The sequence below is a fragment of the Fictibacillus sp. 23RED33 genome (genome assembly GCF_015903925.1).
Lineage (GTDB): Bacteria > Bacillota > Bacilli > Bacillales > Fictibacillaceae > Fictibacillus > Fictibacillus phosphorivorans.
The window spans coordinates 1-54,518 of the sequence record NZ_JACZDX010000003.1; the positions used below are offsets into that span (position 1 = coordinate 1).

The 54,518-nt window shown below is 37.0% G+C and carries 73 protein-coding genes and 2 pseudogenes; 16 read left to right on the plus strand and 59 right to left on the minus strand.

Annotation, left to right across the window (positions count from 1 at the left end; translation table 11 throughout):
* Window positions 1-751: 751 nt before the first annotated feature.
* The 8 genes and pseudogenes from IHV09_RS11635 to map form a co-directional block, all read right to left on the minus strand.
* Complete coding sequence (locus IHV09_RS11635) at window positions 752-979, minus strand: hypothetical protein (RefSeq protein ID WP_197191696.1); 228 nt, start codon at window positions 977-979, stop codon at window positions 752-754.
* A 140-nt stretch (window positions 980-1,119) separates the two neighbouring features.
* Window positions 1,120-1,632, minus strand: coding sequence for a GNAT family N-acetyltransferase (locus IHV09_RS11640; RefSeq protein ID WP_370568977.1), 513 nt, complete (start codon window positions 1,630-1,632; stop codon window positions 1,120-1,122).
* A 181-nt stretch (window positions 1,633-1,813) separates the two neighbouring features.
* Window positions 1,814-1,981, minus strand: a complete 168-nt coding sequence (locus IHV09_RS11645) for a hypothetical protein (RefSeq protein WP_197191694.1) — start codon at window positions 1,979-1,981, stop codon at window positions 1,814-1,816.
* Window positions 1,982-2,012: 31 nt separating this feature from the next.
* Window positions 2,013-2,498 carry a YxiF family protein gene (locus tag IHV09_RS11650; protein ID WP_197264549.1) on the minus strand — a complete coding sequence of 162 codons (486 nt, stop codon included), beginning with the start codon at window positions 2,496-2,498 and terminating at the stop codon, window positions 2,013-2,015.
* Window positions 2,499-2,630: 132 nt separating this feature from the next.
* Window positions 2,631-3,167, minus strand: a complete 537-nt coding sequence (locus tag IHV09_RS11655) for a DUF3916 domain-containing protein (RefSeq protein WP_197191692.1) — start codon at window positions 3,165-3,167, stop codon at window positions 2,631-2,633.
* Between the two features lie 182 nt (window positions 3,168-3,349).
* A pseudogene (hepT, locus tag IHV09_RS11660) lies at window positions 3,350-3,702 on the minus strand (type VII toxin-antitoxin system HepT family RNase toxin).
* A pseudogene (locus IHV09_RS11665) lies at window positions 3,692-3,826 on the minus strand (type VII toxin-antitoxin system MntA family adenylyltransferase antitoxin); the annotation flags it as partial. The pseudogenes IHV09_RS11665 and hepT, both read right to left, overlap by 11 nt.
* 417 nt (window positions 3,827-4,243) lie before the next feature.
* Window positions 4,244-4,984, minus strand: coding sequence for a type I methionyl aminopeptidase (gene map / locus IHV09_RS11670; RefSeq protein ID WP_197264550.1), 741 nt, complete (start codon window positions 4,982-4,984; stop codon window positions 4,244-4,246).
* A 254-nt stretch (window positions 4,985-5,238) separates the two neighbouring features.
* On the opposite strand from map, the gene IHV09_RS11675 reads away from it, so the two are divergent.
* Together IHV09_RS11675 and IHV09_RS11680 are read left to right on the plus strand one after the other, a co-directional pair.
* Window positions 5,239-6,081 carry a sialate O-acetylesterase gene (locus IHV09_RS11675; protein ID WP_197264551.1) on the plus strand — a complete coding sequence of 281 codons (843 nt, stop codon included), beginning with the start codon at window positions 5,239-5,241 and terminating at the stop codon, window positions 6,079-6,081.
* Window positions 6,078-6,617 (plus strand): PadR family transcriptional regulator, encoded by a 540-nt coding sequence (locus tag IHV09_RS11680; RefSeq protein WP_197264552.1) that lies wholly within the window; start codon window positions 6,078-6,080, stop codon window positions 6,615-6,617. Before IHV09_RS11675 ends, IHV09_RS11680 begins: the two co-directional genes overlap by 4 nt.
* 92 nt (window positions 6,618-6,709) lie before the next feature.
* Here the strand turns inward: IHV09_RS11680 and IHV09_RS11685 are convergent, their stop codons facing one another.
* The 4 genes from IHV09_RS11685 to IHV09_RS11700 all read right to left on the minus strand — a co-directional run bounded on the left by IHV09_RS11685 (window position 6,710) and on the right by IHV09_RS11700 (window position 9,228).
* Window positions 6,710-7,180, minus strand: a complete 471-nt coding sequence (locus tag IHV09_RS11685; RefSeq protein ID WP_370568966.1) for an NUDIX domain-containing protein — start codon at window positions 7,178-7,180, stop codon at window positions 6,710-6,712.
* Between the two features lie 2 nt (window positions 7,181-7,182).
* Entirely contained in the window at window positions 7,183-7,806 is a 624-nt protein-coding gene (locus IHV09_RS11690; RefSeq protein WP_197264553.1) for a nucleotidyltransferase domain-containing protein, read from the minus strand.
* Between the two features lie 12 nt (window positions 7,807-7,818).
* Entirely contained in the window at window positions 7,819-8,259 is a 441-nt protein-coding gene (locus IHV09_RS11695) for an HIT family protein (protein ID WP_197264554.1), read from the minus strand.
* A gap of 315 nt (window positions 8,260-8,574) precedes the next feature.
* Window positions 8,575-9,228, minus strand: coding sequence for a DUF1801 domain-containing protein (locus tag IHV09_RS11700; protein ID WP_197264555.1), 654 nt, complete (start codon window positions 9,226-9,228; stop codon window positions 8,575-8,577).
* Window positions 9,229-9,500: 272 nt separating this feature from the next.
* Between IHV09_RS11700 and IHV09_RS11705 the strand changes: the two genes are divergently transcribed.
* Entirely contained in the window at window positions 9,501-10,031 is a 531-nt protein-coding gene (locus IHV09_RS11705; RefSeq protein WP_197264556.1) for a GNAT family N-acetyltransferase, read from the plus strand.
* Window positions 10,032-10,541: 510 nt separating this feature from the next.
* On the opposite strand, the gene IHV09_RS11710 is transcribed toward IHV09_RS11705, so the two are convergent.
* The 3 genes from IHV09_RS11710 to IHV09_RS11720 form a co-directional block, all read right to left on the minus strand.
* The gene (locus IHV09_RS11710) at window positions 10,542-10,754 is read right to left on the minus strand and encodes a cyclase (RefSeq protein WP_197194084.1); all 213 of its coding nucleotides are present in this window, start codon (window positions 10,752-10,754) and stop codon (window positions 10,542-10,544) included.
* Between the two features lie 31 nt (window positions 10,755-10,785).
* Window positions 10,786-11,040 (minus strand): hypothetical protein, encoded by a 255-nt coding sequence (locus IHV09_RS22415; RefSeq protein WP_231618283.1) that lies wholly within the window; start codon window positions 11,038-11,040, stop codon window positions 10,786-10,788.
* Window positions 11,041-11,612: 572 nt separating this feature from the next.
* Entirely contained in the window at window positions 11,613-12,062 is a 450-nt protein-coding gene (locus tag IHV09_RS11720) for a hypothetical protein (protein WP_197264557.1), read from the minus strand.
* Window positions 12,063-12,187: 125 nt separating this feature from the next.
* Here IHV09_RS11720 and IHV09_RS11725 point away from each other — a divergent pair, with 125 nt between their 5' ends.
* The 3 genes from IHV09_RS11725 (at window position 12,188) to IHV09_RS11735 (ending at window position 13,551) form a co-directional block, all read left to right on the plus strand.
* Window positions 12,188-12,496 carry a hypothetical protein gene (locus tag IHV09_RS11725; protein WP_197264558.1) on the plus strand — a complete coding sequence of 103 codons (309 nt, stop codon included), beginning with the start codon at window positions 12,188-12,190 and terminating at the stop codon, window positions 12,494-12,496.
* Between the two features lie 179 nt (window positions 12,497-12,675).
* Window positions 12,676-12,990 (plus strand): ArsR/SmtB family transcription factor, encoded by a 315-nt coding sequence (locus tag IHV09_RS11730; RefSeq protein WP_137789207.1) that lies wholly within the window; start codon window positions 12,676-12,678, stop codon window positions 12,988-12,990.
* Between the two features lie 39 nt (window positions 12,991-13,029).
* On the plus strand, window positions 13,030-13,551 hold the full coding sequence (locus tag IHV09_RS11735; protein WP_197130207.1) for an SRPBCC domain-containing protein: 522 nt from the start codon (window positions 13,030-13,032) through the stop codon (window positions 13,549-13,551).
* A 270-nt stretch (window positions 13,552-13,821) separates the two neighbouring features.
* Here the strand turns inward: IHV09_RS11735 and IHV09_RS11740 are convergent, their stop codons facing one another.
* The 4 genes from IHV09_RS11740 to IHV09_RS11750 form a co-directional block, all read right to left on the minus strand.
* Window positions 13,822-14,280: a hypothetical protein gene (locus IHV09_RS11740; RefSeq protein WP_197264559.1), complete on the minus strand. Its 459-nt coding sequence runs from the start codon at window positions 14,278-14,280 to the stop codon at window positions 13,822-13,824.
* An 18-nt stretch (window positions 14,281-14,298) separates the two neighbouring features.
* Window positions 14,299-14,433: a hypothetical protein gene (locus tag IHV09_RS22665; RefSeq protein WP_255520096.1), complete on the minus strand. Its 135-nt coding sequence runs from the start codon at window positions 14,431-14,433 to the stop codon at window positions 14,299-14,301.
* Window position 14,434: 1 nt separating this feature from the next.
* Window positions 14,435-14,911, minus strand: a complete 477-nt coding sequence (locus tag IHV09_RS11745; protein ID WP_197264560.1) for a hypothetical protein — start codon at window positions 14,909-14,911, stop codon at window positions 14,435-14,437.
* An 81-nt stretch (window positions 14,912-14,992) separates the two neighbouring features.
* Window positions 14,993-15,760: a slipin family protein gene (locus tag IHV09_RS11750; RefSeq protein ID WP_197264561.1), complete on the minus strand. Its 768-nt coding sequence runs from the start codon at window positions 15,758-15,760 to the stop codon at window positions 14,993-14,995.
* Window positions 15,761-16,109: 349 nt separating this feature from the next.
* Between IHV09_RS11750 and IHV09_RS11755 the strand changes: the two genes are divergently transcribed.
* Window positions 16,110-16,334 (plus strand): hypothetical protein, encoded by a 225-nt coding sequence (locus IHV09_RS11755; protein WP_197264562.1) that lies wholly within the window; start codon window positions 16,110-16,112, stop codon window positions 16,332-16,334.
* A 60-nt stretch (window positions 16,335-16,394) separates the two neighbouring features.
* Here IHV09_RS11755 and IHV09_RS11760 read toward each other — a convergent pair whose 3' ends face one another.
* From IHV09_RS11760 to IHV09_RS11805, 11 genes are read right to left on the minus strand one after another with little or no spacing between them, the layout of a single operon-like run.
* Window positions 16,395-17,012, minus strand: a complete 618-nt coding sequence (locus IHV09_RS11760) for a hypothetical protein (protein WP_231618284.1) — start codon at window positions 17,010-17,012, stop codon at window positions 16,395-16,397.
* Window positions 17,013-17,059: 47 nt separating this feature from the next.
* Window positions 17,060-17,467, minus strand: a complete 408-nt coding sequence (locus IHV09_RS11765) for a hypothetical protein (protein ID WP_197264563.1) — start codon at window positions 17,465-17,467, stop codon at window positions 17,060-17,062.
* Complete coding sequence (locus IHV09_RS11770; RefSeq protein ID WP_197264564.1) at window positions 17,460-18,053, minus strand: GNAT family N-acetyltransferase; 594 nt, start codon at window positions 18,051-18,053, stop codon at window positions 17,460-17,462. The genes IHV09_RS11765 and IHV09_RS11770 overlap by 8 nt, the downstream gene beginning before the upstream one ends.
* Before the next feature lie 29 nt (window positions 18,054-18,082).
* The gene (locus IHV09_RS11775; protein ID WP_197264565.1) at window positions 18,083-18,547 is read right to left on the minus strand and encodes a hypothetical protein; all 465 of its coding nucleotides are present in this window, start codon (window positions 18,545-18,547) and stop codon (window positions 18,083-18,085) included.
* Complete coding sequence (locus IHV09_RS22420; RefSeq protein ID WP_370568978.1) at window positions 18,544-18,825, minus strand: DUF4279 domain-containing protein; 282 nt, start codon at window positions 18,823-18,825, stop codon at window positions 18,544-18,546. The genes IHV09_RS11775 and IHV09_RS22420 overlap by 4 nt, the downstream gene beginning before the upstream one ends.
* A 9-nt stretch (window positions 18,826-18,834) precedes the next feature.
* Window positions 18,835-18,942 carry a DUF4279 domain-containing protein gene (locus IHV09_RS22425; protein WP_231618285.1) on the minus strand — a complete coding sequence of 36 codons (108 nt, stop codon included), beginning with the start codon at window positions 18,940-18,942 and terminating at the stop codon, window positions 18,835-18,837.
* A gap of 32 nt (window positions 18,943-18,974) precedes the next feature.
* Window positions 18,975-19,478 carry a DinB family protein gene (locus tag IHV09_RS11785; RefSeq protein WP_197264566.1) on the minus strand — a complete coding sequence of 168 codons (504 nt, stop codon included), beginning with the start codon at window positions 19,476-19,478 and terminating at the stop codon, window positions 18,975-18,977.
* A gap of 18 nt (window positions 19,479-19,496) precedes the next feature.
* Complete coding sequence (locus tag IHV09_RS11790) at window positions 19,497-20,765, minus strand: hypothetical protein (RefSeq protein ID WP_231618286.1); 1,269 nt, start codon at window positions 20,763-20,765, stop codon at window positions 19,497-19,499.
* Window positions 20,765-20,989: a hypothetical protein gene (locus IHV09_RS11795; protein ID WP_197264567.1), complete on the minus strand. Its 225-nt coding sequence runs from the start codon at window positions 20,987-20,989 to the stop codon at window positions 20,765-20,767. Before IHV09_RS11795 ends, IHV09_RS11790 begins: the two co-directional genes overlap by 1 nt.
* A gap of 22 nt (window positions 20,990-21,011) precedes the next feature.
* The gene (locus tag IHV09_RS11800; RefSeq protein WP_197264568.1) at window positions 21,012-21,320 is read right to left on the minus strand and encodes a hypothetical protein; all 309 of its coding nucleotides are present in this window, start codon (window positions 21,318-21,320) and stop codon (window positions 21,012-21,014) included.
* A 26-nt stretch (window positions 21,321-21,346) separates the two neighbouring features.
* Entirely contained in the window at window positions 21,347-22,177 is an 831-nt protein-coding gene (locus IHV09_RS11805) for an aminoglycoside adenylyltransferase domain-containing protein (RefSeq protein ID WP_197264569.1), read from the minus strand.
* Window positions 22,178-22,322: 145 nt separating this feature from the next.
* Between IHV09_RS11805 and IHV09_RS11810 the strand changes: the two genes are divergently transcribed.
* Both IHV09_RS11810 and IHV09_RS11815 read left to right on the plus strand, forming a co-directional pair.
* Window positions 22,323-22,745 (plus strand): SRPBCC family protein, encoded by a 423-nt coding sequence (locus IHV09_RS11810; RefSeq protein WP_197264570.1) that lies wholly within the window; start codon window positions 22,323-22,325, stop codon window positions 22,743-22,745.
* Window positions 22,746-23,072: an ArsR/SmtB family transcription factor gene (locus tag IHV09_RS11815; RefSeq protein WP_197264571.1), complete on the plus strand. Its 327-nt coding sequence runs from the start codon at window positions 22,746-22,748 to the stop codon at window positions 23,070-23,072.
* Between the two features lie 36 nt (window positions 23,073-23,108).
* On the opposite strand, the gene IHV09_RS11820 is transcribed toward IHV09_RS11815, so the two are convergent.
* The 3 genes from IHV09_RS11820 to IHV09_RS11830 form a co-directional block, all read right to left on the minus strand.
* Window positions 23,109-25,589 (minus strand): restriction endonuclease-like protein, encoded by a 2,481-nt coding sequence (locus IHV09_RS11820; protein ID WP_197264572.1) that lies wholly within the window; start codon window positions 25,587-25,589, stop codon window positions 23,109-23,111.
* Window positions 25,558-27,606, minus strand: a complete 2,049-nt coding sequence (locus IHV09_RS11825) for an McrB family protein (protein ID WP_197264573.1) — start codon at window positions 27,604-27,606, stop codon at window positions 25,558-25,560. The genes IHV09_RS11820 and IHV09_RS11825 overlap by 32 nt, the downstream gene beginning before the upstream one ends.
* 125 nt (window positions 27,607-27,731) lie before the next feature.
* Window positions 27,732-29,651, minus strand: a complete 1,920-nt coding sequence (locus IHV09_RS11830) for a 3'-5' exonuclease (protein ID WP_197264574.1) — start codon at window positions 29,649-29,651, stop codon at window positions 27,732-27,734.
* 163 nt (window positions 29,652-29,814) lie between these two features.
* Between IHV09_RS11830 and IHV09_RS22670 the strand changes: the two genes are divergently transcribed.
* Window positions 29,815-30,471 carry a GIY-YIG nuclease family protein gene (locus tag IHV09_RS22670; protein ID WP_197264575.1) on the plus strand — a complete coding sequence of 219 codons (657 nt, stop codon included), beginning with the start codon at window positions 29,815-29,817 and terminating at the stop codon, window positions 30,469-30,471.
* A gap of 120 nt (window positions 30,472-30,591) precedes the next feature.
* On the opposite strand, the gene IHV09_RS11840 is transcribed toward IHV09_RS22670, so the two are convergent.
* From IHV09_RS11840 to IHV09_RS11850, 3 genes are all read right to left on the minus strand, one after another.
* Window positions 30,592-31,206 (minus strand): hypothetical protein, encoded by a 615-nt coding sequence (locus IHV09_RS11840; protein WP_197264576.1) that lies wholly within the window; start codon window positions 31,204-31,206, stop codon window positions 30,592-30,594.
* 12 nt (window positions 31,207-31,218) lie between these two features.
* Entirely contained in the window at window positions 31,219-32,424 is a 1,206-nt protein-coding gene (locus IHV09_RS11845; protein ID WP_197264577.1) for a YHYH domain-containing protein, read from the minus strand.
* 241 nt (window positions 32,425-32,665) lie between these two features.
* Window positions 32,666-33,472 (minus strand): alpha/beta fold hydrolase, encoded by an 807-nt coding sequence (locus tag IHV09_RS11850; RefSeq protein WP_197264578.1) that lies wholly within the window; start codon window positions 33,470-33,472, stop codon window positions 32,666-32,668.
* A 97-nt stretch (window positions 33,473-33,569) separates the two neighbouring features.
* Between IHV09_RS11850 and IHV09_RS11855 the strand changes: the two genes are divergently transcribed.
* Together IHV09_RS11855 and IHV09_RS11860 are read left to right on the plus strand one after the other, a co-directional pair.
* Window positions 33,570-33,785 (plus strand): hypothetical protein, encoded by a 216-nt coding sequence (locus tag IHV09_RS11855; protein WP_197264579.1) that lies wholly within the window; start codon window positions 33,570-33,572, stop codon window positions 33,783-33,785.
* Between the two features lie 42 nt (window positions 33,786-33,827).
* On the plus strand, window positions 33,828-34,022 hold the full coding sequence (locus IHV09_RS11860) for a hypothetical protein (protein WP_197264580.1): 195 nt from the start codon (window positions 33,828-33,830) through the stop codon (window positions 34,020-34,022).
* 75 nt (window positions 34,023-34,097) lie between these two features.
* Here the strand turns inward: IHV09_RS11860 and mutM are convergent, their stop codons facing one another.
* The 8 genes from mutM to IHV09_RS11900 form a co-directional block, all read right to left on the minus strand.
* Window positions 34,098-34,901, minus strand: coding sequence for a DNA-formamidopyrimidine glycosylase (gene mutM / locus IHV09_RS11865; RefSeq protein ID WP_197264581.1), 804 nt, complete (start codon window positions 34,899-34,901; stop codon window positions 34,098-34,100).
* 112 nt (window positions 34,902-35,013) lie between these two features.
* Window positions 35,014-35,805 carry a phosphotransferase gene (locus IHV09_RS11870; protein WP_197264582.1) on the minus strand — a complete coding sequence of 264 codons (792 nt, stop codon included), beginning with the start codon at window positions 35,803-35,805 and terminating at the stop codon, window positions 35,014-35,016.
* 45 nt (window positions 35,806-35,850) lie between these two features.
* Window positions 35,851-36,294 carry an SRPBCC family protein gene (locus IHV09_RS11875; RefSeq protein ID WP_197264583.1) on the minus strand — a complete coding sequence of 148 codons (444 nt, stop codon included), beginning with the start codon at window positions 36,292-36,294 and terminating at the stop codon, window positions 35,851-35,853.
* Between the two features lie 20 nt (window positions 36,295-36,314).
* Entirely contained in the window at window positions 36,315-36,839 is a 525-nt protein-coding gene (locus tag IHV09_RS11880; protein WP_197264584.1) for a GNAT family N-acetyltransferase, read from the minus strand.
* An 80-nt stretch (window positions 36,840-36,919) separates the two neighbouring features.
* Complete coding sequence (locus IHV09_RS11885; protein WP_231618287.1) at window positions 36,920-37,405, minus strand: hypothetical protein; 486 nt, start codon at window positions 37,403-37,405, stop codon at window positions 36,920-36,922.
* Between the two features lie 238 nt (window positions 37,406-37,643).
* A complete protein-coding gene (locus IHV09_RS11890) occupies window positions 37,644-38,159 on the minus strand; it encodes a DinB family protein (protein WP_197264585.1) in 516 nt (171 codons plus the stop codon).
* A 178-nt stretch (window positions 38,160-38,337) separates the two neighbouring features.
* Window positions 38,338-39,207: a GNAT family N-acetyltransferase gene (locus IHV09_RS11895; RefSeq protein WP_197264586.1), complete on the minus strand. Its 870-nt coding sequence runs from the start codon at window positions 39,205-39,207 to the stop codon at window positions 38,338-38,340.
* Window positions 39,208-39,334: 127 nt separating this feature from the next.
* On the minus strand, window positions 39,335-39,697 hold the full coding sequence (locus IHV09_RS11900; protein ID WP_197264587.1) for a hypothetical protein: 363 nt from the start codon (window positions 39,695-39,697) through the stop codon (window positions 39,335-39,337).
* Window positions 39,698-39,812: 115 nt separating this feature from the next.
* On the opposite strand from IHV09_RS11900, the gene IHV09_RS11905 reads away from it, so the two are divergent.
* A complete protein-coding gene (locus tag IHV09_RS11905) occupies window positions 39,813-40,610 on the plus strand; it encodes an AraC family transcriptional regulator (protein WP_197264588.1) in 798 nt (265 codons plus the stop codon).
* Window positions 40,611-40,716: 106 nt separating this feature from the next.
* Window positions 40,717-40,929 carry a hypothetical protein gene (locus IHV09_RS11910; protein WP_197130338.1) on the plus strand — a complete coding sequence of 71 codons (213 nt, stop codon included), beginning with the start codon at window positions 40,717-40,719 and terminating at the stop codon, window positions 40,927-40,929.
* A gap of 88 nt (window positions 40,930-41,017) precedes the next feature.
* Here the strand turns inward: IHV09_RS11910 and IHV09_RS11915 are convergent, their stop codons facing one another.
* The 3 genes from IHV09_RS11915 to IHV09_RS11925 form a co-directional block, all read right to left on the minus strand.
* Window positions 41,018-41,335 carry a hypothetical protein gene (locus IHV09_RS11915; RefSeq protein ID WP_197194041.1) on the minus strand — a complete coding sequence of 106 codons (318 nt, stop codon included), beginning with the start codon at window positions 41,333-41,335 and terminating at the stop codon, window positions 41,018-41,020.
* Between the two features lie 171 nt (window positions 41,336-41,506).
* Window positions 41,507-42,046: a GrpB family protein gene (locus IHV09_RS11920; protein ID WP_370568967.1), complete on the minus strand. Its 540-nt coding sequence runs from the start codon at window positions 42,044-42,046 to the stop codon at window positions 41,507-41,509.
* 157 nt (window positions 42,047-42,203) lie between these two features.
* Complete coding sequence (locus tag IHV09_RS11925; protein WP_197264590.1) at window positions 42,204-43,115, minus strand: SDR family oxidoreductase; 912 nt, start codon at window positions 43,113-43,115, stop codon at window positions 42,204-42,206.
* 87 nt (window positions 43,116-43,202) lie between these two features.
* Here IHV09_RS11925 and IHV09_RS11930 point away from each other — a divergent pair, with 87 nt between their 5' ends.
* Window positions 43,203-44,162, plus strand: coding sequence for a helix-turn-helix transcriptional regulator (locus IHV09_RS11930; protein ID WP_197264591.1), 960 nt, complete (start codon window positions 43,203-43,205; stop codon window positions 44,160-44,162).
* Window positions 44,163-45,029: 867 nt separating this feature from the next.
* Here the strand turns inward: IHV09_RS11930 and IHV09_RS11935 are convergent.
* The 10 genes from IHV09_RS11935 to IHV09_RS11980 form a co-directional block, all read right to left on the minus strand.
* Window positions 45,030-45,671: a CPBP family intramembrane glutamic endopeptidase gene (locus IHV09_RS11935; protein ID WP_197264592.1), complete on the minus strand. Its 642-nt coding sequence runs from the start codon at window positions 45,669-45,671 to the stop codon at window positions 45,030-45,032.
* Between the two features lie 266 nt (window positions 45,672-45,937).
* The gene (locus tag IHV09_RS11940; RefSeq protein WP_197264593.1) at window positions 45,938-46,846 is read right to left on the minus strand and encodes an alpha/beta fold hydrolase; all 909 of its coding nucleotides are present in this window, start codon (window positions 46,844-46,846) and stop codon (window positions 45,938-45,940) included.
* A 412-nt stretch (window positions 46,847-47,258) separates the two neighbouring features.
* Window positions 47,259-48,107, minus strand: coding sequence for a tryptophan 2,3-dioxygenase (kynA, locus tag IHV09_RS11945; protein ID WP_197130361.1), 849 nt, complete (start codon window positions 48,105-48,107; stop codon window positions 47,259-47,261).
* Between the two features lie 120 nt (window positions 48,108-48,227).
* Complete coding sequence (locus IHV09_RS11950) at window positions 48,228-48,668, minus strand: SRPBCC family protein (RefSeq protein WP_197264594.1); 441 nt, start codon at window positions 48,666-48,668, stop codon at window positions 48,228-48,230.
* Window positions 48,669-48,677: 9 nt separating this feature from the next.
* Entirely contained in the window at window positions 48,678-49,460 is a 783-nt protein-coding gene (locus tag IHV09_RS11955; protein ID WP_231618288.1) for a metalloregulator ArsR/SmtB family transcription factor, read from the minus strand.
* 156 nt (window positions 49,461-49,616) lie between these two features.
* Window positions 49,617-49,805, minus strand: a complete 189-nt coding sequence (locus tag IHV09_RS11960; protein ID WP_066395381.1) for an alpha/beta-type small acid-soluble spore protein — start codon at window positions 49,803-49,805, stop codon at window positions 49,617-49,619.
* A gap of 128 nt (window positions 49,806-49,933) precedes the next feature.
* Window positions 49,934-50,122 (minus strand): hypothetical protein, encoded by a 189-nt coding sequence (locus tag IHV09_RS11965; protein ID WP_197130365.1) that lies wholly within the window; start codon window positions 50,120-50,122, stop codon window positions 49,934-49,936.
* 65 nt (window positions 50,123-50,187) lie between these two features.
* Window positions 50,188-50,814 carry a phosphatase PAP2 family protein gene (locus tag IHV09_RS11970; protein WP_197264595.1) on the minus strand — a complete coding sequence of 209 codons (627 nt, stop codon included), beginning with the start codon at window positions 50,812-50,814 and terminating at the stop codon, window positions 50,188-50,190.
* 256 nt (window positions 50,815-51,070) lie between these two features.
* Window positions 51,071-51,994 carry a rhodanese-related sulfurtransferase gene (locus IHV09_RS11975; protein ID WP_197264596.1) on the minus strand — a complete coding sequence of 308 codons (924 nt, stop codon included), beginning with the start codon at window positions 51,992-51,994 and terminating at the stop codon, window positions 51,071-51,073.
* A gap of 90 nt (window positions 51,995-52,084) precedes the next feature.
* The gene (locus IHV09_RS11980; protein WP_197264597.1) at window positions 52,085-52,573 is read right to left on the minus strand and encodes an ankyrin repeat domain-containing protein; all 489 of its coding nucleotides are present in this window, start codon (window positions 52,571-52,573) and stop codon (window positions 52,085-52,087) included.
* Between the two features lie 177 nt (window positions 52,574-52,750).
* Here IHV09_RS11980 and IHV09_RS11985 point away from each other — a divergent pair, with 177 nt between their 5' ends.
* On the plus strand, window positions 52,751-53,530 hold the full coding sequence (locus IHV09_RS11985; RefSeq protein WP_197130373.1) for a LysM peptidoglycan-binding domain-containing protein: 780 nt from the start codon (window positions 52,751-52,753) through the stop codon (window positions 53,528-53,530).
* A gap of 61 nt (window positions 53,531-53,591) precedes the next feature.
* Here IHV09_RS11985 and IHV09_RS11990 read toward each other — a convergent pair whose 3' ends face one another.
* Together IHV09_RS11990 and IHV09_RS11995 are read right to left on the minus strand one after the other, a co-directional pair.
* On the minus strand, window positions 53,592-54,128 hold the full coding sequence (locus IHV09_RS11990) for an AAA family ATPase (protein WP_197264598.1): 537 nt from the start codon (window positions 54,126-54,128) through the stop codon (window positions 53,592-53,594).
* 16 nt (window positions 54,129-54,144) lie between these two features.
* Window positions 54,145-54,417: an AbrB/MazE/SpoVT family DNA-binding domain-containing protein gene (locus IHV09_RS11995; RefSeq protein ID WP_197130379.1), complete on the minus strand. Its 273-nt coding sequence runs from the start codon at window positions 54,415-54,417 to the stop codon at window positions 54,145-54,147.
* Between the last annotated feature and the right edge of the window lie 101 nt (window positions 54,418-54,518).

Here is a 54,518-nt window from a genome sequence, read left to right on the forward strand (position 1 = left end):
TTTTGAGGTTCTTTTTCAAAATTATTAAGGGAAATAACATTGATTTTGTAGGTTAAATATAAAAGATTCGTCATTTGACTAGTCTTTTATATTTAACCAGATCTTCAATTAAAGCACCCGATAACGGAATAACACTCATTATCTTTAATATGCAAAATGGCATTTTGAACACATCTGCACTCCGTTTTTTGCACGAACTGAACTATGGCTACACTTAGGGCAAATTACGAAATTTGTAATATCGTTAAATAACTGACTTCGATTAAATAAGTATTTTTCTCCCATCCGATATGAACGAATGAAATATAAAAAAGAGATAAAGCCAATTACTCCTACAATAAGTAATAGAATGACAACCAACACGTATCACCACTCCTAATTTTAAAAATTTTTATCTTTTTTTATTGCAATCAACCTTAACTGCTCTTATTCAACAATCCTGCTCGATTGTTCAATAACTTCCTTTAAAAGTGCGTTAATCCTTCTTGGATCAACGCACCCGATTGTTTAATAGTGATTAAAAATGCTTTTTATTAATCGGAACATCACTCTTGGAATAAAAGTTAAGATGTTCCATAGCAACTCAAATAATAATTCACTTCTAGTTTCCCTGTATATACCTCTAATAGATCTCCTATATCTGCCTTTGCTCATTTTCATACTTTCTCCTACTACATATGTCATTTTCTTACCTTTTATCGACTCATACTTATTCCACTGATTAACTCACCAGTTTGTTGAATAAGACGAATTATTTTTTCTGTAATACCAAGTATATGCCCTTTCCAATAACAGCTATCAATAAAACAAATGCGAATGTAGGCATTCCCAAATCATTACCCCAGCTCAATGATCCTTCTTTAGTTGTTATATAAGCTGCAGAAGCTTTAATGGAATCGGCTAATTGAGTCATTGCGTAAACTATAATCCCTGTTAACACTGCTTGAGCAATAAGAAAATACCCTAATATTTCTTTCATATCCTAACCCCTTAGAATTTAGTTTTCTTCATTTTCTCTATTCATTGTTTAACTGACCTTCTTTTAATTCCATAAAAAAGGCACTTCTCCTTCTTGAAGAAATGCACCCGATTGTTGAAAAACGAAAAACCAAATATGATTTACTTTATGTCCAAGCGCCAATTGTTACAATGTATGAAATTACCGGGTGGGTATTCAAATTCGCAATCTGATATAAATGAAAAGTTGAGCTTTCGACAAATCGTATTTGAAGCAGGATTATCAACAGAAGGGAAAGCGTGTATGTATTTATATTTCTTTTCCTTAATTGCTTCATTAATTGCAAGTCTAACGGCATGTGTTGCTATCCCTTTCCCCTGAAATTGTGGTAGTATGCTCCACCCTATTTCATAAACACATTCATTATTCCAAGTTGATTGCCAATATACAACTGATCCAACCGCTACAAAATCAGGACTTAGGGTAATGCTAAATACTTTTCCCTTTTCACCAAGTTCAAGATACCTTTTATGACGCATTAGAACCTGTTCATTACTTTCAGACCCTCCGAGATGTTCCATCATTTCTGGTGCGTTTAATTTAACAAGTAGATCAAGGTCTTTGTCTTCCCAATTATTAATTTGTATTTGTCGTTCTTCAATTTGTTTTGAAATAACGTCCATCTCCTTAAAATTATTATTCTATATCCTTCTACTCATAATAAACTCCTTATTCCACAATCCTGCTACGTTTGTTTAGTAAATTCAATAAAAAAGTGCATGTTTCCTTGTTGAAGAAAAGCAACCATTTGTTGAATATGGAATTAAGTAAGAGAATATTTAGTTGCTAAATAAATTAATTGTTTTTCGCTCTAGCCTTTTGAAACAGTTTTACAATAAATAAAGTTAGGAAAAATGTTACCAGATTAAGAGCAACTCTTTCCCATCTTTCTAATCCCTCACTAAAAACAGTCATTACAGTTGCTGTTACAGCTCCTGCCATAAGTATTTGAACTATATTCATAGTTTTTCTCCTTCTTTAAGAAAAGCACCCTTTAGTTGAATAAACCCCATATAGTAAATGTATCTTGGTATTCCAGTATTTCGATACAAATACCATATTCTAATTTAGGTTCGACAATAATAAAATCAAATTCTTCTTGTGAATAACCACTAAAACTGATCATCCAATTAATTTCCTTAAAAACATTCCCAATATCTACGATAATAGCACCTGTTTCAAGATAGGTTTGGTGAAACAAAATAACATTTTTATCTTTAAACGGCATTCTCGATTTAAAATCACTAATGTGTTTTATTGCTGTTTCATGGCTGTGTTCAAATTTAATTTCAAGTTTATCTTCTTTTAGTTTATTAATTTTAACAAATAGTGACTCGAGTAAAAACTTAGAAGACTGAATATCTAAAAAGGAATCAAGTGATAAGCTGATACTTTTAGTTTCCATTTTCTTAATAATATTTTCTCTTCTGTTTTTTATTTGAAGTGATCTAACCCGTTCTTTGCGGTCGTTTACTTCCACTTATTAATACACCCCTATTTAATTGCGGTCAGCACATTAACGTACCCAATTGTAAAATTACTTATTTCAGGAATGATACCATTTTTTTGAATAAAAAAGCACTCCCCCATTTCAGGAATGCCTCATATATATTTAGCTTAATTCTCCTATAATCCAAACTTCACCTTCAAGATAATAGTCCTCGTCAGAAATGATTTCCTTATATCCCTTTACTTCCAGATTAGAGGGAGCTTTGAGACGCCATTCTTTTAAAAGGTCTCTGTCTTTGTCTAAAGGAATCCATTTCTGTTCTTCTGAATTCCTTTCAAAAAATCCTTCAAACCAACTTTTATCGGGTAGGACTGCAATTTGAGAGTCAAACAAACTAGGTAGAGAAATGACCGTATATATTCTAAAATCTATTTGTTCTTCTTTTTTAATGCTTATTAAATGATTGACTTGATCAATTAATGTTTGCATAATACCTCTTCGTATACTATTTGGAGTCTTCTTTGAATCTACATATTCTTGATTAAAAGGTAAATGTTCATGCCAATATCCTAGACTGCTTTCGTTCAAATCAGGCATTATTTTCATTGAATTCTCTATTTGTTTAATTAATGTTTTGTATCTTCTCTTTAGTCCCCTAAGTTTCTTTTTCGATCCATTATCAAATCTCCAGTTATTCATATTAATCATCCTCTACTTAACATAAATTTACCATATCACTTATTCAACAATCTGGACCATTAGTGGAACATAATTGAGTAAATTCCATGGAAAAAAACACTATTCACTTTATAAAGTGAACAGTGCTGGATTTCAGACTAGTTATATGCCAAAATTTGTTCAGTGTAGGTTTTAAAATCTATCTAATGCTTTTCAATAATCTTTTGCACAATCTCAAGGTTTACTTCTTGATAAGCAATGTTACGAAATCCCACCATTGCCTTTAGTCCCTTACATAAATCTGTTGTGATGATGTCATTTTGCTGAAGCAGATCAAACGTCTCTCGACTTGTTTGAGGAATTCCCAGTTTCTTTTCTGCTACCACATGCATACCGAGATCAATAGCCGCTTCACAAGCACGCTGGATATTCAGAATGATGGAATCTTGTTTTGTAAAGTTTTCTAATTCAATGGAGTATCATCATACTCTTCATTTATCCGCTTTAAGCATCGTTCGATGATGCTAATCTTGTTTAGTATCACATCATTTCTCATAGATTGATCCACTCTCTTCGATTCTTTTGATCACGATCTCTCGTTCTTCGTTTAATTTCGCATACATCTTTAATGTCTTCATCTCAAATTCCATTCTGCGTTTATCATCTTTACAAGGTATCGTGTTAAAAGATCCTTCTCTTGAAATCCATAAATATATCTAACAATGATAATGTACTATACTATTAACATTTCAAATGCATTTTTTCTTGCAGCATTTTATCTGCTAATCTGATGTTTTCCTTTAAAAATAAGGGTGAATTTGCATGTGCTAGAATCTCAGTAGTAGTCATCTAAATAACCTCATCTACCTCTTCTTTGCTTTTTGCATATGGTTCACCTGATTTATAGTGACAAAGAAAAACAATATCAATGAAATTTATCCCTGATTCAGTGACAAAGGAAGAACTATTTACATATCTTAGATCTGCAACTTCACTACCTACTTCTTCAAGAATTTAAAGTCCTCTCAAGAATACACTGTTAATTTCAACTAACAGTGTGTTAATGGTTCAATTTTATTGTGAGCTAACATTTTGAATTAAAGTGTAACAATAATCGGACCATCTTTAGTAAGGATAATTGTATGTTCTACTTGTGCTACATAACTTTCTTCAGTAGCATAGGTCCAACCGTCTTCTTTTTGGTAAACTTCTTCTTCTAAAGTTGATATAAATGGTTCGAATGCGATAACCATCCCATCCTTTAATAATTCATGATCCCATGGGTCATTATAGTTTAAAATATGGTCTGGTTCTTCATGTATTCTACGTCCCACACCATGTCCTGTAAGGTTTTTGATAACCGTGAATCCATGCTGTTTCGCTGTTTCATATACTGCTTTTCCGATTCTGCTTTTTTTGGAACCCGGTTTAGCTTTCTTAAGACCTGCATCAAATGCCATTTTCGCAACGTCGCATAATTTCGTTAATACTTCTTCTCCTTGTCCAACTACAAATGAGATTCCAGTATCAGCGAAATAACCATTCTTTGAAGCAGAAACATCAATATTTACAAGATCGCCTTCTTGAATAACCCGATCACCTGGAATACCATGGGCCACTTCATCATTAATACTGATGCACGTAAACCCTGGAAAGTCATATTCACCTTTAGGAGCTGAAACTGCACCTGCTTTTTCTAATAGTTCTCCGGCAATATCATCAAGTTCTTTCGTCGTTATGCCTGGAATTGTTCTTTGTACTAAATCATCTCTAACTGAGGCAATAATTCTGCCAATTTCCTTCAATCCATTAAAATCTTCTTCTGTTTTTGCAATCATTTTTATCCTACCTCATTATTTTTATAATCATCTACATAGTAACTCTACTTTCTCAAAAAATTATACCCATGTAAATTATTTAATACTCCCTAATACGCTTAATAACAAAAAGTACATAGTGTTAGACGCGGATATACTTGCTGGCAGTTTCAATATTAATAATGACTAGCAGCTGCAAGTTGACGATAGTCTAATTAGACCTTATTATAATATACAAGTCTAATTAGACTATTATGTAAAGGAATGAAGATGAAATGATTAAATCTTTTTTAATGTTAGGACAATCAAATATGGCAGGTCGAGGCTTCTTGCATGAGGTAGAACCTATCTATAATGAAAAAATAAAAATGCTGCGCAACGGACAGTGGCAAATGATGACAGAACCCATTAATTATGATCGTCCTGTTGCTGGTGTAAGTCTAGCTGCATCCTTTGCAGAGGAGTTTGCAAAAGCCAACCCACATGATGAAATTGGTTTGATACCTTGTGCGGAAGGTGGCAGTTCCTTGGACGATTGGCATCCACAAGGTACTCTTTTTCAACATGCCTTGTCTGAAGCACGATTTGCTCTGGAAACCAGTCAAATTTGTGGCATACTTTGGCATCAAGGTGAAAGTGATAGCCATAATTCTCTACATGAAACGTATTACGAAAAGCTATCTCTGATCATTGAAACCTTTCGTAAAGAATTAAACCTTCATCATGTCCCAGTAATGATTGGTGAGCTTGGCGATTTTTTAGGAAAAACAGGTTTTGGAAAGTACTCATCAGAGTTTCAAGAGATCAACAAACAATTACGGCGATTCGCTCATGAGCAGCAAAATTGTTATTTTGTATCGGCAGAAGGCTTAACTCCCAATCCGGATGGTATTCATTTAAACGCAGTTTCCCAACGAAAATTTGGTTTTCGCTATTACGCTGCATATTCGAGAAAGTCTCATATCTTAGAGCCTCTTTCGGATGAGGATCAATCCTTAAAAATAAACAATAACTATTCGAAAACGGAACAAATTTATATTCATAGTATGGATTTAGCTCTAGGTAAAATCACATACGCTGAATTTGAAGCAAATATGGCGGTGGTGATGCAATCTTGATTCCCTTACTAATCCTTGGCTTACTTATACAAAACCCTGGCGCTCATGGATACGAACTATTAAGTTTAATGGAAAAACGACATTATCAATATATCGTTAATTTTACGAAAGGATCATTTTATTACAATTTGCAACAACTTGAAGAAAAAGGTTGGATTGAACAAACACAACACATACGCCCGAACAACGGTCGTGACATTCACACCTTTAAAATTACGTCTTTGGGCTTAGAAGAATTTGATCAATTAATGATCAAATATGGAACAAAATCCGAATATGTAAAATTACCAATCTATGGGACGTTACTATTTGCAGATGTATTCGATACAAATAAGTTGTTAGGAAATATTCAATCTCAGATTGAACAAACTGAAGCCAGAATTGCCCTCCTTGATGAATACTTAGCAAACCATAAGGAACTACCTGGAAAAATTGATTATTTTCGCCGTATGAACGAAAATTCTCGTTCTCACCATTTAGTAAACTTAAAATGGTTTCAAGAAATAAAGTCAGACATAGAGAAAGCTTCTGTATAGATAAAACTAAAAATCACCCATCCAAATTTTTCATTAAAAATGGATGGGTGATTTTTAGTGATCTAGCCATGAGCTGATGACAATGATTCAAATCATCGTCTTCCAGCCATACACTCTACTATTTTCAGGTCTACTGCATCCACTCTACCAATCTGTTCTTCCATATCCCAAAGCATAATCATTGTAGTTTCATCATTCTCTACAAACGGCTGCAATTGTACGACCTCAGAAAAATACACAGGATTTCGTTTGAAAGATCCATTCCCTACATGTTTTGAATTAACTAAACCTAATAAACTCAGTTCTTTAACAGTTTGTCCTGTTTCTTCATATAGCTCTCTAATGGCACATTCTTTTGGTGTTTCACCCGTTTCTCTCTTTCCTGCTGGCAGCTCCCACTGTCGCCGTAAAGAGTTAAAGCACATAAGAAACTTCCCTTTACATTTAATTACAGCAAAGGATCCTGAAAGTGTTCCGAAATCCTCAAGTTTTTCTTCCGTCACGTAAATAAAATCCACAAACTCATATCCGTTAGGATCTCTAGACTCGTAATCTACTTTCACTTTTACAACTCACAAAGGTAATCTATTAATTCTTTAGAACTTTTATCGTCTGCATCCGTTGATAATGCACGATTAAAAAGATCAAAAGCTTTAGGATCGTTCTCTTTTAACCATTGAAAAGATACTTTAGGACCTAAAAACCATTCACTTTTCAATTCAAAATAGATTTCTAAACTGTCTTTTAACATCCAATGAAAGCGATAGTTTCCTTCTAAATCATTTTTGGCAGATCTCACATGCATCTTTTTAAGCCAACTTTTTAAGAAGTCCTTCTCATCTTGAGTTAATAGTTTTGGTCCCTTCTCAAACGTACTTTGAATTGTAGCTAAAAACTCTTCCGCTAAACCTTTCTTGTTAATCCAAATTTCGCCTTTATGTACACGTAGAAACGGTTCAGCCTGCTTCATTTTTTCAGTAGGATAAATCCAAGCATCTAACTGCTTTCCTTCTATAAATTCTACATCATTCGTATCCTCGGTAACGGAATCTGAAAAGCAGATAAGATCCACATCGCTTTCTTCTGTATAATCTCCACGACTATACGATCCGTACAAAATGATGGTGTGGCAATCATACTTCTTCAATAAATAAGCTTCAATTTCTATTAAATCGCTATGTGTATTCATGAATGTCATCCTTTATATTCTTTGTTTGTTGTATGTGTTTTGTGTTTGAAACCATGCTCTAAGTTTTGCTGCATAACCCGCTCGTTCCTCTGGATCGCTAAGACTGCCGTGCGTCAGATAAAGATGATCGTTAAAATACCGAGGGTACACATGCAGGTGATAATGCCAAACATCCTGACTTCCACCTGGTTCGTTATGCTGCCTGGTAGATATACCATCACACGCGTAGCAATCTTTCAGAGCATAAGATACTTGCTGAGCCACTTTATGAATGTGAGCGGCGATGTCGAGTGGCAGATCAAAGATATTTTCATAATGACGGTTAGGAATGATGATCACATGACCTTTGTTGTTCGGCCACCATAACGTTGCGATAAGCGCCGTCACATACTCATCCTGATAAATAATATCTTGTTGCTTGCTTTGAACCAGTTTGTTATTGGGGTCCTCCATTCCTTGAACTACTAAACAAAAAGGCACGTATAGTCGGGCGGCATATGTGTGTACATTACAACTCTCTCCTAAGCTATTACACTAGATTTTCATTTCAACAACATTGTTCATGAACTTCTGAATTTCTTCTTTAAACAAACGTGATTCCTCAAGAAAAGGATAGTGATTACTTTCTTTGAAACGAACAAAAGTAGATTGAAGGATCGCCTCATTCATTTCCTCGGAAAACGCTATAGGACATTGAACATTGCACCTAACTTCGTCTGCCACTTAGACATTTCATAGCTCCTTCACTCTTACAATTTCTTAACCTTCTTATCGAATACTTTTATGTGAGCCGTCGCAATTAGGCATTCGTTTGGATAACCCGCACGTGCAATCATTTAACCCTTTTCCATCAAGAATCTGATCCATATATTTTTCAATGCGAGCTTCTCGCGTTTTTGATTGTTTGGCTTCAGCAAAATACCGAATATAAGCTTTTTGCCTACCTGGTGTTAAACTTTCGAAAGCTTCTTTTAAATCGGAGATCTGATCCATTTTATTTTGGAATTCGATGGGTATTGAATAATCCGCTGTTTTCTTCAATTGCACTTCTAACCCCGATTTTTCTACTTCAATCGCTTCATGAATATAAGCTTTGAGCGTACTTTCTAAATCAAGGATCTCTTGAACATTCGTAAATCGAATTTGACGCGCTGATTGTACATTTTCTGTTTGTTGAATCAGAATCTTCTTTTCGTCTTTCAACAAAACGCCTTTATGAAACAATAGAGCACAATATTCTTTAAATCCATGAATCAAAACAACATTCTTGTTATTTAACGTATAACACGGGTGCATCCACTTAAAGTCTTCAGTGAGGCCGCAGTCTAATACGATTCTTCGTAACTGTTCAAACTCTTCTTTCCACGATTTTGCTTCCTTCAAAAATTCATCAACTTTAGGATTCAACATACTTTTTGGCATAGAGCAGCCCCCTAATCATTTTTTATATGATCAACTTCTATCATTTCTATGAAAACACTATAATTCCTTTTGAAAAAGCTAACTTCATTAACAATCTCTCAGAGTTGACGCCAGATCAATAACTTAATACGATAGAACATATTTCAGATGGAGGTTTTTGTTTGATCAACTTATGTTTAGAGCTGAGTAAGTAAACCTTCTTCGTTCGTTTACATGAAGAAGGTGCCATTTATAGAGTGCAAGATATATTTGATAAGATAAGGAGACTATAAATGGATAGGAAAATTCGCATTGAACGCATGGAGGATTATAAAAAGACTGAAGAAGTGGTTAGAAATGCATTCCAATCAGAGGCATTCAGTGACAAGAAAGAGCATATTCTTGTACACCGAATCAGGCAGTCAGAAGCATTCGTTCCTGAACTTTCTTTAGTCGCTGAAAACGTAAAACAAGAGATCGTCGGGCATGTTCTGCTTTCAAAGGTTCTGATTGTTAATCATAAACAGGTCGTTGAATCACTAGCACTAGCACCCGTTTCTGTTGTTCCGGAGTATCAAAATAAAGGCATTGGGAGTCAACTTATTAAAGCAGCCCTAACGTCTGCCAAGAACTTAAGCTATCAGTCAGTTCTCGTTTTAGGTCATCAAGATTATTATCCGAAGTTTGGATTCAAAAAGGCTAGCACATGGAGAATTAAAGCTCCCTTTGATGTTCCTGATGAAGTGTTTATGGCGCTTGAGTTAACAGAGAATTCTCTGGCTCATGTGCATGGCGTTGTACACTATTCACAGGCATTTTCTTAATATTTGAATATGAAAATAACAACAAAAAAACGACCAGAGTTGGTCGTTTTCTAATGCCTTTAACAAGGCACCCGTTAGCTGAATAAGATATTAATTCTTTCTTCGTTAGAAAGGAATCCTAATGAGAAAGTTACTAAGATTAATATTAAGAAATATAATTTATTCAATTGAGTTTTCTTCCACAAGTATTTGTTTGTAATAACAAGTATTGAGAAATAAATCAAACTTGCAAATATTGTTGCAATAAGAATTGGAATTAATAAACCTTTTTCTAATGTAGGGTCTAATGTCCAACCAAGAGCTTCTGCAATGTACAAATACAGTAACACAAAAAAAATGGACAAATAATGAAATAAATACCCAAAGAGGAAATTAAACACACCAGTTAGAGAAAATCCTAAGATTTTATTCACCTTCCTATAGAGTTATCCTAAAGTCACCTGTTCGTTTGTGGAATCAGAGACACCACTTCGCTTTACATTGGCAAACATGAATCCTTGTAATCATCAATCACAATTTCCGTTTATGCTTTTCCTCAATAATCTTCTTATTCAAGATCCGCACTTCCCCCACCATCAACAGTCTCATATCCTCCACGATATATTTCGCCAGCTCTTCATCTGAAATATTATCTCCATGAAGATCCAGACGAAATTCCTGTCCTTGTAATCCTCCACCATTGGTAAAATCAATTTCAAAATCGAATTGAACACGTTTATCCATCTGTTAGCACCCCACCATCATTTTGTACGATTTATTTAAATAACGACAAAAGGAAAACAGTGATCATCCCCACACTCATCGTTCCAATGAAGAAATAACCGAGCATACGGATAGGCAGTGGCAGCCCCTGTATATTTACCTTTGAAAGATTCTTAGTTGGATAGCCCTCGATCTTTCCATAGTGTTCCATGGCATCGTTAAATGGCACTTCACTATGGTTAGGATTAGCATGCTGTTCAAGACGCTTATCTACACGTTTTTTTACTCTATCCATTTCTTCATTCATTGAAATACCCCCTAGCATATCTTCTAATTTCCATATGCTATTCTCTATTCCTTCTATAGTAATTTTAATAGATTCAATAAATGTACAAACCAATAAGACAAGCTCACATATGATATAAGGAATAGAGATTTTAGTCTTTATTCTTTTCTCAACATGAGATAGATGGGGGTGTCTTCTTTGAGAAGTTTCATTAGTATTTTAGATGGCTTATTGGCTTGCAAGAAAGCACGTAAGAGCAAGAAAAACAAAAAGCGAATCGGTTAATCAATGAGCTGCCTTTCAGGGCGGCTTTTCATGTTACAAAACACTACTACATACATTTTTTCATACAGGTTTAACAAGCCTCTCTTAAAGGGAAATATAGATTTATCACGATTTTAGGGGGCACGATTCATGAAAGAGCAAATCAAGAAAGTACTCAGCAATCCAAAAGTGCAAAAAGGAATTAAAGACAAAGTCGTTCCTTTAGTTAAAAAAGAAATGGAAAAAAGGAAGAAGAAATAAAAACGTTAAAAGTCTATACAAGTAACCCATCCATAGCAGACATTGATGGGTTACTTTTTTGTTTTACTCTATTGCACTTTAATAAAGAATACTTGTGAGGAAGATCCTCTTTTCCAAGTTCCGTTCGTACTAACAGCATAAGTGCCACTTTCACTTGGAGCCACATAAAGATCTCCATCTAGTAAAGTCACCGTTTTAAAATCAGACTCCCCCTTGGTCCATACATTTACTTCTTTTGATACTTTAATCGGTTTGCGTTTATACGATATAGCAATCTTTTCGCCTGGCGACACTGAAACAGCTTTTATTTCATTCATCATAAATGGCTCCGCATAATCTACACACGCACCCCTTAAAAACCCATCCCAGCAATAAGTGCTTTGCTTAGTTGGAATCGTGACGTTTGTTTCTGTTTTAGCACTTGCCGATGGCGGCTTTGCGTTCATGATGTAATACGTAAAGAAACTCGTGATGAATAAAAATGCCAGGACAAGAGCAAGAACCCCTTTTTTGTTCATCCTACAACCCCCTATTTTAATAACTCTATATACAAGTAGGCGTTATAAAACTGTAATTGGTTTCATCAGGTTTATCATGATTGCTCTTGATTTGTTCCTAATATCAAATATAAGGAGGATGCGATTTGAAACAAGCCCTTTATGTAGTATGCATCTACTTCATTATATGTTTATTTCTTCTTCCCTTTCTTACATTTACAAATTGGTTAATACTCACATCAACCCTTCTCCTTTTAGCATTCATAGTAGGCTATACAACATTTAGAATAAGAAAATGGTGGATCTCGTTTACAATTACAGCAGCATTAGTTACTTTGTACGTATATCTGATTAACAATAACTACTCTATGAAAATTCCTGTGCATGTTGTTTTTATTATCGGCCTGATTTACTTAATTATTGGTGTTAGCAAGCAGCTTCGAAACAAGAGTTGACTTATAAAAACCAATCTCCAACTAGTTGTTGAACAGTACCTCGCTGCTCAATATGTAGCATATGACCTGCATGATTTAATTCAGCTCAACTTGCAGATCATGTCGAAAAGTTCTTTTTAATATTCCTTTACAAGAATATTCCTTATGAGTTATATTGTATATGAAAGGAGGAACAGTTTATGGGCGAGAAACTAACAACTTTGCATGCACTTGCCGAGCCCAATCGCTTTCACATTGTTGAGCTTTTGAGAGTTGGTCCTCTTACTGTAGGAGAAATTGCCGACAGCCTTAAGCTGCGCCAACCACAGGTATCGAAGCATCTACGTGTACTTAGTGATTCTGGGCTTGTTGAGGTTCAACCTATTGCGAATCGTCGAATCTATAAGCTGCAGTCACAACCTTTCTTAGAACTAGAAGAATGGCTTGATACCTTTCGAAACATTTGGGAAGATCGGTTCGACCGCTTAGATGAATATTTAAAAGACATGAAATAAACGATAATTGGCACTACATAAATGAAGGAGGAATTAATAATGACTGTTGAAAATAAAACGAATCAATTAACTTCTAAAGTAGAAGGAAATGTACTGGTGTTAGAACGTACCTTTAATGCACCTCGCGAACTTGTGTTTAAAGCTTTTTCTGAAGAAGAACATTTGAAGCGCTGGTGGGCTCCAGGTGGCTGGACGATGTCGATCAAACAATTCGAGTTCCGTCCTGAAGGAGTTTGGCACTATTGCATGAAATGTACAGATGAGAGTCAAGAATACTTCGGACACGAATCTTGGGGCAGAGCGGTATTTCATGAGATCGTCGCACCAGAGAAAATCAAGAGCGTAGACGCGTTTTCTGATGCTGAAGGTAATGTTTCTGAAGAATTGCCTCAAACAAAAGTTACATTAACCTTTATTTCAGAAGGCAACCAAACAAAACTGATCAACCGTGCAGAATATGCTTCTGCTGATGATGTGAAGACAGTTCTAGAAATGGGTATGCTCGAAGGTGTAACGATGACTTGGAACCAGTTGGAAGAATTATTAGCAGAGATGAAATAAGTATTGAAGCGAAGAAGGCTAACTGCTTTTTTCGCTTTTTCCTTTACTCTCTTTCCTATCCTCCTTGTTAAAAAGGTAAAGAATTGCCCTAACACTTAGATAAAGCGCAGGAATTCCGATAACCAAGTAGAGTATTCCTTCTGGCATAAATTTATCATAATAGTAAAGAAACAATACAGCCCAAATGAAGATCGTAGTGTATTTGATTACATTTTTCATTTCTAATAAAACATTCCTTTTTCGCTCAAATAATTTACAAGTTTATAAGAATCAACCTTCTAACGATCCAAATTCTTTTAGGAATTCATTAATATCATTACGAGCTTCCTCTACATCCCCATAGTAGCCATCAACTGCCATTTCCCACCTATCTGTTAGAATAATAATCGACCTTTCAATATCATCACAGCTCTCTGGAATGTGACCAACAAGACGATACATATATGTACAAATTTGCGTTACATCACTTGTTTGAATTAGTTCGTCATTAAGTAGACTCAGAATTTCTTGGATCGGAAGCGCCTCATCATACTCTCCTTTTACATCGGTTAACTTTGAACATACCGAAGCTATTGTTGAGTTAGAAGATAACGAGATTTCAAGAATTTCGCATGGAGGCTGCTCCAACTTCTCTATTAATTGATCGGACCACTCGATAACATTTTTTACTCGAAAGAAGCCGATAAAGAGACCTAAACGATAGATTTCTGATTGTACTTTAATTTCCATAACATGCACCTAAACCATTCAATATTTTTCATTGATCTCTTTCAACAACTCTATGATTTCTTCATTTTGTTTATTATTTTTTCTCAACTGTACGTCAATACCAAGCAAAGTAAAAACCACGATAACTAAGATTGAGACTCCAGCGATAAACATCTCATTTCACCTGATCTTTCATAAATTTTATCATCTGTTGCATTGCGCCAAGGTGATATGCAGAGTGCGCCAACGAACCTACTACTTCATTTGCTAAGTCCTCATTCCACTCCATGTGATTAATCTTTTCTAAAAGGCGATGATATTCATGCTGCAACCCTGCTTGAATGGAAAGCCACTCCTCTTCGCTAACCCTATGAATCTCCCAGCTTTTATTCCAATCCATTGTTGGAAATGTCCCTTCATACAACCATTCATTGGTTCCCCACATATGGTATCGAATATGATCGGTATGAGCTGCGAGTGTTGTTCCATAGATTTGTTTTGATGCATCAGCAGCAGTTAGTTGAGATAAAACTCCAAATATGCCTGAGTCTGGTTTTGTATTCGTAAACCAGCTAACGGTCACTGGTTTTTGTGGTCCATCAAATGCTTCTTGTAACATCTTTTTCAATCCCGCTTCTAACGGATGATTCATACTAACCACTCCTCACGTATTCTACTATCTCTTTCCATAAAAAAGTGCACTTCTCCTTCTAGAAGAAATGCACATCCTTTGTTACGCGTTCGATTGCTTTTTAATGCTATGTGTACTATTTGCCAAATCGACTACAAACGTATTGCCTTTCGAGTTCTCAATTGTGTTCATTAAGCGAAGCTTCGCTAATTCTGGATTGTTCTCCAACATTTTAGCCGTGTTCGCCAGACTTCTTAAGGACGCCGCTTCTCCTCTAGCTCTCTCCAGTGAGGACTGCGCTTCTTTTTTCGCTTTAATCACTTCAAGGAATGCTTTTTTTAGTTCAGCAGATAACATAATATCTTTTATGTCTACTGAGATGATGGATAATCCAGCAAACGTATTATCAACAAGAAGTTGTTGAAGCGATTCATTTACTTCATTCCGCTTGCTCAACAGGTCATCTAATTCTAACGAAGATACGACATCACGCAGTTTGAGCTGCACGTTCATGTACACATGCTCTTCATAATCTTCATATTCAGAGATCAGAATTTGTGGATCAGTAATTTGATAGTTTACAGCAACACTAATCTTTACACTAAGTTGATCAGCCGTTAATAACTCTTGCCCGTTCAGCTGCATAATCGTCGGTCTCATATCAAAAACCATGATCTCTGTAGATGCTGGAGAATACTTATGCTTGCCTGGGCCTACAATCTCCTGAAAAGCCCCATATTTAAACTTCACACCACGTTCATACTCGTACACCGTTACCGAAGCAAAAAATTTCTTGATAATCGATAGAATAGCAAACACAACAATAAACACAAACCCAATAACTACAAGATATTCTAAAAATGATTCCATCCCTATTCCCCTTACTTTAAATACGTGTAAAACCACCCAACAGACATGGAGTAAACAATGGAGGTCTTACCTGCAAAATTGTTCAATCCTAAAAGCTATTGAGTGGCTTCATTTAGGGCTTCGAACCCAAAACTGGTTCCACAGCGGTATACCAGTTGCCAAAAGATGAGAAAGCCGATCAGCAACACCGTTTAAAGATTTTAAACGAAGGCTTTGCATTTCTCCAAGAACTAAATTATATCAAGATATTTAGGAAAAAAGTACATCATTTAGAAAATATTGTTCTTTAAATACTAAAAGCAAAAGCGTAAAGTTAAAATATGGAAAGTTGATAATAGGAGGAAAAAGAATGGACAATTGGGTGTTTGCGTTCTTGGCAAATATCATCGGAGGGATTATCGTCTTTTTTGCTCTCATGTTTTTGTTAAGCTTGGGAGGAGCATCAATGGATACAGCCTTCTTTATCGGAATTTTTCTGTTTGTTCAGCTTAGTTTTATCACGACAATTCTATTTCAAGTGCTACACAGAGTTAAGAATTTGGAGAGTCAGCAGACTACAACCGATGAACAATAGCAGTAACAAAATAAACGCTTGGATCTCCTCCAAGCGTATTAACTCTCCACTTCAACTTCTTTATTTTTGAACATCATAACTTGTATGATTTTTTCTTTTGACATTAAGAAATAGCCATATTGAGAAGATCATCATGATACAAAAAGTTATGTTTTGCGCTATGCCTATACTATTACTCCAGCTTCGATAACCATTTAGCAAGAGTTGTAGCGTTAATCCCACAGGTAAAAGGAGTAAGACATATGGGGTCTTTTTAAATAAAAAGCCTGCAGCTCCACCGATACAGCCGCCGACTAATGACGTTCCATACCAAGTGACATATACAGTGATGATTTCCTTAGTAGTAGATTGAATCGCTGTCTCTTCAAAAACACTTCCTATTATGAAATAAAACGTAATAGCCAATGTTGTGTAGATGGCTCCGAACAAAATTCCTTCTTTTAAGTTCCTTCCATACAAATAACCTACAATCATTGCTACGATAAACCACATTGGTAAAGAATTGACCATGATTGCTAGATAATAAGTGATAGTTTCGAGTGCTGAAACGTTAGAGCCTTCACCAAAATACGGGGAATGATCAGAAACCACTGAAAAGCATCCAACGATTAGACCAACTATAACTGAAAATAATATAAAGTTTCTCCAATGCTTTAGTTTCATTTGGTTGTCATTCAAAGTGTTTTCCTCCAAACCATACTGAAGTAAATCTATTCGTGTGGTCTTTAAATGATGGATAATCCTACGATTTGGTCAGTAAACAAGACCATTTCGCCTAACTGTCTTTTTTGATCTGGGTTTAAGATAGGACTTATGGTGACATCTTTTAGATGGAGTGGTGCCGTTACATTCAAAGCGGTCATCGTTTCTGGCAAGCTTTCAAGTCTGCTCCCCAGTTCTGTTAATCCCTCTGAAAAGAAGTACTTATTGTTTTCTTCCTCTTCATGAGTAAAGTGATTAATCTTACCTTGGATATAAGCATTTTGCGTGATAATTAATAGTTGGCTATTAGGACCAATCGTCTTTATCGAACCATCATAATCTTGAGTGAATTTATGTAATACATCATCAAAAGTCGTAGTTATGGCTTTTTTGTAATCAAAAACATGATTCAATTCTTTTACATTAATCATATTTATCTCCCTCTACATACACACCTGATTTGAGATAGTCTTCACGAAGAATTCCATACACAGCACAATCTTTATACTGATTCTTCGCATTGCGAATCATGTGACGGATCACACCTTCTTGTTTCATTCCAACTTTGGCCATAATCCTACCTGAAGCAGGATTATCGGTGTTATGTGCAGCTGAGATCTTATGGATGTTCATCTGTCGGAAGCCAAACTCTACCACAGCTTGCAACGCCTCAGTTCCGTACCCATGGTTCCACCACTTGAACCCAAGCGAATAGCTTACCTCACAGTTATCAGTCGAGCTATCAAAATCGTACAGGTCGGTTTCTCCAATCAGTTCACCTGTTTCTTTCAACACGATGCCCCAATAACAAAATTCCTGATCTTCATACTGACTGACGATCTTCTTCACCCGCTCTTCTGTTTGAGCAACACTCGTGTGAGCAGCGTTCACTCGATTGTCTGCGACGCGTTCGTCTGAAAGCCAATGGTCAAATATGTTTTGAGTGTCGGATGGTTTCAAAGAACGAAGAAGTAGTCGGTCAGTTTCTAAAACGGGAGTTCCGGAATACTTAATCATATACACACCTCATACACAGCGAAAGACTGCTATTTTGTCACGTACCAATATACGAACAACCCTATGGCGATTAATGCCCAGCCAATAGAGAACAAATATCTTCTCATGTTAGAAACTCCTTCATCATTCAGTTGAGATTCACTAATGTACTCTTCAACCCACACACCAGCATTCAACTTCTGAAACCAATTCTGTATCCAATTTTCAGGCATGGACACCGTATTCAGATCGAGTGCTCTTAATTGTTTATCTGTATACGTATTGACTAAGTATAAATCCCACTGACACTCGATATCTCTGGCTATGAAAAAGGTAAGATCTCCTTTTTCGTCTAGATCTTCTTCTTCCCACGCCATCGTTAAGTTATCGCACCATTTAGCAAGTTCGTATTGAGAATACTCACTCTTATTCTCACAGAAATCATTTAACAGCTGTTTCAAATTTTCATATGAATACTCGAGATTAATTATAGTCTCATTCCAGTTCCAGGTCATAAAAGGTCCACTTCAATCTCAGCTCCGACGTTTGACGCGAATGTGAGGATGTCTTTCTCTAAATACAAAGCTGGTGCTTGCCCGTTTACCATTCGGATTACAATATAGATTTTACTCGCTAAGCCAAACTCTGCTTGTAATTCATTAATGACATAGCATTTATCTCTCAACTGATTCATAACTTGCTGAAGTTGTTCATTCACATCGAGTGAGTATTGGTAATCTGTTCCGTACTCCCAATTTGTTTCTTTTCTACGGAGTGAAGAATTCGCTGGTATGAGATCTCCCTATTTATAGCTTTCTGTAGGTGTGATTTCTAGTCTTCTCGTCACTTCATTTATCGGAAAGCCATCGCCAAAAAGGGAGAAGTACACTTTCACTTGTGTTTCGTTCATAAAATCTCCTAGCAATCCGTTTCTTGTTTTATTTAAAGAGGTGGATTTTCTACACCTAGATGAATCCAGTCTTCTTTCGGTGGCCCATATACTCCAAAAGGCTTAATTCCCGCTTGACGCATTAAGATTGTTGCTTGTCCACGATGGTGAACAATGTGCTTGATGAGTCCCATCAGAATCTGCGCGTTTGATTCTTCTCTACCGAAGGCCGTTTGCACTTCTCTCAAGCTTTCGTCTGTCCATTGCTCTTCAATGGCTTTCGTTGCAGCAGAACTTAAATCTTTAAAAGTGTCAGCAATCTCTTTAGCTGATGTTGGAACCTCTTCTTTATGTTTTACTTCATCAACTTTCAAACCAAAATGAGCTAAATACTCTGGAATATTAGTGGTAAGATGCCATGCGATTCTCCCTAACGTTCGTCCTTCTTGATAAACTTTTTGTTGCAACGATTCATCGGTTAAACCATCTAACACCTTTTCCGTTAGCGTTGCTTCGCGATTCCATTCTCGAATAAAATCCGCAATGGTTATGTACATATTTAAAACCTCCATTATCTATCCTAAATCATCCAGCAAAACCACTTCACCCGTTTCAGCATTCACGCCATGATGACAGTCTAACTTTCCGCATAGAATATACTGCTTCTGTTCATCGTCATACACATAAAATGGTTGGAGCTCAAATAAGCCTTTCAATTTTTCATACGCTTCGTCTTGTGTAACCGCTACTTCACCAGGTGCTTCAAAGGAATTATACATCTCTAACATGAACTGGTTGTCAATGTAGTTCACAACGTCCATCGAATGTGGATCTAGGAATACCGACAGTTTTCTTTTAAAAACCCGTGTTTCATGTTGATCCGTTCCGAGTGTCGCAACTAGAAACTTTTTGTCTCGATGTAGAGTTGTCACACGCCATATCCCAGCGTCTTCCGGATATTCCTGACGCAATAATCGTTCTACTGCTTCCACACACTTCTTCTCATCTTCCTCAGTAATAGGTCGGGTGGTTGGAGAAGGCATGCAGGAAAAGGCTTCATCTACGGTAATCTCTTCTTGCAAATCGATTTCTTTACGCTCAAAAGCTCCAGAAATTGGCTCGTTCCACTGCAAAATGTGATACACTTTTTTAGAAGTCCCACCATCTTGAAGTATTTCAAACGGTTTGGTCATCTGATCTTTGTTTCTTATGTAGATCTCTTCTACCGCATACACGGCAAATAGCTTCTTTTGTTCAAACGACGGAAATTCAATTCTTTTCAATTGTTTCTTGGCTATGTGTTTTGCTTTCTCTAAGGAAAGAGTATAGGATTCGCATTTTACCGTATGACCTGTCGGAAACTCTCCATGAACGGAAAAGAAGGTTAGCTGTCGTTTATCATTCCATTTCACTTCAATCATTCCAGACGGAGAGATAGGAGTATTGTCTATAGATGAACGAAATTCTATTTCATATTTTGTCTCTTTATGTATTTGGAACTGCTCGTTATGTGTTAAGCCAGTTTCTTGTTTGATCCACTTAATGACTTCCTCAGTTCCACCAGCAAACTGAATTCCATCTCGTGCATAGGTCTCACCCATCACAAAGATTGCATTATTCAATTTTCCGGTGTTCACGTCGTATTCAATGACCACTGTACCATCAGGATTTGAATCATCTTCATCGGACTCCGTTCCATTCGGAAACCACTCCAAACAAAGTATGTAACTCGTTTTTTTGAAGTGGTTCACGTTTCTCCAGAGACTATGATGATGTAAATAGTAGTTTCCGAGTCCGAACGTTGTTTGGGCTTGATCTACGAATGCTTGTATTCTGCTATCCACTACTCTCGCTCCTTTTGTGACTGTTCGCCAAGTTCTCCCATGACGATGAATAAGATCCAGACTCCAAGAACGACCACAACTCCGTAACCTACATAGTACAAAACTGTGTTTATAAACCAGATTAAGGCGTCAAATGGACCAAAACGTTCCAGATCCACTAGACTTAGTGACATAAACCCAAGTCCGACTAGAAATCCATAAAGCAGATGCTGCATTCTGTTCATCGGAATCCCTTCCTTATTCACCTTACTTCTTTTCTAAATAGATGTACTCATCCACCGTGTTCATAGCAGAAGAGGCTTTCAAGATCTTCATCCCCTTCAATCGGCTGCCGCACTGAAAATGAACCGTGTCATCTGCACCGATCTGGATCTTGTGCGTTGCGCTCTCTACCCAATCAATCTGCATCTTTACGATATACTCACCAGGAGCTACATCCAGTTGTTTCGTTTCTCCGTCCTTGATCTGTTCTGTCTTGCTCTCGTTCAGGTAAATATCAAACTTTCTCATCTTGTTCATGAACTGACTGTCTCTTTTAAACACTAATTTCCCCATTTTCGTCCCATCCTTTTCTATGATTCTTACAAGTTATTACATTCTTTAATTATATACTTCATATAGCTGAGTGCATCATTTCTTCTCTTCCTCATCGATCCGTAATGCGAGAACTTATTTTCATTTCGAATTCGCAATGCTTCCCGGATGATTTGATGATACTCTTCAGGAACCGTTTGGAGTGCGTATTCACCAGCACCCGCTTTTGACGTGATGTCTTCCTCTCTTAACGAATAATAAAGACGCGTCACGCCGAGCACACCCCACTCGATCATGTTAGCACTCATATATAATCCTATATACTGAAGAGAAGGAAAACGCTCACAATTCTTCACCCAGTTTAGCCAATAACTGTTAATATTCTCGACTAAGTTTGATTTCAATTCAGTCCAATCTACAGATAGATTGTATGTTTCAATCGGCAGTCCTTTAACGACGATGCCGTATTTCTGAAGTTGGTACGCGTCGATCCAATTACGGTGAAAAGGTCGATAACTTTGAAGCTTTCCTTCATTAAAATACGGACATGAAGAATTACCGTTGTTTTCACTCTCTAGATCTTCTCGCGTCAGATACATGCCATCTAAGCTCGGCTGCGGATACTCTTTTCTCATCTCCTGGTGAATTTCTTTTAATTTCTCAACATCTGATTGTGTTAGCTTTTCTTTTGTTACCGCATAAAAGTCAATATCACTTAATTCTTCTTGGTAAGCTCCAATGGAAACAGAGCCGAATAGATAAAATGACTCCAACTTATTAGGCAGCTTCTTCTCTATTTTTTCAAAGTAAGAATTCAATACTATCTTTACTTCTTCAGGTATACGTTTTGGTTCATTTCTTGTTTGCGTTTGGGTCATACCGTTAGCCTCTTTTCATGAACACGTTGTATTCCTACATTTTAGCATATTTATCCATTCGCCCCAGTATGAATTGACATACAACCAAAAGGTGTTATATTCTTAACGTAAAACCAAATGGTTATATATTCAGATTAGGAGATGAATGTTTGTGTCAACACTACCAGATATTAAACAAACCGCAACCTTTAACGCACCGATTCAAAAAGTGTGGGATGCTGTATCGACATCAGAAGGCATGTCAGCGTGGTTCATGCCGAATGACTTTAAAGCAGAAGAAGGACATGAGTTTCACATCCAGTCCCCTTTTGGCCCTTCACCATGTAAAGTGCTCGTGATCGATGAACCGCACAAGCTATCCTTTTCATGGGACACGGACGGCTGGGTCGTGACGTTTCTGTTAGAGGAAAAAGGAGATCAGACAGAATTCACATTGATCCACAGCGGTTGGAAAGAAGACTCGATCGTTGGGAAAGCAAATCAAAAAGCGCAAGATGTGCGTGACCGCATGAACGGCGGATGGGTTGGTATTGTGAATGAAAGACTGAAAAAGGTCGTTGAGGGCTAAGTGGCAGCACGAGCAGAAAAACACGATGTTTTTAAAGCAATTGCCGATCCAACAAGGCGTGAAGTATTGAGGTTGCTTTCTGAAAATGAGCGCCCGATCTCAGAGATTGCGGATCACTTTGATATGAGCCGAACAGCTGTAACGAAGCATCTGCAGATTCTAACGGAGGCTGAACTAATTTCCGGCAGAAAAGAAGGTCGGGAGAAAATTTATCAGTTGCATCCAGAGCCTTTAACTGAAGTGAAACAGTGGTTGTCTTATTATGAAAAGTTTTGGGGTAATAAGTTTTCTATGTTGAAGCATCTGGTTGAAAAAGATAACTTGTAACAGATTTAAAAGCTCAAGGAAATATTCCTTGAGCTACTATTTGTTTAGTGTATCAGTAACTTTCTTGAAAAGCTTGCTTGGATTTTGTACAAATTCAGCTCTATCTATTGACTCATACTGTGAGTCTCCTACACGTTTCACCTGTATTTCAAACTCGTTTACAGAAACGAATATTTCGCCCGATTGTATCTGAACAATCTCGGAAGCTTTATCAACATAATTATGGTTCAAGTTTACCTTAGGATTGTTCGTTAACCTACGCATCGTTCTCCATACCATTAACTCATCTTTACTTTTCATATAAAGTTCAGGTAACTCTCTAGCTCCTTTTAAAGCATTTAATGTGGTTAGCATATATGAAGCTATACCATAGCCAACAGGTTTAATTACTTGCTTTAATTCTTTCCAAACGATCACTGTAAATGTAACGAATTGTTCACTATCATTAGGCGGACTGAACTTGATGTCATCAATCTTGCCATAATATCTTACTCCGTTACTTTTTGATGCTTTATTTGAAAGATACAAGGCAATATGCTTTGCCTCTTGCCACCCTTTTTTTAAGTCCTTCACAGCGATCTTAAACGTTTTTTGTTGGATACAATCCGTAAAAACTTTCTCATCACTTACTAATCCAACCAGAACGGTTTCATCTAATGAAGATTGCCAGCGATCTAATGTACCTCTTGGTAGTATGCCTTCTTCTTGAATCTCTTCTGGGCTTTTTTCAATGAGGTGTTCCACAAATTGCTCAACTAACCTCGTTGCATTTGGTAAGAAAGGTAATCCTCCGATATTAACGGTCTCAATACTTTTATAAAATGCATGCTGCTCATACAATTCTTCTTCAAACCAAGGAAATAACACATATGCTCCAAAGGCTGTTCGTTGATATGGTCCTTCATGCTGAACAACTAACGCATCTCTATATCGATGCATCGTGTTTATGTCGTCTTCCATCGGACCAGGGCTCTTATATCGCTTTCCGTAATAACTATCTTCAACAGCAAAATCAATACGATATTTGGCATCAAAAATATAATTATAGGTATAATCCTTACCTTTCTTTTGAATACTCAGCATCGTATCTGGTTTCTGTGTTATCGTAGGAAGATCCTTTTCTTCCTTTTGATATTGAAGAACAATCTTCTCTCCTGTATGTGGGTGTTGATATACCCGTTTGGCAGAGTTACTGCCGTCGAGGTTTACAAACAGACCTTCTCGATTCACCTTCACCACATCTTGAGATAAGAGTACATATTTCTTATCCAATAGAGCACCAAGTTTAAGATATGTCCAATACTCATATAGTTGAGCAACATCTTTAACTGACATTTTATAAATTTGACCATGTAGTTCTAATCCACGGGAAAGTAAAACATAGATTTGAAAGGCTTCTCTATACCCTGGTGCCATCTGTATGACTAAAGTCATTACCGAACGATCCAACTTACTAATGGTCTTCCAAAATGGATTTTTAATTCTTCGCTGGAGTAGTTTCTGCATGTCTTTGATGGCTTTAACCACTTCTTGATCTGGTTCTGTTTTATAACGTCCAATAGGTACTTCTACCTTATTCAATAAATTCTTTAGCTTATCTTCAATTCGAATCATCAACCACTTGATTAGACGGTTTTCCATCGTATCAAATGAGTGCTCTTTTTTTACCTGCCAACCCTCAATAGGCATAAGTTGTTTGTTCTCAAACTGAATACCCTTTGGAACCTCTTGAAACAATGAAGCTCTTTTTCTAAGCTGGTTTCGGCCATAAGAGTCCATCTTCTTTAGTTGATCACCTCTCACTTTCTGATGAGTGGTAATCAATTGATGATGCGGTTGTTGCTCAATTCTTTTAATTGCCTGTAGGAAGGACCTAAAATGATGTTGTATTAATCGATAAAATTCAGCAGCACTTGCTTCTCCTTCTACCCTAGTCCTCGCACCAAGATAAGTTTTTCTTAAAAAGTGAAACGCTAAATTATAGATCTCTTCATTCACTTCATCTAGTAGCTTTCGATAATCTTCTTTATAATCTAGCTTTGAAGGAAAGATTTCAAAAGTTACAGACAATAAGGTTTTCCCTTGCGTACGAATTTCAAATGACGACAAACCGACTTCATTTTGGAATTGCAGACTTCCCATCAGAACCTGCTTAGGACCCACTGGTACACTACTCACAGCATTTCGTAAAAGATGATGTTCGTGATAGAATTCTAACTCTGAATCTATTTTTGATGTAACGATAATTTGATAATTACCATTCTCAAAAAAGATAGGTCTAAACGTTGAGCCGGCTGCTAACACTTGTTGATCTACATCAAAAACTTTAACAGACTGAATTGACTTTCCCTCAACCTTAAACACCATCGTTTCATTCTGAAGTTTCTTTTTATATTGAGACAACCCTTCAAACCGCTGATGATAAGGTTTTCCTTTCATAAAAAGAGTAAATTCATCCGTTTCAATTAAAACGAGTTCAACATCCTCACGAACCAATCCAGAAGGAAGTGAAGCCATCTAGCTGATACCTCCTAATCATATCCACAATCTTTTGTGCAGACTTAGGATATATCGCTTTATCGAATCCAGGTAGAACATCGGTATCATAGACTTGATTCGTGCAAATTTCATACAGCCCTTTAAGTGTATCCCATACACGCTCATCACTCCCTGAAATACGAGGAAGTATTTTCTGAAGAATCGATTGATCCATAGCTTCTTTAAATGTCAGTAAGTTATCTTTCTCGCTATAAATCATATAAAAACAAATTTCATCTCTTACTCTATAACCGACCTGTGCACCAATACCTTCAAGTTGTTTGTTAATATCGACTAAAACTTCTGTTACCATTTTAATTAACTCCATGTTATCTTTGTATGCATCTTTTAAATGCAAGAAGTCCCCCGCTAAAGACTGATTTTCGATAGACAAAGGTTCCTGTTCTTCAAGATCCTCTAAGAAAGCAAAGTGATCCAATTGAACTCTATTAAACTCAATCGTATTTGCACGGTCCAACACCTTTTTGCTAAAAGGATGTGTCGTCTCGTCCATGTTTACCGTTCCAACAATATAAACATTTGAAGGGAGAATGATGTCTCTGCCATTTACCTCAAAAGGTAATACCGGTGTAGTTATCATCTCTCCATTTTCCCATCGCCGACTTTCCATAACACTTAAAAGATCACTGAAGTAGTATTCCACTCTCGCTAGATTCATTTCATCGAGTAAAACAAAGTAAGGTTTAATCGGATTATCCATTGCTCTTTCCAGAACAGAAGTTAAGGGACCTTTCTTAAAGTCACCCTTAATATCTATATAGCCTAATAGATCAGAACCATCACTCCAGTCAGGACGAACTGGAATTAAAGTGAACTGACCATTGTTTTCAGTAGCTCCTAAGCATTCAGCAAACCACTGAACCATTTTAGTTTTACCAGTACCAGATATACCAGAAAGTATGACGAAAGGTTTTGTTTTTAATGATAAATAAAGGTTGATAACCTCTTCCCTCTTATAGAAAAAGCCTTTACTCTGTATGTAAGAATGTATATGATTTGTTACATTCGATACTTTTATATCACTTTTTTCTTCTTTGGTATTTGTATCTCTATCTAAAAAAGAATTTTTAATTTCCATTGGAAAACCCTCTCCAAACATTGAATACAATTTATTTGCAAATCCCTTTGAGACAGAGTAAAAGTAGCCTTGTTTAATATCCCCATGCTTATCGAAAGGTCCTTTTTCTTCAATTCTCCAACTTTCAGGTATTTCTACTTTCGGAATCGGATTATTTAAATCGAAATAAGTAACTTTTAATAGATTACCGTCAACTTGCCATTCATCTGTTTGTATTTCTTTTGGTTTAGCATGCTGTTCAGCTTCTTTACTCACAATTCCAATACACCTGATGTGCATGTTGCTGTATACAAAGACAATATCTCCTGCTTTTGCTTTTAATAGGTCAGTATGATGGGCTAATGGTGTTCCATTTTTCGCTCTTTGTGGTGCCCATAGATAACTACCAGTTCTCTCTTGAATATGGGTTTTCCCCTGGTTTACCCACCAGAAAGCATTATTAGATATTCTCTTAAATGAATCTAATTTTATTGTATATACAAAAGGATTCTCTGTTTTATAAAATTCAATATATTCTGCTTGATCCAAAGGGACATGAACCTGTTGTTTTTCGTTTTCTATTCTTCTTTCTCTTATGTATTCATAGCTTTTGTTAAATGTAGTAAGTAGAACTTGTTTTAATTCGGCATTATTGTCGTACCTAATTTGTAAAGAATCTACACTAACACCTTTTCTATCAACATTTGTTAATTGAGCATCATATACTTCATCATCTAGAATTAACTTAATGTTATATTTTTCTCCTCTATTAACATGAGCTCCATGATTTGCTTCCTCAAAGTCTACATGAAACTCAATCGGTATATGAGATCCATTACTAAATATTGACCAGTCAACTTTTTTCCTTGCAATCATTTGTGAATGTGTTTTTGACCAACTTCTTTTTTCTTTTATCATCATTTACTCCTGATTGATTATCATAAAAGATAATTATTTTTAATGATTAAACTAATTGTTTATTATGTTACCAATAAATAAAAAAGGATCAATAGTAATAAAAACACTCAAGCCAAATTGAGTGTTTAGTAATGCTTCCTTATCTTTACTTCTAAAGCCTTTTCAAAGGAAAACAATTTTAAATTAGAAAAATAACTAGTAAACTCCGATTCCCCAGAATAAGAAACACAAAGGTAATTTTGAGCTCTTGTCATAGCTATATAAAGCAACGACACTTCTTTTTCTTTACTTTCTTCTAGAGGGAAAGGCATGCTGTCTGTGTTCACTACGAAAACGGATTGAAAGTCTAGCCCTTTACTACTTTCAATTGTACTAATCTTTACTGATTCTTCTTCTTTTACAAAATTTCGTTTGGAACCTTCATGTTCGGTTAACCAATAGTAAGGGATATTATGCTTTTTAAATGTGCGAATGATTGTATCGGTTACAGCGAGCTTATTCGTCTTTTTAACTCGATAAAGAATCAGCATTTCTGAATATGGCACTTTACGAATTTCATGAAGTTTCTTTATGGTTCGTGCTACTTTTTCCATTTCTTCAGTGAAATTGGTAGCTTCCAACACAAATGGTTCTGGTCCCTTACGTTTTGTTCCTTGAGGATGAATAATTTCAATGCCCTCAGTCTGACCTTGGATCACTTTTGTATTTAACACCGAATGTTCTCGGTAAAAATCCCAAGCAAACTTTACAATCTGAGCTGAATTCCTATAGTTGATATTCAAAATTTTAGATCGCCCTTGGAAACTCATTCCTGTATCTTGGACATAGCTTGTTTTTCTTTTATAAATGTTTTGTGCTCGATCTTCAACGATTAACAAAGACTGTGTATCCGGATTTAACAAACGGCTTACCAACCCTAGCCATGCTGGTTCAAAGTCTTGTCCTTCATCTATTAACACCGCATCATATTTAGGTAATATGGCTTCGTTTCGATCGATCTTTTCAAGTATGGTCGGAATTTGATATTCATTGATCTTTAAATCTTGCTTCAACCATTGATGAAAGTTTCGAATCATAATGTTGTCACTCACTTTCTTTTCTTCAGGCTTCTGTACAAAATCAAAAAGGTCCTCAGGCTCCGAAAGTTTAGCATGAACCATTTGACGAATGCTTTGAGCGAGTGAAATGTTATAGCACAGAATCAACACTTTCCAGTCAGGATGTTCTTTCACAATCATCTTCGCTCTTGATGCTAAGATTAAGGTCTTCCCACTACCCGCTACACCTCGAATGAGTCGATTCTTATCTCCCAACTGTTTAGCAAGATTCTCCTGATGCAGATCCATTACCTTGATATCTTTCAAAGACAACAAGAGCTGATCTTGATAAGGAACGGCTTGTTTAAATTCCGCACTAATTCGTACTTCAGGAAACAAATGATAACGAATAGCTGCAATTTCTTCATTTGTTAACGGTTCTTTTAGCCGGTAAGGCACGATAAACATATCAAGGATTTTCTCCATCAATAACTCTTCTGAGAAGTGTTCATTTTCTGGATCAATTTCGTCTCTTGCTAACGTCAAGTTCGGTTCAAGTATGGAATATAAGTTATCTCTAACCATGTCTTTTTGATAAAGACGAGTGAAAACAACGCCGTAACCAAAAGGAAACTTAAGCTGAAATTGATACTTACCTTCTGTCTGAATAAGACTCTTATCTTTTTTCAATACATTACTTATATGAAATGCGTATTCTCTAGCTTGTTTTAATGGGTTCTTCACAGTTGCTTGTGAACCATTCGCAGCTGAAATGACCCAGTCATCTGAATTAAGTTGATATAACGTGTTCCTTGTATAATCTTTCACTTCTAACACAATTAACCCTAGATCTGGTCCTAAAATAACAAAGTCTGGACGCCGACCTTGAATTTCCGGCTCATAGTACACGATATAATCATCAGGTAAGTAGTTTTTAAGTGTATGGAATAATAGTCTTTCGCCGGCTGTGGCAGAAGATCGTATTGTAAGCGGAACCATGTATGCCATGACATTCACCTATCTCATTTTTATTCAATAATATTTTTACAATATTAGACATCTTTCTATCATTCTCTTAAAAAAACTAGTAAAAATCAACTATTGTTTGTAAACTTTACCAAATTTTATTATGCTATATCTATACATATCTCGTAAAAACGGAGTGACGACTGTGATTAAATACCTAGTATCCTTATTTAAGAATGGCAATACAACACCTAGTACTGAATCGCTTCATCTCTTTCAACAAAATCCATCTGAGTTACAGAAAATAATACATAACCAATTTCCAAGAGGCCAGGCGACAGGGTATGTATGGTTCGTACAGGATCAACTAACTGGTCATTTCCAGATTGGAAAGACCACACAAATAGATAAACGAATGAATGGGTTCACTGTTAACTTATCTTTCAAAAATGAGCTGATTTATCTTGTAAAGTCAGGAAACCATCATCAAACAGAAGCTGCTTTTCATGATTACTTCACTAACAAACGGGTACAAGGAGAATGGTATACCCTTAGTTCAGAGGATCTTACATGGTTAAGGACCGGGAATTATTCAAAATTTATTGAGGATACAATTAACAATAAAGGGATTATTAAAGAAGCGATTGATTCTCGTAGAGTTCCCCTTACACCTAAACAAGAAGAATATGCGAAATCACTCATACATAAGTTAGAACATTTTGAGTTAGTATCTGATGATATAGAATTGTCTAAGAAAGACTTGGATCGTCTCATTATGTTCTTTAAGTTTAAAAATAAAGGAACACTTGTGAATATGGTTAAGGAAGGGATATTGAAGGAGAAGAGCACCTTAAAGAATTAGTAATTATAAATTATGGCCTGTTCCTGTATATCTATGACTATGTTCAACAATAAACCTAATAATAAAAAGGCTAGAGTCCGGTACAATGCCAGCTCTAGCTTTTCTAAATTTTTATGTTTCTTAAATATAAGCAAGTATTTTATTCGCAACACGAATCATCTGCTCTTTATCAAAGATCTCATCAAATTCATGTCGCTTAACACCGTATTGCATGTATAAGCCCTTTTCTAGCATCCCGTCGTTAAACCATTTAATGTCCCTAATGGTTTGATAGCGAAATTTTTGTTGGAAGCTAAATGACTTATTTACAAACCATACACGTTTGTTGGTAGCGATTAAGTAGCCTTTAATTTCTTTCTTACTGCTTTTATCAAACTCACAGAATAAGAAGGTTAATCCTTTTTCATCTGGCTCAAACACATTTCGTATAAGAGATTGAAAGAATGCCTTATTATTTTTCACTTCGTTAAATTCGTAAGTCGTGTAAGAGTCATTTACTAGTGAGTTTAATAGATTTTCAATCTCTTGTTTTTCTTTTGCTTTTTGAACTTCAAGTTGTTGCTGGCGTTCTTCAGCTGCAAGTTTTCTTTTCATACGCTTTTGTTCTTTCACAGCTTCTTTACTACTTCGATAAGTTTGAACTTTTTCTTTTACTAGTACATTATCTTGATCTTTAGTCAAAAGCTTTACGAATAAATCTTCTGTTTTATAACATATTCTTTGATAGATCCCCATTTTACTCTCTCCTTAAGCTACCATTTTACGAGCCACATAGAATCGTCTTCCTAACCAAGCAGCTATTCCTAAACCAAAAATCATTGTGTTTGCTTCATCAGCATCCTGAGCAGCTTGTTTTCCTAATCCGTAATGATACTCATACACTGTTTCAGCTTTCATGTATTTTTGAGGGACTTCATATTTTTCTTCATTGCTACCCATCTCATAAGCTACTTCTGCTATTTTTTCAACTTCATTATTTGATTTGAATCCTTCTTTATACCATGTGATATATTTTTCTTGCTTTAGAGCAGGTTTTTTATAGGAAATCATGGTAAAGGCAGCATTATAGCCCATTTTTAAATACTTTTCTCTTAATTCATTCTGACCTTTCTCGAATCCAGTAAGGTATGCGTTTATTAATGTTTGACTAACATTCTTTGGTGTATTCTTAATATCCTTTGTTCCATCTTCAAGACCTTTTTCTTGAAAACTAACTATCTGTGCTTCTTCTTTCTCTTTTAATGCTCTGTTAAAACCAATTTCGTATTCTTGTTTTAAAAGTGTATTATTCTGATACTTTGCAGGAAGAACTAACTTTTCCTGTTTCTTTCCAGCTTCATATCCTTCCTTCTCAACAGCTACTTTCTGTTCTTCAAATTTTTGCATTCCTTCAGAATACCCTTTATCATAACCAGTGCCATAGCCAGATTGGTAAGCTGCTGAACCAGTAGAAGAATTGTTTTCTTCTGCACCTTTTGTTCCATCGTTCAACCCTTTTTGATAGCCAGCTTTTTCACCCTTTGCTGAGTCTTGCTGTTCAATCTGTTTTGGACTGCCGTTAATTTTCGCAGTATCATATCCACTTGGAACTTCACACGGAATACCATCATCTACAACATTTCCGAAGCCATCTAATCTCTCCGGATCATTTGAAGCTGAATAGCCTTTTGCATTCCAGTAAGCTACAACTTCATCATAGTTGGAAAAATCTGAGCAGTCTTTATCACTGCGTGTAGCAGGAGCCGGTTTTGCAGCAGGTGCAGGTGCTGGAGTTGAACCACCGCTTGAACCTCCACCATTATGATAGTGATATCCTGTACATAATCCTTTTGCCTGCGACTTTGCTGAACAGTTATGTCCACCACTACTGTCAGTTCTACCTGAGTGAGCATACCCTTGGTGAGGTAGAACTAATATCACTAAAGCCATTATAAAAATTAAATATTTCCCCATGCTCCCTATCTCCCTTTGTTACATTTTCATTTATTTCCAGATTTAATAGTAATATCTAACTAAAATTATTTCAATAAAATTTTCGACGAAAATGTGTTTTTCTTCTAAACAACCCCCTAAAACAAAATAAAATACTCGAATAATAAATCATTTTCTATACAAAAAAAAAAGAAACACTAGTATTTTGACCAGAGTTTCTAATATATTTTTTATATTTACACTATTATTTTTAACAGTATACTTAGCTTAAACGATCCAACCACTCACTTATATGTACATTCAACAAATCAACCTGCTCAATCTGCAAATTATGCCCCACCGTATCCAAAACCGAAAACGTCGCTCTTGGATATTTATCAAGTAAGTCATAAACATCCTTATAACCCGTAACATGGTCCTGCCTACCTGTTATAAACACACACGGTTTCTCAAACACTTCTTGGCCAATTTTAAATGTGTACCCATAAGCTTCTGAGATTTTCTCTAGAAACGCTGAATCCGCGATCTTTAGTCCAACAACAACTTCATCCCTGTACCTTTTCCATGTGTATTCATTTAACTTCACATGAATGCCTTTAAAATCTTCTCTTTCTTCTTCTGTTAGTGTGGCTAGAAATTCGTGATCCACTTCTATATTGGTTTGCTCTGGCAATGTTCGTTCACTGTGATTCGGTAGGATCATCGGGCAGATGAATGCTGCACCTAATACTCTCTCTGGGATTTTTGCGATGATGCCTCTTATGATATAACCACCGTATGATTGACCAGCGAGTAAGAAGGACTGGCCTGGTAATAACGTATCGATGAACTGGATGACTGCCTCTAGCATCTCATCCGAGTTTTGAATGGTTTCATAGTCTTTCGTCTGCCCCATTCCTGGCAGGTCGATATAAAGACGTCTGTATCCTTCTCTCTCTTGAAAGATGGGTTCCATGCAGCCTTTCATCAGGCGGTGATCCGGGTAGAACCCGTGAATCATTACGATCGGTGTACCACTTCCGTATTCTTCATAATAGATGTTCGCTTTTTGTACTTGGCGATACGACATATTTCAACACTCCTTCTCTATAAAGGGGGTTCTCTGTCATTGAAGAAATTCCTTCTATTTAGGATATAAACGAATATCATATAGGTGTTGTGTTAAAATGGAAAAAGAAAATAAACGGGGAAGGCTATCTCTGAAGAACTATTTGATTCGATTGTTATTTGGGATATTGACTGGCTTCGTTACGTATGGAATTCTAGTAGTGTTTGATTTATATAAAGGTGAAAGTTCAAACCTGATCATAGTTCTTTCTATAATATGTGGTGGATGGTTTGGGTGGTATGTGTATCGTAATTGGGCGTCTAAAAAACATTGAATGTAAGCAAGTGAAAGATAAAGAATTAAAGGAGCGTTTGGTTTGAAAGCCTATTTTATCCGATTAGCGTTTAGCATCATGTCGATGGTCATCATTTATGGAATATTCTTTTTAGTAGGATGGCACACGAAGAATTTTGCACCTTTCATCATCCTGCCGCTTGGTTTAGCCGGTGGTTATGGTGCATTGTATGTGTATAAAATGATTCAAGAAGCAAAAGCGAAGGAACAACTGTAAAGAAAAAGGACAGGTCGGAAGTCATCGTAACTTCTAACCTGTCCTTTTCTATTATGAATTGATAGAGAGTATTATTTACTTCTGACAGTTCGGACAAAAATACGACTTATGTGAAGAATGATCCACTCTCTCAATCCTTCCTCCACATCTCGGACACTTCTCCCCTTCTCGCTCATAAACATAAGTGTTCTCGTTATACTTCCCTGTCTGCTGATCACCTTCGTACATCGGAAAATCCATGTATCCCCCAAATTGAACGGCTCTTGAAAGAACAGGTTTGATGCTATCATACAAACGGATTTTCTCCTCATCAGAAAGGTCACTTGCTTTTCGTAACGGATGTAACCTCGCTTGAAAGCAAATTTCATCAGAATAACAGTTTCCGATTCCAGCGATAACGGATTGGTCGACTAACAATGGTTTGAGTGCCCCTTTTTTCCGTTCTAACCTCTGTAAAAACTCATCCTGGTACATTTCAAAAGGTTCTGGACCAAGTTCACTCAGTTTTTCTTTTAATTCAGTTTGATTCAATAAGTGTAAATACCCAAGTCTAAGTCCAATAAAGTTCAATTGAAACTCTCCAAAGGACAGAATAATTTGTTTCGTTCGATCCGGACTGTTTTTTGACGTTCCAAGAAACATCAGTCCTCCAAGCATCAAATGAAGCAGCAGAAACTGTCCTGAACTTAGTTCAAAGATCAGATGTTTTGCTCTTCTTTTAACGAAATTGATATGGGATCCTTTTACAGCATCAATAAAGGATTGAACCCCGGTGTTGATTGACTTTTCTCTGTTGATCTCTACATTTGTTATCGGCTTATGTAAGATATTATGGTTCAAGAACTCGCGATACGTTTCCATCTCTGGTAACTCAGGCAATGGTTCCAACTCCTTTAATTCTAGTCTCTCTTGTTAGTATTGAGTGGGTTGGATAAATTATGTAAATAAAAAAAGCTTGGTCAACATGTCCAGCTTTGTTTAATGCATTAGATTATGTCCAATCATTTCTGTGTCTACAAATAAAATCAATGTCCTCTAGATAATGGGCCAGATGGCCTTCGTCTATCATTTTTTGAAAAGCTAAGTCACCTTCACTCGCTTTTCTTTCAATGGTTCTGCACAACCCTTTTAGCCTAAGCAGCACCATCTCCAAAAAATCAGGATCCACTTCCTTACCATAACCATCAAAAAACAATTGAACTCTCTCTTTCATTCGTTCTGCATGCTGCCTACGATTGTAATTTACCGTTGTACCTGTTGCATCTAAATAAAATCTGCTTAAAGGCACGCACGTATAAAGCGTATACGCAATATCCCAAAGCCTTGGACCAGGTCCTGCTACATCAAAATCAATAATGCCAACAGGTCGTTCTTGATCGAAAATAATGTTATAAATGGCGAAATCATTATGGCAAAGCACTTCATAAGGATGGGGAGTGTAATCGATCGGATGCCAACCTTCTTCTAACGGAAAATCACTTACCGCATCATGATAAAGTCGAAGCATGTTAGCTACTTCTTTTAGTGAATCATTTGACCACATATATTCCTTTAAGGGATAATTTCCCGCTTCCCCTTCAATAAAGGAAAGGATCTCTCTCCCTTTTTCATCAATACCTAGAAACTTTGGTGCATATCGATAGCCTTTGTTCTCAAGATGATTTAATAGCTTGTGAATCTTGTCGCTATTGGGTTTCAGATCTCGTCGGACCGTATTCCTTAGACGAATTACGTTTGAAACATTTCCTCCAGTTAGTAATTCTTCTTTTTCAAAGTTAGACATTTACTACGCCCCCATTGTATAGAAAAGTGCATTTTTATGGATGAATTACAAGTCCTGCTTATAAACGATTCCATACTCTAAGTAAACTTTTAATAAGGTCAACGCTTCTCCCCAACCTACAGCACATCCAATGCAAGCATTTAAGTCTTTCTCAGAATTCGAATAACCAGATTCATTAAGGGTTACCATTGTACCCTCTTTATAGGGTTCAAGTTTAATGGTTACCGTTGAACTTTGTTCTCCTGGTGACCATTGGAACACAAATCTCTGGTTTGGAACAGCTTCGAGTATTCTACCTCCATCTTCAATCGTTACATGTTCACTACCGAAGTTTGTCCACCTCATGCGAATTTCTCCAGTCCCATCTGGATTGATCTCTAAAGACGTGTCATCCGTAAACCAAGCATTCCAACCTTGGGCTGTTGAAATGGATTGATACACATCTTCTAATGGTACTTTAATATAGGTTTTATGGTTGATTTCTGGCATTTTCTCTACCCTCCGTACTCTTAAATATTTTTGGAATTCTTCTGAAGTTCTCGAACGCTCCAAACAATCTCTCCGTCCTCATCCCACGTACTATGGTGTCGTTCAAAACCAAGCTTTTCTAGCACCCGAAAGGATGCAGCATTCCATGCGCGTACTGTCGACCAAAGCTTGCTACGGCCTGTAGCAACAGCAGCATCTACGATTACGGATGCCGCTTCAGTCGCATAACCATTACCGTGAACTCTTCGGAACAACTCGTATGCAATTTCCGGTTCTTCAAGCGACGAACGGCCAATAATTAACCCACAGTATCCGATATAATCACCTTCATCTCGACGTCGAATAGTGAGTAAGGCAATCCCGCTTTCTGATGCTCGGTTTCGTAAAGTGGTGATATTTTCATGAGCAGTTTCCATAGTCGGCATCCCTTTGCCCCGTTCGGCAACGAGTTCCCTATACCAAGGGGCATCCGAATCCTTCCAAAGACTGAGGATCAGTCGATCAGTTTCCATCTCAAACATCATAGGTTTAAATGTAGCTGTCATCTTAGGTGCAACCTCCTAGACTGATAGTATTAAACTATGAACGATCCACCGCGTACTTGTTTACTTTTGCCATCTCAGAACTACTTAACATCAATTACAAATGTATACGATACTTCACCATTAGACCATTTGGCTAATACCTCATAGATGTACCGACCTTCACTTGACGGAACAGCTATTCGATTGTTCTTTAATATAACTTCTTTATCTCTATCGTTTTCATACCAATGATAAACGGAAATCTTAGGATGATCTTGGATTTCAATATGAATGTTAGCGCTCGGTTTCACACTGATGGCATTAAAAGCTTCAGCAATCTGGGATGGTGATGCCGCATCCGTTGTTACAGCTTCGGTTTCTGACCCTTTTTTTCTTTCCCATTTATAATTTCCTGATTTCATTTCATACTTATTTCCGTTAACATTAACGAATCCCTTCATAGCTGGAGGGAAGTCATAATTCATATGATTTGCTGCTTGCTGACCATTTCCATCTGTCGAAATCGAGCAACCAGTTATGCAGAATGAGAATATTATTATTGCTATTATTAGATGTAATAATTTCAAATACAGTCCTCTTTGAGATTTGACGTTATAAGAAAATACACGTGATTTTTCGATTGGAATATATTAAAAGCCATTGTTTTGAAAGAGTAATTTCGGTAAATATAAGACTATAATGAAAATGAAAGCGATTATTATCATAAACCAAAATATCTTATTCGTACTCACCTTTATAAACCTTCTTTCTATTTCTAGAATTACTATGTCGTCAAAGACTCATAAATGCTCAATGGACTACTCTTTACCCAATGTTTGAGCATAATGCAAGTTTTTGATCGAGTTCATACTTCTGACGCAGATGATGACGAAAATGCATCCCAACAAGAGATAACCACTCTTGTGCATTCAGCCACCCAAATCCACCATGCTTCATTTTGCAGTTGGGGTTTATCTCTTCAACTTTCATTTCCAAGTCTTTCATTCTATTCATTAATTGATCGAGCTCTAACATAATCGCTTCTTTACTTTTAGTATTGTCTGGTGGGGCATCTAGTTCTTCAGGTAATTTGATTTTAATAGGAGGAAATCCACCAATGTTAAATAGATATTCTCCAAATTCAGATTTACCCTGATGTTGCTCTTCAACAGCTTTCTCACAATCTTCTACACTATCAAGATATTCATGAGCTACTACAATCAGATGGTCATACATTTGACCAAGTGACCAAACCCCTTGTTCAGGTATAAACTTGAGCTGTTCGTTTGAATAGTTCTGTAAAAAGCTTTTGTAAGTTGCGATTAACTTCAGATCACTCATCATAAGAACCTCCGTTTCATACAAATAACGATTTTTTATTTTAATAATCTTTTAAGGTACTTTAACAGTCTTATCCTTAACTTCAATAAAAACAGCACTTCTCCTTCTTGAAGAAATGCTCCTTTTGTTTGTGTCCTTACTATTTCCATAAAATGATATTTTGACTTTCGAAATTTTTTTATCCAAATACTTGCGCAGCAATTGCATATAACTTTTGGTTCCTGTTTGGCATTGTGCTTGAATTCTTCATCATTATGGGAGGATCATTAACTTTATTAAAACCACATGTATGTAAGAAAGTCATAAAATCATGATGACCTGATGGCACATCAATCCTAAGCTTTCCATGATGGTTGGAAGCTAACTCTTTCATGATAGAAGCGGCTGTTTTAAAGTCAGACGCTACAATCGGTCCTATTATTAAATTTATTGGACCTTGTACAGATAGACCAAAACCAATAATCTGGCTGTTTTGATCTTTTACAACGATACATTGTTTACATTGTTCAATTCGATTGATCAGAAATTTGCTTCTCTGATCACCAAAGGCAGCAGCGTCTAGTTCCATCATTTGATGAAAACCCTCTACTTTATAAGTATCTAATGTAAATTCATAGTTAACTTCAAGCGATTCGCAGACAAAATTTTCACACAAAAACTTATGTACAACATCTACCGTTCTAAAGCCTAAGCTTTCATATAACGGTTTCCCTTCATCCGTTGAGATTAGCATGATGGATGTCTTTTTAGAGACGCTAGCTATACATTGTTGAGTAACTGCCTTTCCTAATCCGAGCCCCCTATAATCTGAATGTACGATGACCATACCGATTGAGGCTAGATTTGTATCGTATGGAATGATTGCAGCACTTGAAACGATTTTACCTTCAGGAGTTTTATGTCCATAGATCTTTCCTGATGACAGAATCGTTTTTATCTCGTGATCATCATAGTCCCATCCAACAGATGAAGAAAGTTCGATTAGACTTGAAACATCATTATCATTAAGTTGCTCTGCTTTTAATACAACTCTATCTTCCGTAAACATGGAGTAGCCTCCTATTATAGTTGTACCCTTATTATAGATGATAATCGTTTGGGTTCGACAAGGATTATATTTCGCACATAACGAAAAAAATCGAACTTGCTGGTAGTCACAACAAGATCGATTCTTTCTATACACTATCTAACTGATATTCCATCTTTACATCACGGTAAGATGATAACGTGTATTGCGTTTGGTAGATAAACTTGTCTGTATTCGTACTGTGCGTGAGAGGATGATAACTTAACGTCCATCCGTATAGATGCGACGTTTCAGATAGCGGCTCACTACGAAGTGCATCCAGTTCTTTCTGTTCATTCACTTCAAATACCGCAAACCCACCAAGTGGCTTAGTCGCAAAATGCTCATGGTAGATGATCTTACCGAACTCTTGATTACTTATCCAATTGTTTAATGAACGATTCGCCTCAATCGCTCTTGCCTCTGCTGGTGCAAAGCCATATACAAGATAACACCTTGACTTAAAACTCATGTGAATCCCTCCTCTATCCTTCATTATGGATAAGCGAAGAAAGGAATTCATTGCATATCGTGCTCAATCATACCGCAATTTTTGATAGTATAGAAGATGGAAGGATGTGGAGTCGTTGGGATTTCATCTTAAGCTCGACCATATCAAGATTCTATACATCGAAGGCTCGAATTGGGGAGACCAACCTCATTCTCATGAAGATGTTTATCAAATCTCTGTGCCGCTTACAGGAGAGATGATTACAGACCTGAACCAAACAACATTAGCACTGAAAGAAGGAGAGGTAATCGTCACAAATCCTCTATCCCTTCACGCTCATCAGTTTGATAATGTTCCATCTTCAATGTTTTTGATCGGATTAGATCGTCAATCACTAAACGCTTGGAACAATGTCAATTTAACAGAAGAGATCACTTTTATAGAGAAGCAAACAATTTCTCCAAATGTTATCAAAAAACAAGTTAAACAGTGGTTTGATCAATATCTCTTTCAAAGTCATGAAGATACGTGTAAGAAGGATATAGAGAACGAGGCATTTCATTTTTTTACGTCCATTTTTAGAGGAAGTCATTCAACAACTATGAAACACCAGAGCAATGGCCATAATATGACTCATGTACTCGACTATATTCATACAAACTATTATGAAACCATTTCTGTAGATACGCTCGCAATGATCGCGAACCAAAGTAAATATCACTTTATGCGAAGCTTTAAAAACTATACGCATCTCTCTCCTCATCAATATCTTATACGAACGAGGATCGAGCGAAGTAAAGAATTACTCACAACAACTACTCGATCACTTTTAGATATCAGCTATGAAGTTGGATTTAACAACCCTAGTCAGTTTCACCGAAATTTTGTGAATGTCATAGGCTGCACGCCGTTACAGTATAGGATGAATCATTAGGCAACTCTTTACTTTTCAGTTAAAACTTTCTCGCATGAATGACTATAATTGATTAATTTACTATTAAAATTTCCACTCATTAAACTGTATAAGGAGAAGTATTTATATGGAGATTATATTGGACAACTTAGTCGAAGCCAAGCGTCAACTAGACTCAACGATTCACAAACTAAAAGAAACCGTTAAAACGCTAGAAGGGAAAGAAAATCCAAATCGGTATAAATCTCAGATCACCTTAGCGCAAAGACGTATAGAAGCGTTCGAACTGTCTGTGTTCCTCATTGACAGAGAAATTCGTGATCTGAGCGAAAATAGCTAATATCTTCTGCAACAAAAAAGGACCTTAGTGAAAAGGTCCATTTTTGTTTCCTCAGTGTTTGTTCGTTTTCTTTTTAAAATCTTCGCTACTACTGAGCAGTTCCATTGTCTAATCGATTGCGTAATGCACAGTTTGGAGCTTCTGAAACCATTCGAACACTTTCTACCCTGTTTCTACAGAGCTTTCTCCAAGCGCTGTCGTTTCGGTATTTAGCCCAATTGCATCTGCTGCACATTTCTCCTCTTGACTGACCTTCAGTCTGACGAAGTTTTACTTTTTTGTGACAGCCACATTCATGGTGGTGACGTTCAACGCGGTGGTGACATCCACATTCACGATGTTGACGTTCCACAGGCTTGTTACACCCACAAGAATGATGACCTGAATTATTTCCAATCCAACCCATAACTAATCCCCCCTTAGTTCCCGAAGGTATACCTTCGATTATGATATTCTATGAAATTCAACTGAAAGTGCTTGTACACCTATCACAGTGCCTATTCGATCCTGCTATATAAAAGAAAAAAAGGCGTTAACCCACTTCGGATTAACGCTCCCTATATAACAGTTAGGATAATTAGTTGTTTATTACCTTGTTAATAAATTCTGTCTTTCCTTCTGTATATCTTTCACGGTCATTATTATATTCTTGTGCTAAATGACTTTTTAAAGTAGCGTATTCATTCACAAGGTGTGGGTTAGTTCTTAACTTATCTCTGAATGTAAGTAATTGATCCCATCGTTCTTCCCCTTCTATCATTAGATGTAAATGTGCTACTCGTTTGTCGTGTTCCACTTTCACAAAGAATCTTCGCCAAGGCTGTTTGTCTAGTTCTGGAGGTACATAATGCCAATCGTGTGCGTTTAGCTTTTCCGCTATTCTATTGATAAACTCCAATGAAGGAATCGTAGCCATTACATCGATAATTGGTTTTGCTGGCAAGTTAGGTATAGATGTACTTCCAATATGTTCGACCTGGTTAACACCAAATGCTGAAAGTAGATTGGCAAGGTCTTCTCTTTCCCGAATACCTTTTTCCTTCCAGTTAGAATCTGGTTTTTTTACCTCAATTTTTTCATAAGCCCACACTGGAATGTTTTCATTATCGTTACCCATATTCAAACCACCTCTTATATGCCTTTACAATAGTGCTTCTTTTTATAATAAGTTCCATATAAAAAAGCGTTAATCCTTCTCGAATTAACGCACTTATATCTATGCAGTTTGCTAAATAATGCTCAGTTCACCTTCAGTAAGAAAAGCTCACTGTCTTTTACTTGTACCCCTCCACATTAGCTGGCTTTCCTGCCTCGACGACTTCTACCAAATATCGAAAACAATCAGGCTGTGAGCCATCTAAATCATAAAAGTCATATTTCTTAGCGAGGTCTCCGCTAGAGAATGATTGTCCATTTAGTTCATGGCGGTTCTCATCCATCGCTAATTCAGCTACGGCTCGTCCAACATAACGAGGTGTTTCAGATATGGCAAAATGCGCATCTTTTTCAATTCCATCCTGCCAATTTTCTTCTGTCACCCCAAATACTTCAAGCATGATTTCTGAACGCATCCAGCCAGGTGACACAGAAACCGCTGTACACTTATACGGTGACAGTTCGTGTGACAGCGCTTTCACCATTCGGTTAACTGACGTTTTTGCTAAATCGTAAAACATGGACACTCTATAATTGTTTTCATTGTATTCTTTTGTCCCATCTGTCATTTCAATCACAAGTCCCCCTTCGTTCTTAATCAACAAGGGAAGCGCGTAATGACTAGTAATGAGATGAGTATCAACAGCGAGACGTAGCATGCGCAACCCTTTTTCAAGGGAATGCTGCCACACAGGTGTACTCCATTCAATTAAATTTTCTCCACCCCAAATATCGTTCACTAGAATATCTAATCTACCTTGTTCCTTTTCAATACGTTTTACTAACGCTTCAACCTGTTCTGCAACAAGATGATCCACTTGAACCGGGATCCCAATGCCACCTAATTCATTTACCAATTCTGCCGTTTCTTCAATGGTTTCTGGACGGTTGTATTCTGAAACTTCCTTACGTGTCGTTCTGCCCGTGATATACACTGTAGCTCCTGCTGCTCCCAATTCCATCGCAATCCCGCGTCCTGCTCCTCGTGTTCCTCCAGCTACTAGTGCAATTTTTCCTTCTAAAGGTTTCATTTGCATTCACTCCCTTTTTGATCTATCTTTAGTTTAACCTTTAAAGTTGACATCCAATGTCATATTAAAAAAAACAGGAGTAAATAGATGAGAGCAGACCGTTTGATCAGCATCTTATTGCTGCTTCAGAATCATGGAAAGATGACAACAAAGGCATTAGCCAACGAATTAGAAGTAACAGAGCGAACCATCCATCGTGACATGGAAGCGTTAAGTGTTGCAGGAATTCCTGTACTAGCTGAGCGTGGCAAACATGGTGGATGGCGGCTTGTTGATCAGTACAGAACGAAATTGACAGGATTAAAAGACAGCGAATTAAAAACGTTGTTCCTTTCTCCTTCTTATCAGCTACTAAGTGATCTCGGGTTTACTAAGGACTGGAAAGAAGCACGCCAAAAGCTGTTAGCCGCTCTCCCAAACTCCCTTCAATCACAAGCGGATAACTTATGGAACAGAATCCATATCGATATAGATCCGTGGAAACAATCCCAACACGAAACGATTGCCCTTAATCTGCTACAGCAAGCTCTATGGGAAGATCGAAAAATACGTATTGCCTATGAAAAAGCAAACAAGGAATCATCAGACAGAATCGTAGAACCATTAGGGCTCGTCGCAAAAGGGCGCACATGGTACTTGGTTGCGGTATCTGATAAAGATATTAAGAATTTTAGAGTGTCCCGAATCAAGTCTGTAGAATTAACGTACGAATCCTTTGTCCGGCCAGGTAACTTTCAACTAGCTGATTATTGGAACGAATCAAAACAAAATTTTGTTAAGAATCTACCTATTTTTGAAGTAGAGGTGGAAGCTTCTCCAGCGATTATTCAACGGATATCTTATAGCGGACGCTTTGCACAAGTAGTGAGCAAAGGCTCACCGAATGGCAACGGATGGATTCCTGTAAAACTTACGTTTGATACAGAGCAAGAAGCTGCGTCATACATTATCGGATTTGGTGATCAAATGAGAGTTGTTTCCCCACGCACATTGATTGAATCTATTAAAAAAATCGGAGAATCGGCACTATCACTATATAAAAAATGATTTTACTTTTTGTAGGCGGGCTAGTTATGGAAACGAATGGCTTTGTTCCTCTTACGTAACTGCAGACTTTTTTATGTAAACATTACACTCTTAATTTTAAAAAGAGTACCCGACTTGCGGTACTCTTCTATTCATTATCTACCAGTTTCCTTAAATGCGTACTTATAAAGGGTTCTGAAGTAAACAAAAAGAAAAAGAAATACGACCAATGAGGAAAATATGAATTCATCATTTGAATGAATCCGTAGATATTTCTCTCGTGAAACCAAAAACATAAAACCAATCGTGTAGAGAAGGTCAAATACAAAGAAAACTTTCCAAAAGCTCTTTCGAAAGATTACTTTTCTGTAAACATATCCATAGATACCTAAAAGACCTATCACTATTATGATAAGATCAATCAACTCACGGAAATTGCTCATATCAATCCACAGAACGTTGTATGTGGAAATCAACAAGAAAAACCAAAAGTATATCTTCAAATATGCACCTCTTTCTTCAAGTTCTAGAGAGATTATCCATCATATACCTTTGGTAGCGTTTTGGTTCATGTGTTTAAATAATTTGTTATTTATCTAAAGAAGAGTAAACGTTTATTGAAAGTAACGATTCGTATGTAATTGTATTAAGAGAGACCGATAAAGCAATCGGCGGTATCGGGCTCGTTGACAGAACAACGAATGCTGAACCCAGATTTTTTGAAAAGATTTGTTCTCCAAACTGTAAAAAAGCATAATAAAGTTTAGCTTTATAAGTTTGTACTTTCCGATAATTCCAAACTTAAAGGGATTTCCGTGATTGGAAATCCCTTTTAATAAGCATCTATATATCACATAATATAACCAGGTCCATCAAGTAATGATTTCTTCAAAAAATAAAAACAGATATGAGAATAATACTAAACACATTAGCAATAAAATGTGAGATTGTACTTATCCAAGCATTGTTCGTTTTATAAAAAATAACACCATAAATCACACTGTTAATGAAAATAAAGACAATATCGTAACTGACGATAACAGCACTACCAACGGCGAAATGGCCGAGCGAGAATATGATTGAAGTCAAAATGATCGTGGGAATGATAGGTATATACTTACTTAATTGCTTTTGGAAGAAAGCACGCCATGCAATTTCTTCACCTAATGCTAAAACAGCAAGCTGTAGGACGAGTAACACTAGTTTATCAAATGAGATTACAAACTCTGTTCTACTATGAATATGGTCAATGAATTCTGGTAGAAAAACAGCTGCCAAGCTAAAGCAAATGATGTTCATCACTAAAGGTAAAGCAATCCAAAGCCATATTGTTTTCTGTTTTACATATGTACGTATAACTTTTATGTCTAAGCCATCAGAATCTCTCTTATCGAGTTTTCTATGAATAAAGAAAAACGTAATACCCACAATTACAGATAACCCTGCAATATTAACCCCAACAAGATTAGAAAATGAAACAATCGTCATAACAATCAATGCCACAAGACTTATACTTCTGTTTGAATTCAAATCTTTGATCTCCTATCCCTTACACCCTTTATGTACAAACTATCTTTTGAAGCAGACTACGTAAATGGAAAAATTTGATATTTAAAGCGTAACATAGTTAATATTCATTGTGAACGATTAACCTTCAATATCACTTACATGGACGATTTTAAAGTTCTACGTTAACCTAACCAGTTATTGTTATAAGCAATAACTCCTAGAATAGCACCCATACATCCTCCAAAAATACCCGCTACTATCTGCTTTTACAAGATGTTTCTCCCAATCTACTCATGTCTATCGATAAAGCCACTTTGGACTGATTCTTTAAAGTTAGTTAAAATGGATCTCCACACCTCTTCACTTTCAGTTAAAAAATGTCCAGCGTCTTCTAGATAATGAGTTTCTACATGAGGAATCTTGTTAGCCATGTTTCTAACCTCAATGATAGATGAAAATGTATCTTTCTCTCCATGCCAAACGATTACAGGTCTTGTTAACTTCTCTATTTTAAAACCCCAATATTCCGTTAATAATTTGCTCTCATCAAGTACTCCATCTACTCCTTGTCGGTACGCTTCTTTAGAGTGCAAAACTCCAATTTCAAGAACATCTTCCCTTTGAAGCATTTTGTTGTCCCAATCTGAGAGATAAGAACCACCTTTTTTTAAGTTTTCTATGTACAACTCGGGCTTTTGATCGATTATTTTTTTCTTCGATTTTTCTAATTGCTTAAGTAACCATGGAAAGTACTTCGTCATATAAAAACCGATACGATTCTCTTTTGACATCGTTGTTGGAGGTTTACCATTTTTGAACGGCGTAGCCGTACCAACCAACATACATAAGTCTATTTGGTTGGGAAGAGCATACGTTACAGCTGCAGCAAATGCTCCACCTCCTGAAACACCTAATACGGAAAACTTTCCTAACTCTAAATGCTTTGCTAGTTCTTCCATATCTTGAGCATAGTCAAGTAGTTTAAGATTAGGTTTCGTATCAGAAAGACCGTAACCGGGACGATCAGTAGCAATCAAACAAATTCCTAATTCTTTTGCGATCGGATCATCTTCTGTAAACCACACCCTTGACCCTGGTGTTCCGTGAAATAAGAATAATGGAATTCCTTCTAGGTCTCCATATAGGGAATAACCTAATAGCCTTCCGTCAGATAAAACCATGATGTTTTCATTCATAGAGAATCTCCCTTATCATGAGCTATTTTAGAAGTTTGAAAATAAGAGAAAGTAGCCCTTCTATGTCTTTATTTTATCATTGTAATTTGTAAGTTTAATCCATTTATGTGTCTTTTTATGTAATTTTGTTTTATTTAATTGCCCCTCATCTATTTTACAATTTATGTTAGAATTTTAACAAAAAGGATCAGGGAGGAATTGTTATTCATTTAGTGATGCATTCATTACTCACTTTTGTAATTGTATTCCTAATAAATTGGTTCTGGACTGAGCAAAGTTTCATCTTGAAACCTCTTGTTATAGGCGTGGTTTGTGGTGGGATTTTTTATGTTATTGAAAAGATGTTTAAAAGGAAAAATAATAGTAAAGAAAAGAAGCGTGCTGTGTAAACAGCACGCTTCTTTCAAAATATTTAAATACTCGTACGCAGATCCCAAAGCTCTGGGAAGAAGCGTTGGTCTAGTACTTTTTTGAGATAGTTCACGCCTGATGATCCCCCTGTTCCGACTTTAAACCCGATGATACGTTCTACGGTTTTCATATGGCGGAATCGCCACTGCTGCAGCCAGTCTTCAATATCTACAAGCTTTTCTGCTAATTCATACAGATCCCAATACTTTTCTACGTTTCGGTACACTTCTAACCAAGCTGCCTCTACTGATGCGTTGTATTCATAGCGCTTCGTCACATCACGGTTCAAAACTTCCTCGTCAATATGAAGTCCCGCTTTTGCGAGTGCCTGAATGGAAACGTCGTACAAACTTGGTGTATGAAGAGCAGTCGTTAATTGTTCGTGAAGGTCTGCGTCTTTTTTGTAGATTTCTAAGATGTGCGGTGTCTTGTAGCCGAGCGCAAATTCGATCATGCGATATTGATACGATTGAAACCCTGATGCTTGTCCAAGCTTATCTCGAAACTCCATGTATTCTGCTGGCGTTAAGGTTGAGAGTACATCCCATGATTCGATAATCTGAGATTGAATCTTTGAAACACGTGCAAGCATTTTGAACGCAGAATGAAGGTTCCCGCTCTCAATGGAAGAAATCGCAGAACGCGTTTCGTGCAGAATGAGTTTCATCCATAGTTCTGACACTTGGTGGATAACGATAAACAACATTTCATCGTGATGACCGGAAAGCCTGTTCTGACCGGATAAAATTTTATCAAGGTTCAGATATTCTCCATATGTCATCTGGTTAATAAAATCCGTGTGAATTCCTTTTTCTGTTTCTTTGCTGTCCAATTTGTTCTGTTCTGTCATTCTAATCCACTCCCCCGGACAAGTAACTTGATTGTTATCGCTTTCATTATACATGATTTTACGTAGGACTTTTTATAATTCTGCAGAAAAAAAGACTGTGCACCTACACAGCCTTTCATCTTATTTGTTTTGTTCGAGTATCTGCTTTATCTTTAGTAAATCTTTTTTGTTTGCTTTTTTCATCATAAATGACATAAAAGGAGTGACCATTTTTGAAAATCCAGTTGGAACCCCTTTGTTCTGGAGCGTCATTTTGGTTACTCCAACATTTTCCGTGTTCCACGTATAAGTGGTCTGCATCGGGAAAGGACCATTTGCTGTTGTCATCACTAACTTTTTACCAGGAACATAATCTGTGACTTCATATACGTATTCAAGTTTTCGTCCTAAGAAATAAGCGATAAACGCCATTTTCGAACCTAATTGCAGAGGTTTCATCGTAACCCATTCAATGGCTTTAATGTTGTCGTACCATTGTGGTGCATGATATGGATCGGCAGCATAGTGAGCGACTACGTCGATCGGACGATTAATGGATATCTCTGTTCTTACATCAACCATGAGAATCTCCTACTTTTGTTCAACAAATTTTTTCAAATTTTCTGCAAGCAACTCGTTCCAACCGTGGCGATGTGCTTCTTCCCAATGTGGTTCAAGAATCCCAACGGCTTGGTGAGAAAGCTGTAGAACAGTCCGATCACCGTCTTCAATAAGCTTGTAAGAATAAGAACTATTTACGGAGCCACTCATCCCTAGTAAACCATTCAAACGAATCTCTTCATTTCTTTTGTAATACATAACATTTCCCCATAAAGCTCCCTCACCATTTCCCCAATCTTCATAAAAACGGCCTGCGAGTTTAGGCTCCAAGATCAACTTCGAATCCTTTTCTCCCACTCTAAAGTGCCACCAACTACTTATGTCTTCTGTTAATGCTTTGAATACTGTTTCTTTTTTCGCTTGAATCACAATTTCTTGCTCGATATGAAAAGAGTCGATCTTGATTTCTTTTGTTTGTTCCATTTTATTACCTTCCCTTTCTTCTACTAAATTTTTGATCGCAAGCAATGAATTCGCATGCGGTGCTTCATATTTACTAACCCACCTGTTATACAGCTCTTGAAGTGGAATAACGTTCAAATAATTTACTCGTAGTCTGCCTTTGCGACGGATCGTAACGAGCTTTGCGTCAACCAGTACGCCTAGATGCTTCATGATGGCATACCTAGAAACATCATATTTCTCACTCAGTTCACCCGTCGTGAGTGGCTGACTTTTTAGATGATCTAGAATATCGATCCGGATGGGATGAGATAATGCTTTAAATACGTCAACTAACTCTTCATTTATCATGGGGTTGATGCCTCACCTGCTTTCCATCTCTTAATAAGTGACTAAAAGGTAACATATATAATATGTGACTTAAAGGTAACATTTAATAAATAGAATGTCTACAAAAAAATAAAACCCGGAACGAATTCCGGGTTTTTCTTACAAGGAGGTTACTGATTAACGAAGTCCGCCTAGCGCTTGTGCTACAAGACGCTTAGTGATTTCGCCACCTACAGATCCGTTTGCACGAGAAGTTGTGTCTGGTCCAAGATGTACTCCGAACTCAGCAGCGATCTCTTGTTTCATTGCGTCAAGAGCTCCTTGTGCTCCAGGAACCACGATTTGGTTGCTGTTATTACGTGCCATGCGATTTCCCTCCTTTGGGATAATATGTACGAAAAACTTTTTTGTTTTCCGTTAAATGTAGTATGGGTTAATTCTGAAAACCTATTCATAGAAATATAAATTTTTTTCAAAAAAAAAACAAGAACTCGTCACAAGTCCTTGTTTTTCAGCTCTTTGCTTAACAAATCTTCTTCTATTAATTGTGCTCTCTTTAACTCTTTCGCAGAATGTTTCTTAAAAAAGACTACCGTTCTCCACGCAAAAATCGTAAAGAGGGCAAGCGTAATTAAAGCCGGTATGTACTCAAGTTTGTTCTCTGGAAATACGATTGGCAACATATCTTTGCACCCTTTCGGTAAACAATTACGCTTTATTATACCAAAAACGAACAATAATTGATATGTTACACAGCTCTATTTGTGTTGTTTCTGTTAACGCTTTCTAGTTGTGTGCGACGTTTATCTGTGAGTTTGGTAAGAATGATGACAAGAACGATGCCTAGTACAAATCCTGCCAAAATATCAGATGGATAGTGAACACCAACATAGACACGGCTTAAACCGAGTAGGAACGGAAGGATGGCACCTGTTACTAGGATCCAGCGTTTTTGATACCGTTGATAAAAAAGAACAGCTGCAAACAAATAAAACGATGTGCCCACCATGGCGTTACCACTCGGAAAACTGTATCCGTCCTCTTCTAACAAGCGGTAGTCTTGTGGTCGTTCCCTCTGAAACATGGACTTCACTAGTAAGTTCAGACCATAAGAAACCAGAATACTTCCAATCAGCAATAAACTGTTTCTTATTTGTTTCATTATGATAAGAACGATTGCACCGAGTAAGCAGAGTCCAGCCAGCACTTTTGCGTCCCCTAAATGCGTGATAGCTAGCACCATTTCATTTAACCATTCTGTTCTGAGAGCCAAAACCTGTTCTCTTAAACTCGAATCAAAAGTGGTTATGAAACTTGAGCTATAAAACGAAACGCTGACAAAGATTAAAATAAATAAACTCAACATAAATTTCATTGTAATTCCCCCTACATATTATATTACTTCAGGGGATCCAATATTAGGAATAGCCATTGGGGGGATTACGGATAAAATTTGATTTACTACGTAATTAATTGAAATTACCTCGTAAAAAAATCCGATTACTACGTAATTTATTGAGATTACTACGTATTTATTTACCTGTGTCTCTTTCAAACAGACAATGCTCATATTTTCCACCATGAGTGGACGCTGTGATCATCAACTCTCTCACAAAAAAGAAAAAGTCCTCCTACAAAGGAGAACTTTCGCTTTCTGCTTCACATTCTTTTATATAACGGTTCCACGGATGTTCTCTGCATTCTGTGCTGCACGAGCGTTTATGCTCATGCTCGCACTCTTCACACATCAACAGATGCGCGTTGCATTCTGGATTTCCGCATTTTACGTAACGTTCTTCAGGGTTTCCGCAGTGATAACATTTGCCGACGACAACCTCTTCCCCTGTTCGGTTAACAGGTACGGAGATCCGCTCATCGAACACATAACACTTTCCGTCCCATAGCTTTCCTTTGGCTTCTTCATCATATCCGTAGGAGATGATTCCACCTTCGAGCTGTGAAACGTCTTTGAAGCCCTCTTTTACTAAGAATCCTGAAAACTTCTCACAACGAATGCCGCCCGTGCAATACGTAAGAACTTTTTTATCCTTGAACTGACTGAAGTTCTCACGTACCCATTGTGGCAGTTCACGGAACGTTTCCACATCCGGTCTGATCGCATTCTTGAAATGTCCGAGGTCGTATTCATATGTGTTACGCGCATCTAAGATCACGACATCTTCTGATTCCATCGCTTCAAGCCATTCTTTTGGAGAAAGGTGCTTACCCGTCAGTTCATTTGGATTCACATCATCTTCCAAACTTAAGTGAACGAGCTCTGGACGCACACGAACTTTCATCTTTTTGAAGGCGTGTTCGTTCGATCCCTCTATTTTAAAAACGGTATCTGCAAAACGAGGATCATTCTTCATCATCTTCATGTATGCTTCAGTCTGCTCCACCGTTCCAGATACGGTTCCGTTGATCCCTTCGTTCGCAACAAGAATTCTGCCTTTGAGTCCGATCTCTTTACAAAGAGCGAGATGTTCTTCTTTAAACGCATCAGGGTCTTCGATCGTTACGTATTTATAATACAATAAAATTTGAAAGTCCATCATTACCACCTACTTATGCATCTTAAAAAACTACCTTTCCTATAATAACAAATTATGAGAAAAAGAAAAATACAGGACGCATCCTGTATTTTAGATTTTATTTAATGTGCAGTTTCTCAAAATGTCCGCCGCCTCATGTGCCTCTTCATCTTCCGCCAGTTCAAGGGCTGTTTTTCCGTCCTCTTTAGCAAGGTATGGATCTGCTCCTTTTTCAACAAAGTAAGCGATCATTTCAGGATCGTTGTGCTGAGCGGCTTGATGTAGAATCGTCCAGCCTCCACTCTGCTTTTCGTTAATGTCGGCTCCGTGTGATAATAGGAGACTGATCATCTCTTGGCGATTCTTCATATTCGCTGCAGCGGCATGAAGCGGCGTGTTCGCCATGTTGTTTCCTGACTTCACATGAACATCAGCTCCATGTTCAAGTAGTAACTTCACGATTTCCATATGTCCAAAGTGTGCCGCTAGATGAAGAGGTGACCACCCTTCACTCAGTGTGTTTATGTTTGTATCCTCGTTTTTCAAAAGTTCCTCAACCACTGTTAAATTCCCATCCATTGCTGCTTGGTGCAGATTCATAGTATCCACCCTTTCTGATCGTTGTTGTAAGACTACTTCGACTTCCCGACACGAAAACCCTTTTACATACATTTATTTACAAAATTTTTCTCTCATTCCCAGTTGTTTCGCGGTCGAAATTATGTGAACATTTAAATTGTGAAAGTCGTTGGGGGAACTGGATATTCGGGGGATATTATGCGTTTAAAAATATTATCTTTATCATTGGCTGCTTTTCTTGTAATGACAACTGCAGCACATGCTTCAACACCATATACGGTTCAGCAAAATGACACACTGTGGAAGATCGCACAGCATCAAAATGTAAGCGTATCACATGTAATCGGAATGAATCGTTTGACAAGCCATAACATCTATCCTGGTCAAACGTTATACATTCCATCGTCTTCAAATCTACACAAAGTAGTAAATGGAGAGACTCTTAACAAAATCGCTTCGGCGTCAAATGTTAGTTTATGGGCAATTCAACAGGCAAACCCTCAGATCAAAGAGATCAATTGGGTTTATCCTGGACAAGTGATCGAGCTGCCAGCATCTGTTGCCAAACAACAGCCAGCACCAAAATCCGCAGCTCCTGCACAACCTTCTGTCGGCTCAACTGCTACTCAAGTTTCACAGCTTGTGAATGCAGAGCGTCAAAAAGCCGGCCTTGCCCCATTAACACTTGATGCTGAACTCAGCAATGTTGCTTTGGCAAAAGCTAAAGACATGATTCAGAATAACTATTTTGATCACAACTCACCTACTTACGGTTCTCCGTTCGACATGATGCGCAGCTTTGGAATCGATTACACAGCTGCGGGTGAGAACATTGCAAAAGGACAAACTTCACCTCAAGCTGTTATGACAGATTGGATGAACAGTCCTGGGCACCGCCAAAATATTTTAAGCTCTAACTATGACTCCATTGGGGTTGGCTATTTTGAGGGAGCTTGGGTACAACTATTTAAAAAATAAGGATCTTCCGCACGACTTTCCACTAAAAAAGCATGCAGCGCTTAAAGCCGCATGTTTTTTATTATTGAATGAATCTGTTTTCAAGCATTATTTCTTGAACGACTTGTTGCAAGTCCTTTGGAGTAAGTAAACTTGTATGAAGCAGATGCTTAGAGTCTAGTCTTGAGTTCAAGAACTCATGAAAAAGGATTAAACACCTTTCACCCATTTGCTCTTCTGCATCCCGCAAAGCATCTCTTTTTACTAACGTCTGTTCATCTGCCCAAAGGACAACATACTTGATGATTACGTTGGATTTATCGAATAGAAGTTTTAGCCACGCTGCATCCTTTGGAAAGGTTATGTAATCGATCACAACGTCACAGCCATGATCAATGAAGTTCCTAGTAAGGTGAAGAATGTTATTCCAGATCAAATCATGCTCCTGTTCACTTTGCCAAGGTTTCTTTCTGCCGTTAATATGCATATGACTTATATCATCACCAGAGAGATACGCGCTATTGGATAGACTTTTTACAAGCTCGATCGCAGTTGTTGATTTCCCGACTCCTGCTGGTCCTGATAGGAGATAAACGGTTCTTGCATGTTCTGTTGTCACTGGTGTTCCTCCATACTTAGAACTTTAATTCTAATTCTTCTAAAAGCGCTTTTGCACCATTCGGACTGAGTACGAACTTCCCGCCTGCACACATGGCATTTTGATCTGTCACTTCTCCTGTAATCACGCACGAGTTATTCGGTATGTATTTCTTTAAAATAATGCGGTCATTCTCTACAAAAATCTCGATCCCATCTTTAATGTCTAGATTCATCATACGTCGCAGTTCAATCGGAATAACAATTCTTCCTAACTCATCTACTTTTCTTACAATCCCCGTGCTTTTCATATGCTTTACCTTCCTTTTCTTTCTTCCAAACGAAGTAGTAAATTCTGTAATACATGTCACCTTACTCCAACACTTGGTAAATAATGTTTTTTCGTTGAATT

Excerpts from the sequence above, each read along its gene's own strand:
- IHV09_RS11635 (WP_197191696.1), bottom strand. The coding sequence starts at position 979 with ATGAAAGAAATATTAGGGTATTTTCTTATTGCTCAAGCAGTGTTAACA.
- IHV09_RS11645 (WP_197191694.1), bottom strand. The coding sequence starts at position 1,981 with ATGAATATAGTTCAAATACTTATGGCAGGAGCTGTAACAGCAACTGTA.
- IHV09_RS11655 (WP_197191692.1), bottom strand. The coding sequence starts at position 3,167 with ATGAATAACTGGAGATTTGATAATGGATCGAAAAAGAAACTTAGGGGA.
- map (WP_197264550.1), bottom strand. The coding sequence starts at position 4,984 with ATGATTGCAAAAACAGAAGAAGATTTTAATGGATTGAAGGAAATTGGC.
- IHV09_RS11675 (WP_197264551.1), top strand. The coding sequence starts at position 5,239 with ATGATTAAATCTTTTTTAATGTTAGGACAATCAAATATGGCAGGTCGA.
- IHV09_RS11690 (WP_197264553.1), bottom strand. The coding sequence starts at position 7,806 with ATGAATACACATAGCGATTTAATAGAAATTGAAGCTTATTTATTGAAG.
- IHV09_RS11695 (WP_197264554.1), bottom strand. The coding sequence starts at position 8,259 with ATGGAGGACCCCAATAACAAACTGGTTCAAAGCAAGCAACAAGATATT.
- IHV09_RS11700 (WP_197264555.1), bottom strand. The coding sequence starts at position 9,228 with ATGCCAAAAAGTATGTTGAATCCTAAAGTTGATGAATTTTTGAAGGAA.
- IHV09_RS11705 (WP_197264556.1), top strand. The coding sequence starts at position 9,501 with ATGGATAGGAAAATTCGCATTGAACGCATGGAGGATTATAAAAAGACT.
- IHV09_RS11710 (WP_197194084.1), bottom strand. The coding sequence starts at position 10,754 with ATGGATAAACGTGTTCAATTCGATTTTGAAATTGATTTTACCAATGGT.
- IHV09_RS22415 (WP_231618283.1), bottom strand. The coding sequence starts at position 11,040 with ATGAATGAAGAAATGGATAGAGTAAAAAAACGTGTAGATAAGCGTCTT.
- IHV09_RS11720 (WP_197264557.1), bottom strand. The coding sequence starts at position 12,062 with ATGAACAAAAAAGGGGTTCTTGCTCTTGTCCTGGCATTTTTATTCATC.
- IHV09_RS11730 (WP_137789207.1), top strand. The coding sequence starts at position 12,676 with ATGGGCGAGAAACTAACAACTTTGCATGCACTTGCCGAGCCCAATCGC.
- IHV09_RS11735 (WP_197130207.1), top strand. The coding sequence starts at position 13,030 with ATGACTGTTGAAAATAAAACGAATCAATTAACTTCTAAAGTAGAAGGA.
- IHV09_RS11740 (WP_197264559.1), bottom strand. The coding sequence starts at position 14,280 with ATGGAAATTAAAGTACAATCAGAAATCTATCGTTTAGGTCTCTTTATC.
- IHV09_RS22665 (WP_255520096.1), bottom strand. The coding sequence starts at position 14,433 with ATGTTTATCGCTGGAGTCTCAATCTTAGTTATCGTGGTTTTTACTTTG.
- IHV09_RS11745 (WP_197264560.1), bottom strand. The coding sequence starts at position 14,911 with ATGAATCATCCGTTAGAAGCGGGATTGAAAAAGATGTTACAAGAAGCA.
- IHV09_RS11750 (WP_197264561.1), bottom strand. The coding sequence starts at position 15,760 with ATGGAATCATTTTTAGAATATCTTGTAGTTATTGGGTTTGTGTTTATT.
- IHV09_RS11755 (WP_197264562.1), top strand. The coding sequence starts at position 16,110 with ATGGACAATTGGGTGTTTGCGTTCTTGGCAAATATCATCGGAGGGATT.
- IHV09_RS11765 (WP_197264563.1), bottom strand. The coding sequence starts at position 17,467 with ATGATTAATGTAAAAGAATTGAATCATGTTTTTGATTACAAAAAAGCC.
- IHV09_RS11770 (WP_197264564.1), bottom strand. The coding sequence starts at position 18,053 with ATGATTAAGTATTCCGGAACTCCCGTTTTAGAAACTGACCGACTACTT.
- IHV09_RS11775 (WP_197264565.1), bottom strand. The coding sequence starts at position 18,547 with ATGACCTGGAACTGGAATGAGACTATAATTAATCTCGAGTATTCATAT.
- IHV09_RS22425 (WP_231618285.1), bottom strand. The coding sequence starts at position 18,942 with ATGAACGAAACACAAGTGAAAGTGTACTTCTCCCTTTTTGGCGATGGC.
- IHV09_RS11785 (WP_197264566.1), bottom strand. The coding sequence starts at position 19,478 with ATGTACATAACCATTGCGGATTTTATTCGAGAATGGAATCGCGAAGCA.
- IHV09_RS11795 (WP_197264567.1), bottom strand. The coding sequence starts at position 20,989 with ATGAACAGAATGCAGCATCTGCTTTATGGATTTCTAGTCGGACTTGGG.
- IHV09_RS11800 (WP_197264568.1), bottom strand. The coding sequence starts at position 21,320 with ATGGGGAAATTAGTGTTTAAAAGAGACAGTCAGTTCATGAACAAGATG.
- IHV09_RS11805 (WP_197264569.1), bottom strand. The coding sequence starts at position 22,177 with ATGACCCAAACGCAAACAAGAAATGAACCAAAACGTATACCTGAAGAA.
- IHV09_RS11810 (WP_197264570.1), top strand. The coding sequence starts at position 22,323 with ATGTTTGTGTCAACACTACCAGATATTAAACAAACCGCAACCTTTAAC.
- IHV09_RS11820 (WP_197264572.1), bottom strand. The coding sequence starts at position 25,589 with ATGGCTTCACTTCCTTCTGGATTGGTTCGTGAGGATGTTGAACTCGTT.
- IHV09_RS11825 (WP_197264573.1), bottom strand. The coding sequence starts at position 27,606 with ATGATAAAAGAAAAAAGAAGTTGGTCAAAAACACATTCACAAATGATT.
- IHV09_RS11830 (WP_197264574.1), bottom strand. The coding sequence starts at position 29,651 with ATGGCATACATGGTTCCGCTTACAATACGATCTTCTGCCACAGCCGGC.
- IHV09_RS11840 (WP_197264576.1), bottom strand. The coding sequence starts at position 31,206 with ATGGGGATCTATCAAAGAATATGTTATAAAACAGAAGATTTATTCGTA.
- IHV09_RS11845 (WP_197264577.1), bottom strand. The coding sequence starts at position 32,424 with ATGGGGAAATATTTAATTTTTATAATGGCTTTAGTGATATTAGTTCTA.
- IHV09_RS11850 (WP_197264578.1), bottom strand. The coding sequence starts at position 33,472 with ATGTCGTATCGCCAAGTACAAAAAGCGAACATCTATTATGAAGAATAC.
- IHV09_RS11855 (WP_197264579.1), top strand. The coding sequence starts at position 33,570 with ATGGAAAAAGAAAATAAACGGGGAAGGCTATCTCTGAAGAACTATTTG.
- IHV09_RS11870 (WP_197264582.1), bottom strand. The coding sequence starts at position 35,805 with ATGTCTAACTTTGAAAAAGAAGAATTACTAACTGGAGGAAATGTTTCA.
- IHV09_RS11875 (WP_197264583.1), bottom strand. The coding sequence starts at position 36,294 with ATGCCAGAAATCAACCATAAAACCTATATTAAAGTACCATTAGAAGAT.
- IHV09_RS11880 (WP_197264584.1), bottom strand. The coding sequence starts at position 36,839 with ATGACAGCTACATTTAAACCTATGATGTTTGAGATGGAAACTGATCGA.
- IHV09_RS11890 (WP_197264585.1), bottom strand. The coding sequence starts at position 38,159 with ATGAGTGATCTGAAGTTAATCGCAACTTACAAAAGCTTTTTACAGAAC.
- IHV09_RS11895 (WP_197264586.1), bottom strand. The coding sequence starts at position 39,207 with ATGTTTACGGAAGATAGAGTTGTATTAAAAGCAGAGCAACTTAATGAT.
- IHV09_RS11900 (WP_197264587.1), bottom strand. The coding sequence starts at position 39,697 with ATGAGTTTTAAGTCAAGGTGTTATCTTGTATATGGCTTTGCACCAGCA.
- IHV09_RS11910 (WP_197130338.1), top strand. The coding sequence starts at position 40,717 with ATGGAGATTATATTGGACAACTTAGTCGAAGCCAAGCGTCAACTAGAC.
- IHV09_RS11915 (WP_197194041.1), bottom strand. The coding sequence starts at position 41,335 with ATGGGTTGGATTGGAAATAATTCAGGTCATCATTCTTGTGGGTGTAAC.
- IHV09_RS11920 (WP_370568967.1), bottom strand. The coding sequence starts at position 42,046 with ATGGGTAACGATAATGAAAACATTCCAGTGTGGGCTTATGAAAAAATT.
- IHV09_RS11925 (WP_197264590.1), bottom strand. The coding sequence starts at position 43,115 with ATGAAACCTTTAGAAGGAAAAATTGCACTAGTAGCTGGAGGAACACGA.
- IHV09_RS11930 (WP_197264591.1), top strand. The coding sequence starts at position 43,203 with ATGAGAGCAGACCGTTTGATCAGCATCTTATTGCTGCTTCAGAATCAT.
- IHV09_RS11940 (WP_197264593.1), bottom strand. The coding sequence starts at position 46,846 with ATGAATGAAAACATCATGGTTTTATCTGACGGAAGGCTATTAGGTTAT.
- kynA (WP_197130361.1), bottom strand. The coding sequence starts at position 48,107 with ATGACAGAACAGAACAAATTGGACAGCAAAGAAACAGAAAAAGGAATT.
- IHV09_RS11950 (WP_197264594.1), bottom strand. The coding sequence starts at position 48,668 with ATGGTTGATGTAAGAACAGAGATATCCATTAATCGTCCGATCGACGTA.
- IHV09_RS11955 (WP_231618288.1), bottom strand. The coding sequence starts at position 49,460 with ATGATAAATGAAGAGTTAGTTGACGTATTTAAAGCATTATCTCATCCC.
- IHV09_RS11960 (WP_066395381.1), bottom strand. The coding sequence starts at position 49,805 with ATGGCACGTAATAACAGCAACCAAATCGTGGTTCCTGGAGCACAAGGA.
- IHV09_RS11965 (WP_197130365.1), bottom strand. The coding sequence starts at position 50,122 with ATGTTGCCAATCGTATTTCCAGAGAACAAACTTGAGTACATACCGGCT.
- IHV09_RS11970 (WP_197264595.1), bottom strand. The coding sequence starts at position 50,814 with ATGAAATTTATGTTGAGTTTATTTATTTTAATCTTTGTCAGCGTTTCG.
- IHV09_RS11975 (WP_197264596.1), bottom strand. The coding sequence starts at position 51,994 with ATGGACTTTCAAATTTTATTGTATTATAAATACGTAACGATCGAAGAC.
- IHV09_RS11980 (WP_197264597.1), bottom strand. The coding sequence starts at position 52,573 with ATGAATCTGCACCAAGCAGCAATGGATGGGAATTTAACAGTGGTTGAG.
- IHV09_RS11985 (WP_197130373.1), top strand. The coding sequence starts at position 52,751 with ATGCGTTTAAAAATATTATCTTTATCATTGGCTGCTTTTCTTGTAATG.
- IHV09_RS11995 (WP_197130379.1), bottom strand. The coding sequence starts at position 54,417 with ATGAAAAGCACGGGGATTGTAAGAAAAGTAGATGAGTTAGGAAGAATT.